This window comes from Marinicrinis sediminis (assembly GCF_042685085.1).
In the GTDB taxonomy this organism is placed as follows: domain Bacteria; phylum Bacillota; class Bacilli; order Paenibacillales; family KCTC-33676; genus Marinicrinis; species Marinicrinis sediminis.
The window spans coordinates 287,834-340,080 of record NZ_JBHUMM010000001.1 but is presented as its reverse complement, the minus strand read 5'-3'; the positions used below and the strand labels follow the sequence as shown (position 1 = coordinate 340,080).

The 52,247-nt window shown below is 49.7% G+C and carries 59 protein-coding genes and 1 riboswitch (1 of these 60 cut by a window edge); of the genes, 42 read left to right on the top strand and 17 right to left on the bottom strand.

Annotated elements, in window-relative coordinates:
- Window positions 1-389: 389 nt before the first annotated feature.
- Window positions 390-794, bottom strand: a complete 405-nt coding sequence (locus tag ACFSUC_RS01620) for a hypothetical protein (RefSeq protein ID WP_379927638.1) — start codon at window positions 792-794, stop codon at window positions 390-392.
- A 402-nt stretch (window positions 795-1,196) separates the two neighbouring features.
- Window positions 1,197-1,392, top strand: a riboswitch (cobalamin riboswitch).
- Window positions 1,393-1,672: 280 nt separating this feature from the next.
- Here ACFSUC_RS01620 and ACFSUC_RS01615 point away from each other — a divergent pair.
- The 11 genes from ACFSUC_RS01615 to ACFSUC_RS01565 all read left to right on the top strand — a co-directional run bounded on the left by ACFSUC_RS01615 (window position 1,673) and on the right by ACFSUC_RS01565 (window position 12,660).
- Window positions 1,673-2,686 (top strand): ABC transporter substrate-binding protein, encoded by a 1,014-nt coding sequence (locus ACFSUC_RS01615; protein WP_379927637.1) that lies wholly within the window; start codon window positions 1,673-1,675, stop codon window positions 2,684-2,686.
- A complete protein-coding gene (locus tag ACFSUC_RS01610; protein WP_379927636.1) occupies window positions 2,683-3,720 on the top strand; it encodes a FecCD family ABC transporter permease in 1,038 nt (345 codons plus the stop codon). Before ACFSUC_RS01615 ends, ACFSUC_RS01610 begins: the two co-directional genes overlap by 4 nt.
- A gap of 6 nt (window positions 3,721-3,726) precedes the next feature.
- Entirely contained in the window at window positions 3,727-4,506 is a 780-nt protein-coding gene (locus ACFSUC_RS01605) for an ABC transporter ATP-binding protein (protein ID WP_379927635.1), read from the top strand.
- Between the two features lie 87 nt (window positions 4,507-4,593).
- On the top strand, window positions 4,594-4,785 hold the full coding sequence (locus tag ACFSUC_RS01600; protein ID WP_379927634.1) for a hypothetical protein: 192 nt from the start codon (window positions 4,594-4,596) through the stop codon (window positions 4,783-4,785).
- A gap of 74 nt (window positions 4,786-4,859) precedes the next feature.
- Entirely contained in the window at window positions 4,860-5,924 is a 1,065-nt protein-coding gene (gene cobT / locus ACFSUC_RS01595; RefSeq protein WP_379927657.1) for a nicotinate-nucleotide--dimethylbenzimidazole phosphoribosyltransferase, read from the top strand.
- Entirely contained in the window at window positions 5,921-6,505 is a 585-nt protein-coding gene (cobU, locus tag ACFSUC_RS01590; RefSeq protein WP_379927633.1) for a bifunctional adenosylcobinamide kinase/adenosylcobinamide-phosphate guanylyltransferase, read from the top strand. The genes cobT and cobU overlap by 4 nt, the downstream gene beginning before the upstream one ends.
- Entirely contained in the window at window positions 6,505-7,473 is a 969-nt protein-coding gene (cbiB, locus tag ACFSUC_RS01585; protein WP_379927656.1) for an adenosylcobinamide-phosphate synthase CbiB, read from the top strand. Before cobU ends, cbiB begins: the two co-directional genes overlap by 1 nt.
- Complete coding sequence (gene cobS / locus ACFSUC_RS01580; RefSeq protein WP_379927632.1) at window positions 7,443-8,255, top strand: adenosylcobinamide-GDP ribazoletransferase; 813 nt, start codon at window positions 7,443-7,445, stop codon at window positions 8,253-8,255. Before cbiB ends, cobS begins: the two co-directional genes overlap by 31 nt.
- 15 nt (window positions 8,256-8,270) lie before the next feature.
- Window positions 8,271-11,234 carry a cobyric acid synthase gene (locus tag ACFSUC_RS01575; protein WP_379927631.1) on the top strand — a complete coding sequence of 988 codons (2,964 nt, stop codon included), beginning with the start codon at window positions 8,271-8,273 and terminating at the stop codon, window positions 11,232-11,234.
- A gap of 15 nt (window positions 11,235-11,249) precedes the next feature.
- Window positions 11,250-11,804 carry a cob(I)yrinic acid a,c-diamide adenosyltransferase gene (cobO, locus tag ACFSUC_RS01570; RefSeq protein ID WP_379927630.1) on the top strand — a complete coding sequence of 185 codons (555 nt, stop codon included), beginning with the start codon at window positions 11,250-11,252 and terminating at the stop codon, window positions 11,802-11,804.
- A 178-nt stretch (window positions 11,805-11,982) separates the two neighbouring features.
- The gene (locus ACFSUC_RS01565) at window positions 11,983-12,660 is read left to right on the top strand and encodes an HAD family hydrolase (RefSeq protein ID WP_379927629.1); all 678 of its coding nucleotides are present in this window, start codon (window positions 11,983-11,985) and stop codon (window positions 12,658-12,660) included.
- Window positions 12,661-12,805: 145 nt separating this feature from the next.
- Here ACFSUC_RS01565 and ACFSUC_RS01560 read toward each other — a convergent pair whose 3' ends face one another.
- Together ACFSUC_RS01560 and ACFSUC_RS01555 are read right to left on the bottom strand one after the other, a co-directional pair.
- Entirely contained in the window at window positions 12,806-14,728 is a 1,923-nt protein-coding gene (locus tag ACFSUC_RS01560; protein WP_379927628.1) for an S-layer homology domain-containing protein, read from the bottom strand.
- A gap of 46 nt (window positions 14,729-14,774) precedes the next feature.
- The gene (locus tag ACFSUC_RS01555; protein ID WP_379927627.1) at window positions 14,775-15,143 is read right to left on the bottom strand and encodes a DUF4183 domain-containing protein; all 369 of its coding nucleotides are present in this window, start codon (window positions 15,141-15,143) and stop codon (window positions 14,775-14,777) included.
- 270 nt (window positions 15,144-15,413) lie between these two features.
- On the opposite strand from ACFSUC_RS01555, the gene ACFSUC_RS01550 reads away from it, so the two are divergent.
- The gene (locus ACFSUC_RS01550; RefSeq protein ID WP_379927626.1) at window positions 15,414-15,842 is read left to right on the top strand and encodes a DUF4183 domain-containing protein; all 429 of its coding nucleotides are present in this window, start codon (window positions 15,414-15,416) and stop codon (window positions 15,840-15,842) included.
- A 94-nt stretch (window positions 15,843-15,936) separates the two neighbouring features.
- Here ACFSUC_RS01550 and ACFSUC_RS01545 read toward each other — a convergent pair whose 3' ends face one another.
- Window positions 15,937-16,809, bottom strand: coding sequence for an SDR family oxidoreductase (locus tag ACFSUC_RS01545; protein ID WP_379927625.1), 873 nt, complete (start codon window positions 16,807-16,809; stop codon window positions 15,937-15,939).
- Window positions 16,810-17,028: 219 nt separating this feature from the next.
- Here ACFSUC_RS01545 and ACFSUC_RS01540 point away from each other — a divergent pair, with 219 nt between their 5' ends.
- The 8 genes from ACFSUC_RS01540 (at window position 17,029) to ACFSUC_RS01505 (ending at window position 25,638) form a co-directional block, all read left to right on the top strand.
- Window positions 17,029-19,893: a 2-oxoglutarate dehydrogenase E1 component gene (locus tag ACFSUC_RS01540; RefSeq protein WP_379927624.1), complete on the top strand. Its 2,865-nt coding sequence runs from the start codon at window positions 17,029-17,031 to the stop codon at window positions 19,891-19,893.
- 76 nt (window positions 19,894-19,969) lie between these two features.
- A complete protein-coding gene (gene odhB, locus ACFSUC_RS01535; protein WP_379927623.1) occupies window positions 19,970-21,361 on the top strand; it encodes a 2-oxoglutarate dehydrogenase complex dihydrolipoyllysine-residue succinyltransferase in 1,392 nt (463 codons plus the stop codon).
- A 150-nt stretch (window positions 21,362-21,511) separates the two neighbouring features.
- Window positions 21,512-21,706, top strand: a complete 195-nt coding sequence (locus tag ACFSUC_RS01530) for a hypothetical protein (protein WP_379927621.1) — start codon at window positions 21,512-21,514, stop codon at window positions 21,704-21,706.
- A gap of 205 nt (window positions 21,707-21,911) precedes the next feature.
- On the top strand, window positions 21,912-22,787 hold the full coding sequence (locus tag ACFSUC_RS01525) for a tetratricopeptide repeat protein (protein WP_379927619.1): 876 nt from the start codon (window positions 21,912-21,914) through the stop codon (window positions 22,785-22,787).
- Window positions 22,788-22,914: 127 nt separating this feature from the next.
- The gene (locus ACFSUC_RS01520; RefSeq protein ID WP_379927618.1) at window positions 22,915-23,628 is read left to right on the top strand and encodes an N-acetylmuramoyl-L-alanine amidase family protein; all 714 of its coding nucleotides are present in this window, start codon (window positions 22,915-22,917) and stop codon (window positions 23,626-23,628) included.
- 125 nt (window positions 23,629-23,753) lie between these two features.
- The gene (locus ACFSUC_RS01515) at window positions 23,754-24,500 is read left to right on the top strand and encodes an HAD family hydrolase (RefSeq protein ID WP_379927617.1); all 747 of its coding nucleotides are present in this window, start codon (window positions 23,754-23,756) and stop codon (window positions 24,498-24,500) included.
- A gap of 49 nt (window positions 24,501-24,549) precedes the next feature.
- Window positions 24,550-25,164, top strand: a complete 615-nt coding sequence (locus ACFSUC_RS01510) for a hypothetical protein (protein ID WP_379927616.1) — start codon at window positions 24,550-24,552, stop codon at window positions 25,162-25,164.
- A gap of 87 nt (window positions 25,165-25,251) precedes the next feature.
- The gene (locus tag ACFSUC_RS01505) at window positions 25,252-25,638 is read left to right on the top strand and encodes a hypothetical protein (RefSeq protein WP_379927615.1); all 387 of its coding nucleotides are present in this window, start codon (window positions 25,252-25,254) and stop codon (window positions 25,636-25,638) included.
- Between the two features lie 92 nt (window positions 25,639-25,730).
- Here ACFSUC_RS01505 and ytxJ read toward each other — a convergent pair whose 3' ends face one another.
- Together ytxJ and ACFSUC_RS01495 are read right to left on the bottom strand one after the other, a co-directional pair.
- Window positions 25,731-26,069, bottom strand: coding sequence for a bacillithiol system redox-active protein YtxJ (gene ytxJ / locus ACFSUC_RS01500; RefSeq protein WP_379927614.1), 339 nt, complete (start codon window positions 26,067-26,069; stop codon window positions 25,731-25,733).
- A 157-nt stretch (window positions 26,070-26,226) separates the two neighbouring features.
- Window positions 26,227-26,400: a hypothetical protein gene (locus tag ACFSUC_RS01495; protein ID WP_379927613.1), complete on the bottom strand. Its 174-nt coding sequence runs from the start codon at window positions 26,398-26,400 to the stop codon at window positions 26,227-26,229.
- A gap of 104 nt (window positions 26,401-26,504) precedes the next feature.
- On the opposite strand from ACFSUC_RS01495, the gene ACFSUC_RS01490 reads away from it, so the two are divergent.
- From ACFSUC_RS01490 to ACFSUC_RS01475, 4 genes are all read left to right on the top strand, one after another.
- Complete coding sequence (locus tag ACFSUC_RS01490; protein WP_379927612.1) at window positions 26,505-27,632, top strand: conserved virulence factor C family protein; 1,128 nt, start codon at window positions 26,505-26,507, stop codon at window positions 27,630-27,632.
- A gap of 43 nt (window positions 27,633-27,675) precedes the next feature.
- Window positions 27,676-28,152: a divergent PAP2 family protein gene (locus ACFSUC_RS01485; protein WP_379927611.1), complete on the top strand. Its 477-nt coding sequence runs from the start codon at window positions 27,676-27,678 to the stop codon at window positions 28,150-28,152.
- Between the two features lie 32 nt (window positions 28,153-28,184).
- Window positions 28,185-28,631 (top strand): GNAT family N-acetyltransferase, encoded by a 447-nt coding sequence (locus tag ACFSUC_RS01480; protein WP_379927610.1) that lies wholly within the window; start codon window positions 28,185-28,187, stop codon window positions 28,629-28,631.
- An 85-nt stretch (window positions 28,632-28,716) separates the two neighbouring features.
- Window positions 28,717-28,953 carry a DUF3892 domain-containing protein gene (locus tag ACFSUC_RS01475; RefSeq protein ID WP_379927609.1) on the top strand — a complete coding sequence of 79 codons (237 nt, stop codon included), beginning with the start codon at window positions 28,717-28,719 and terminating at the stop codon, window positions 28,951-28,953.
- A gap of 44 nt (window positions 28,954-28,997) precedes the next feature.
- Here the strand turns inward: ACFSUC_RS01475 and ACFSUC_RS01470 are convergent, their stop codons facing one another.
- Window positions 28,998-29,807, bottom strand: coding sequence for a MerR family transcriptional regulator (locus ACFSUC_RS01470; RefSeq protein WP_379927608.1), 810 nt, complete (start codon window positions 29,805-29,807; stop codon window positions 28,998-29,000).
- A 121-nt stretch (window positions 29,808-29,928) separates the two neighbouring features.
- Here ACFSUC_RS01470 and ACFSUC_RS01465 point away from each other — a divergent pair, with 121 nt between their 5' ends.
- The gene (locus ACFSUC_RS01465) at window positions 29,929-30,549 is read left to right on the top strand and encodes a class I SAM-dependent methyltransferase (RefSeq protein WP_379927607.1); all 621 of its coding nucleotides are present in this window, start codon (window positions 29,929-29,931) and stop codon (window positions 30,547-30,549) included.
- An 81-nt stretch (window positions 30,550-30,630) separates the two neighbouring features.
- Here the strand turns inward: ACFSUC_RS01465 and ACFSUC_RS01460 are convergent, their stop codons facing one another.
- Complete coding sequence (locus ACFSUC_RS01460) at window positions 30,631-31,371, bottom strand: MBL fold metallo-hydrolase (protein ID WP_379927606.1); 741 nt, start codon at window positions 31,369-31,371, stop codon at window positions 30,631-30,633.
- 188 nt (window positions 31,372-31,559) lie between these two features.
- Window positions 31,560-31,754, bottom strand: a complete 195-nt coding sequence (locus ACFSUC_RS01455; RefSeq protein ID WP_379927604.1) for an aspartyl-phosphate phosphatase Spo0E family protein — start codon at window positions 31,752-31,754, stop codon at window positions 31,560-31,562.
- A 237-nt stretch (window positions 31,755-31,991) separates the two neighbouring features.
- Here ACFSUC_RS01455 and ACFSUC_RS01450 point away from each other — a divergent pair, with 237 nt between their 5' ends.
- The 4 genes from ACFSUC_RS01450 (at window position 31,992) to ACFSUC_RS01435 (ending at window position 34,515) form a co-directional block, all read left to right on the top strand.
- On the top strand, window positions 31,992-32,399 hold the full coding sequence (locus ACFSUC_RS01450; protein ID WP_379927603.1) for a hypothetical protein: 408 nt from the start codon (window positions 31,992-31,994) through the stop codon (window positions 32,397-32,399).
- A gap of 161 nt (window positions 32,400-32,560) precedes the next feature.
- Window positions 32,561-33,337 carry an N-acetylmuramoyl-L-alanine amidase gene (locus tag ACFSUC_RS01445; protein WP_379927602.1) on the top strand — a complete coding sequence of 259 codons (777 nt, stop codon included), beginning with the start codon at window positions 32,561-32,563 and terminating at the stop codon, window positions 33,335-33,337.
- 202 nt (window positions 33,338-33,539) lie between these two features.
- Window positions 33,540-34,139: a stalk domain-containing protein gene (locus ACFSUC_RS01440; RefSeq protein ID WP_379927601.1), complete on the top strand. Its 600-nt coding sequence runs from the start codon at window positions 33,540-33,542 to the stop codon at window positions 34,137-34,139.
- Between the two features lie 100 nt (window positions 34,140-34,239).
- Window positions 34,240-34,515 carry a DUF1292 domain-containing protein gene (locus tag ACFSUC_RS01435; RefSeq protein WP_379927600.1) on the top strand — a complete coding sequence of 92 codons (276 nt, stop codon included), beginning with the start codon at window positions 34,240-34,242 and terminating at the stop codon, window positions 34,513-34,515.
- Between the two features lie 85 nt (window positions 34,516-34,600).
- Here ACFSUC_RS01435 and ACFSUC_RS01430 read toward each other — a convergent pair whose 3' ends face one another.
- Entirely contained in the window at window positions 34,601-35,020 is a 420-nt protein-coding gene (locus ACFSUC_RS01430; RefSeq protein ID WP_379927599.1) for a DUF1885 family protein, read from the bottom strand.
- A gap of 196 nt (window positions 35,021-35,216) precedes the next feature.
- Here ACFSUC_RS01430 and ACFSUC_RS01425 point away from each other — a divergent pair, with 196 nt between their 5' ends.
- Window positions 35,217-35,504, top strand: coding sequence for an SAV0927 family protein (locus tag ACFSUC_RS01425; protein WP_379927598.1), 288 nt, complete (start codon window positions 35,217-35,219; stop codon window positions 35,502-35,504).
- 130 nt (window positions 35,505-35,634) lie between these two features.
- On the opposite strand, the gene ACFSUC_RS01420 is transcribed toward ACFSUC_RS01425, so the two are convergent.
- On the bottom strand, window positions 35,635-37,104 hold the full coding sequence (locus tag ACFSUC_RS01420; RefSeq protein ID WP_379927655.1) for an aminotransferase class I/II-fold pyridoxal phosphate-dependent enzyme: 1,470 nt from the start codon (window positions 37,102-37,104) through the stop codon (window positions 35,635-35,637).
- A 285-nt stretch (window positions 37,105-37,389) separates the two neighbouring features.
- Here ACFSUC_RS01420 and ACFSUC_RS01415 point away from each other — a divergent pair, with 285 nt between their 5' ends.
- Window positions 37,390-38,550, top strand: coding sequence for an MFS transporter (locus ACFSUC_RS01415; RefSeq protein WP_379927597.1), 1,161 nt, complete (start codon window positions 37,390-37,392; stop codon window positions 38,548-38,550).
- An 81-nt stretch (window positions 38,551-38,631) separates the two neighbouring features.
- Here the strand turns inward: ACFSUC_RS01415 and ACFSUC_RS01410 are convergent, their stop codons facing one another.
- The 4 genes from ACFSUC_RS01410 to ACFSUC_RS01395 are packed head-to-tail and all read right to left on the bottom strand — an operon-like array spanning window position 38,632 to window position 42,029.
- Window positions 38,632-39,468 carry an arylamine N-acetyltransferase family protein gene (locus ACFSUC_RS01410; RefSeq protein WP_379927596.1) on the bottom strand — a complete coding sequence of 279 codons (837 nt, stop codon included), beginning with the start codon at window positions 39,466-39,468 and terminating at the stop codon, window positions 38,632-38,634.
- Complete coding sequence (locus tag ACFSUC_RS01405; protein WP_379927595.1) at window positions 39,465-40,217, bottom strand: TetR/AcrR family transcriptional regulator; 753 nt, start codon at window positions 40,215-40,217, stop codon at window positions 39,465-39,467. The genes ACFSUC_RS01410 and ACFSUC_RS01405 overlap by 4 nt, the downstream gene beginning before the upstream one ends.
- A 52-nt stretch (window positions 40,218-40,269) precedes the next feature.
- Window positions 40,270-41,295: an ABC transporter permease gene (locus ACFSUC_RS01400; protein WP_379927593.1), complete on the bottom strand. Its 1,026-nt coding sequence runs from the start codon at window positions 41,293-41,295 to the stop codon at window positions 40,270-40,272.
- The gene (locus tag ACFSUC_RS01395; RefSeq protein ID WP_379927654.1) at window positions 41,292-42,029 is read right to left on the bottom strand and encodes an ABC transporter ATP-binding protein; all 738 of its coding nucleotides are present in this window, start codon (window positions 42,027-42,029) and stop codon (window positions 41,292-41,294) included. Before ACFSUC_RS01395 ends, ACFSUC_RS01400 begins: the two co-directional genes overlap by 4 nt.
- Before the next feature lie 230 nt (window positions 42,030-42,259).
- Between ACFSUC_RS01395 and ACFSUC_RS01390 the strand changes: the two genes are divergently transcribed.
- Both ACFSUC_RS01390 and ACFSUC_RS01385 read left to right on the top strand, forming a co-directional pair.
- Complete coding sequence (locus ACFSUC_RS01390) at window positions 42,260-43,213, top strand: SDR family oxidoreductase (protein ID WP_379927592.1); 954 nt, start codon at window positions 42,260-42,262, stop codon at window positions 43,211-43,213.
- Window positions 43,176-43,733: a TetR/AcrR family transcriptional regulator gene (locus ACFSUC_RS01385; protein ID WP_379927591.1), complete on the top strand. Its 558-nt coding sequence runs from the start codon at window positions 43,176-43,178 to the stop codon at window positions 43,731-43,733. The genes ACFSUC_RS01390 and ACFSUC_RS01385 overlap by 38 nt, the downstream gene beginning before the upstream one ends.
- A gap of 43 nt (window positions 43,734-43,776) precedes the next feature.
- On the opposite strand, the gene ACFSUC_RS01380 is transcribed toward ACFSUC_RS01385, so the two are convergent.
- Window positions 43,777-44,409: a YktB family protein gene (locus ACFSUC_RS01380; protein ID WP_379927590.1), complete on the bottom strand. Its 633-nt coding sequence runs from the start codon at window positions 44,407-44,409 to the stop codon at window positions 43,777-43,779.
- Window positions 44,410-44,877: 468 nt separating this feature from the next.
- Between ACFSUC_RS01380 and ACFSUC_RS01375 the strand changes: the two genes are divergently transcribed.
- From ACFSUC_RS01375 to ACFSUC_RS01360, 4 genes are all read left to right on the top strand, one after another.
- On the top strand, window positions 44,878-45,477 hold the full coding sequence (locus ACFSUC_RS01375; protein WP_379927589.1) for a hypothetical protein: 600 nt from the start codon (window positions 44,878-44,880) through the stop codon (window positions 45,475-45,477).
- A 214-nt stretch (window positions 45,478-45,691) separates the two neighbouring features.
- Window positions 45,692-46,213 carry an HPP family protein gene (locus tag ACFSUC_RS01370; protein ID WP_379927588.1) on the top strand — a complete coding sequence of 174 codons (522 nt, stop codon included), beginning with the start codon at window positions 45,692-45,694 and terminating at the stop codon, window positions 46,211-46,213.
- 154 nt (window positions 46,214-46,367) lie between these two features.
- Complete coding sequence (gene gndA / locus ACFSUC_RS01365; RefSeq protein WP_379927587.1) at window positions 46,368-47,786, top strand: NADP-dependent phosphogluconate dehydrogenase; 1,419 nt, start codon at window positions 46,368-46,370, stop codon at window positions 47,784-47,786.
- Window positions 47,787-47,935: 149 nt separating this feature from the next.
- Window positions 47,936-48,454, top strand: a complete 519-nt coding sequence (locus ACFSUC_RS01360; protein WP_379927586.1) for a shikimate kinase — start codon at window positions 47,936-47,938, stop codon at window positions 48,452-48,454.
- 10 nt (window positions 48,455-48,464) lie between these two features.
- Here the strand turns inward: ACFSUC_RS01360 and ACFSUC_RS01355 are convergent, their stop codons facing one another.
- Window positions 48,465-48,773 carry a rhodanese-like domain-containing protein gene (locus ACFSUC_RS01355; protein WP_379927585.1) on the bottom strand — a complete coding sequence of 103 codons (309 nt, stop codon included), beginning with the start codon at window positions 48,771-48,773 and terminating at the stop codon, window positions 48,465-48,467.
- Window positions 48,774-48,852: 79 nt separating this feature from the next.
- Between ACFSUC_RS01355 and ACFSUC_RS01350 the strand changes: the two genes are divergently transcribed.
- The 5 genes from ACFSUC_RS01350 to ACFSUC_RS01330 all read left to right on the top strand — a co-directional run.
- Window positions 48,853-49,272, top strand: a complete 420-nt coding sequence (locus tag ACFSUC_RS01350) for a fluoride efflux transporter FluC (protein ID WP_379927584.1) — start codon at window positions 48,853-48,855, stop codon at window positions 49,270-49,272.
- 144 nt (window positions 49,273-49,416) lie between these two features.
- The gene (crcB, locus tag ACFSUC_RS01345) at window positions 49,417-49,770 is read left to right on the top strand and encodes a fluoride efflux transporter CrcB (RefSeq protein ID WP_379927583.1); all 354 of its coding nucleotides are present in this window, start codon (window positions 49,417-49,419) and stop codon (window positions 49,768-49,770) included.
- 105 nt (window positions 49,771-49,875) lie between these two features.
- Complete coding sequence (gene aroA, locus ACFSUC_RS01340; RefSeq protein ID WP_379927582.1) at window positions 49,876-51,171, top strand: 3-phosphoshikimate 1-carboxyvinyltransferase; 1,296 nt, start codon at window positions 49,876-49,878, stop codon at window positions 51,169-51,171.
- Between the two features lie 71 nt (window positions 51,172-51,242).
- A complete protein-coding gene (locus tag ACFSUC_RS01335) occupies window positions 51,243-52,076 on the top strand; it encodes a C39 family peptidase (RefSeq protein WP_379927581.1) in 834 nt (277 codons plus the stop codon).
- A 6-nt stretch (window positions 52,077-52,082) separates the two neighbouring features.
- On the top strand, window positions 52,083-52,247 hold the start of the coding sequence (locus tag ACFSUC_RS01330) for a CoA-binding protein (RefSeq protein WP_379927580.1). It continues 270 nt past the right edge of the window; 165 of the gene's 435 nt are visible here — the first part of the coding sequence; it begins with the start codon at window positions 52,083-52,085; its stop codon lies beyond the right edge, outside the window.

Genomic DNA, 52,247 nt, shown 5'->3' with positions numbered 1-52,247 from the left:
CCTTCTCCAGCTATCCGTTTTCTATCCAGAGCGTATTGGTCAGCATTTACCCTGAATCATCAGGTCAATCTCCCTTATGGGAGATTCCTTATAAATGAGTTTACACAAAATTATTGACAGACCCCAGGAGGGACATAAAAATTTTGCCCCGCGCTTAAAGTCAATGAACAAATGCCAAGCTTGATCCTGATCATCAAACTCTATATGTACGAATTGCCACGGATCTTTAATTTGAAGAGCAATTTTAAACATATCCAAAATTAAATTATCCTTACTGCTTGCTGATGCCCACATTTTTCATCCCGCCTCATTCTGATATACAAGGCAGTATTGACATATTTTCTAGTAAACAGACATTAGCCATGCAGTATGGCGAAGAAGCATTTATTTTAATTATCAATTAGAGTCATGCGATTTTCTATAAATTGTTCTATTTGTTTTAACATATTATTTTGTTTAACCAAACCTACACAAGTAGATACGAGAACTGGAAATGCAATCAATGCCAATGGACTGAATATTGCAACTAATCCCCCAGTAACTTTAGATGCCCACTTAATATTACCGGTTGATATTTTAACCATATCATCATTAATATTTTGAATAATCACAGTTACTGCCCGAGATGAAATACCAAGTGTAATCTTACTACTTTTTTTCAATTGAAATACCCATCCCTTTTCTGGATGATCTAATTCTTGAGTTTCTAAATTATTTTGATTACAATAATATCTTAAATCATATTTTAATTTTTCGATCGTTTCACTATTCTTTTTGTAATATTTTCCTTCCACATTTTCACATCCCACTATTAATAATTATGAATAATAAATCACTAGCTTAAAAATATGAATTATGCTATTCCACAACAGTTCCTCAAAATCTTCTAATCATGCTTCCAGTAATAATGTATAATTTACAAATAACACCTAAAACCCCCGTATTTATCATGGTTTAGAACGGAGAAATTCCACAAATTCATCATATATTTTCCTTCTCACCATATTGGCTCTTCTAGACCTAGCATTTCTCAAACTTTTCAATCCTTCCATTATGTATTCCTGTCCATATTCGACACTTTTCACCATGATCCTTTATTTTTATCAATCTTTGGATGAATGACTGTCAAATTATCTCTTCATTTCTGCCAGATGTTAAGCTATAATGCTAACAGAGAGATTGGACTGATCGAATTGAATACATACAGCCAGTAGGTGCCTTGTCAGTCAATGACAAGGTTAAAAGGGAAGTCGGTGCAATTCCGGCGCGGTCCCGCCACTGTAAATCGGGGACAACCTCGCAAGCCCACTGTTTCATTCATGTTGAAGCGGGAAGGGGAGGAAGTTCGTACAACCCGTAAGCCAGGAGACCTGCCTATTCGGCTATAGCCAACGAAATCCTTCGCGGAAAAGGATCGGCTGTGACGGGATAAACGTGTCTTTTGTTGCCAGACTGGCAATACCATCTATATGCCCGCCTTATGCTGCCCTCTGTTTCTGCGGAAACGGGGGGCTTTTTCGTTGTTTTATAAGGTCTATGTGGTTGTTCATGAGGTTTGTTTCGTAATTTACGAGATCTTTTTGGTTGATCCTAGCAGACATTTCGATGCTGTATGGCATTCAACGTCCTCAGCATCTCTCAAATCTGAAATGGAGAAAGGAAAGAAACCAGAATGAAAAAAGGATGGACAAGTTTAATTGCACTTTTGTTGGCTTTGAGTTTGGTGGCCTGCGGGAATCAGGTGAATCAGGAGACGGGCAGTAACAACGTGGAAGCTTCGGAGAATGAGCAGCCAGCTCAGGAGGCGGAAGGTACAACTGCAGAAGAGGAAGCGAGCAGTCAGACGATCTATCCGCTTACATTGCAGGATGCGACAGGGGAAAGCTTCACGTTCGATCAGGCGCCGCAGCGTATCGTTTCCACTTCGCCGTCTGAGACCGAAATTTTATTTGCCCTTGGTCTGGAAGATCAGGTGGTAGGCGTATCGGATTATGACAATTACCCGTCAGAAGCGCTGGACAAGCCAAAGGTCGGCGGGGTTGTGAAGCCAAACGAGGAAGCGATCATCGCCGCGGAGCCTGATTTGGTTATTACGGGCATTTCCATGAAACAGCAGGTCGTGGATCAGCTGCGCAGTCGTGATCTCAAACTGTTCAAGTTCGAGCCCAATCATATCGGGGATATCCTCACACATATCGAGACGATTGGCAAGATCACCAACAGACAGGCGGAGGCTGCTGCGTTAGTGGAGGAAATGAAGGCAGACATACAGCTTGTTCAGGACGCAGTCAGTACAGTGAAACCGGAAGACAGGAAGAAGGTATATATCGAATTTTCTAAAGGCTGGACAGTCGGACAGGGCGAGTTCATGCATGAGTTGATCACGCTGGCTGGCGGCATCAACATCGCCGCAGACATGGAAGGCTGGAACCAGATCAACGAAGAGAAGATCATTCAGGATAATCCTGAAGTCATCTTATATAACCTGGGCGTAACCGATGAAGAGTCTGGCGAGACGCTGGCGCAAATGATTCGAAAACGCAGTGGATGGGACGCGATTCAAGCGATTCAGGACGATGCGCTCATCGGCATTGAAGGAGATTTGATCTCTCGTCCGGGACCCCGTGTCACACAAGGTTTGCTGGCGATAGCCAAAGGGATCTATCCAGATCTGGTGTTTGAATGAAACGAAAGGTAGCGGTATGGGGAGGAGCAGGGTTGCTGCTTCTCCTTCTTTCCGCTGTGGTCAGTCTGTCCATGGGTACGGCTCAATTGCCCCTATGGCAGGTGTGGAAAATTCTAATACATAGCTTACCCGTCATCGGAGACGGAGTGGAACCCGACTGGCCCGCCTCGTCTGAGCAGATTATTTTGAAAGTGCGCCTGCCAAGGGTAATACTGGCGATCCTGACCGGAGCTTGCCTGTCACTGGCGGGAGCAGGCTTTCAGGGTGTACTGCGCAATCCACTTGCAGACCCGTATACGCTGGGGGTTGCTTCAGGTTCTGCAGTGGGCGCTTCCTTTCTCATCCTGTTCGGTCTGCATCATGTGTGGCTAGGTATGTGGACGATACCAGTTGCTGCTTTTGCCTCCGGTCTCATCAGCCTGTGGATCGTATGGAGACTGGCGAACGTCCAGGGCAAGTTGCAGCTGGAAACGCTCATTCTGTCGGGGGTGGTGGTACAGGCTTTCCTGGGATCGCTCGTATCGTTCATGGTGTCGTTATCCGATCAGGTGATCAATGAGATTGTATTTTGGCTGCTGGGCAGTTTGGCGATGCGCGGGTGGTCGTTTACCTTTGTCCTGGTTCCTTATGTAGGTGTGGGACTGATTGTGCTGTTGATGTATGCCCGGGCCTTGAATATCTTTGCCCTTGGTGAACGACAGGCTGCTCATTTAGGCATTCATGTCCAGCGAACACGGCTCGTTGTCTTGATCGTCTCGACCTTGATGACCGCTGCTGCTGTCTCAATCATAGGGACCATTGGATTTGTCGGACTGGTTGTTCCCCATCTGGTGCGCTTGCTTGCGGGACCGGATTATCGGCTGCTGCTGCCTCTGACCGCGATTCTGGGCGGTGTGTACGTATTGTGGGCAGATACACTGGCTCGCATGCTGTTAAGCCCGACAGAAATTCCGCTCGGGGTCATTACAGCCTTTTTGGGCGCCCCGTTTTTTGCGTATCTGTTAAGAAAAAACAAAAAGCTGATGAAGGGTTAAGGAGCTATGTGGATAGAGGCAGAGAAGCTGTGCAAGGCATTTGAACATAAACAAGCCATTGACCAGGTATCTTTTTCGGTTCGGCAGGGAGAGTGCTTCGGTATTATCGGACCGAACGGGAGTGGAAAATCCACGCTGTTGAAATTATTGTCTGGCATTATTCCGGCTGATCAGGGCGAAATCCGACTTGGCGGGAAGCGAATTCAACGCTATTCCCGTAAAAGTCTGGCGCAATGGATGGCGGTGCTCCAGCAGGAGGCGCTTCCTCCTGTGCGATTTACCGTAAGAGAAGTGATCGAGATGGGCCGATATCCGTTTCAGAACTGGCTCGGTGAAGATCGGAACGAAACAGTCTGGTCCATGGATCACATCCTTTCTCGATTGGCACTGACGGAATTGTCAGAACGCACCCTGGAGCATTTGAGCGGCGGAGAACGACAGCGCGCCGCGCTCGGAAAAGTGATGGCACAAAGTCCGTCGCTACTATTGCTAGATGAACCGACTACCTATCTGGATATCGGTCACCAGTTGCTGATGATGGATTTGATACGTGAATGGCAGCAGGAATGCGGCATGACCGTCCTTGCGGTACTTCACGATTTGAATTTGGCTGCGCTTTATTGTGATCGATTGCTGTTAATAGATGAAGGAAAATCGGTGGCCATCGGTACACCGGACGAGATACTGCAAGGGGAACGGATTCTTCAAGTTTATGGAACCGAACCGATCGTCATTCGCCATCCCACCGCACACCTGCCGCAGATTTTGCTCCAATCCAGAAGATAAACAAAGCAGCAAACCACGCTGGTGAAGGAAAAGTGAGGTCTTGCAATCAAAAGAAGAAATGAGTGCAAGCCGGTAAAGGAAAAGTCAGTGCCTGCAAGTATAGAAAGAGAGAAGCCATGGCATGGAAGAAAAGAAAGAGAAAAGCCATGGCGTGGAAGAAAAGAAAGAGAAAACCAGGAAGAAAAGAAAGAGAGAAGTCAGAGCTCTGAAGAAAAGAAAGAGAACATAGAAACCAAGAAAACAAACAACAAAAAAACCAAACAACGCAGAGAAAGCTAAGTAATCAAAAATGGGAAATAAACAAGCATGATTTTACATGATCACACTTGAAAACAACAGAGCAGAAAGAGGGGATAAGCGTGGATGTGAAGCAATGGATCACAGCGATTGCACCATTGGACGAAAAGGCGATGGAGATAGCGGCCTTGCATGTGGATCAACTGACCAAGCCGCAAGGAAGCTTGGGTAAGCTGGAACAGCTGGCCATTCAGCTTGCCGGTATGACGGGAGAGCTTCACCCGGATCTGTCCACCAGAGCGGTGATGATCTTTGCGGCAGACCATGGGGTCTGTGAAGAAGGAGTCAGTGCCTATCCGCAGGATGTGACCGCACAGATGGTCATGAATTTTCTAAATGGCGGCGCCGCCATTAACGTACTATCCAGGCAAAATCAGGCGGAAATCATCTGTGTAGATATCGGGATCAAATCCGAACTTCAGCATACACAGCTATATACACGAAAAATTAGAAAAGGGACGCGCAATCTGGCGAAAGAACCGGCAATGACGAGGGAGGAAGCCGAGAAGGCCGTCCTGACGGGTATCGAAATCGCGAACGAGCACGCCAAACGGGGCATTCGAATGTTCGCTACCGGCGAAATGGGAATCGGCAACACGACGGCTAGTGCCGCATTGTTCTCTGCGTTTAGCGGACTTGACCCGGTGCGTACCACCGGGCGGGGAACTGGCGTGGATAACGGTGGCGTACGACGCAAGCAAGAAGTCATTCGCAGTGCGATTCACCTGCATGAACCGAATCCAGCAGATGTGTGGGATGTCCTGCACAAGCTGGGCGGGCTGGAGATCGCCGGATTGACCGGACTGATGCTGGGTGCAGCCGCCAACCGCTGTCCGGTAGTGATCGATGGTTTTATTTCTTCTGTGGCGGCCTACGTTGCCATACAGCTCACTCCTGCTGTAAAGCCTTATTTGATCGCTTCCCATCTATCTGCTGAGACAGGTCATCGGCTGTTGTTGGAGGAGATGGGGCTTTCGCCTATGTTGCATCTGGACATGCGTCTTGGCGAAGGGACAGGAGCCGTGCTTTGCTTTCCGCTTGTGGATGCCGCCTGCCGCCTCATGAAGGAAATGGCGACCTTCGAACGAGCAGGCGTTTCTCGGGAGGAGGCACCGCGATGATCGTCATGGTAACGGGGGGTGCACGCAGCGGCAAAAGCACGTTCGCCGAAAAGCTGGCTCCGCATCTGGCAGACAGGGGTGTGTATATTGCAACTTCGCAAACGTGGGATGAGGAAATGAAAGAGCGCGTATCCCTTCATCAGCAGAGGAGGGAACGAGGAAGCTTTGCCTGGCAAACGATCGAGGAACCCATTGAGCTTTCGACGGTCCTTATGCAATTAGAGCAGCGATATCGCGGACAACCTGAACCTCCGGTTATACTGGTGGACTGCATGACTTTATGGTTGTCCAATTGGCTGCTGCAAGACACCACTGATACTGACACAACTGTACAGGACGCGTTACAAGACATGATGAAGCAGCTGTCCGTCATGTCCCTGTCTGTAATCTTGGTAACGAATGAAGTCGGGGATGGCATTGTCCCGGCCTATCCGCTTGGTCGACAATTTCGAGACTGGGCGGGATGGATGAACCAGGAGATCGCCTTGAACAGTGAGAAGGTATTCCGGGTCACGGCGGGTCTGGCTGTTGAACTGAAACGGCTCGCGGTCGATCTTGACCAGGAAAATGGGTGGACATGATGATCTTCTACAGTTTGTCGGAGATTCTGCTGATTACACTGGCGGCTATGCTGCTGGACGGGCTGATTGGTGATCCCCGCCGGTTGCCGCACCCGGTGACAGGGATGGGCAGGATGATCCACTGTTTGGAAAAGCACTTGTTGCCTGGCAAACGGAAACGACGAAATGGTGTCTTGCTCACGGTGATCGTGACGAGCGTGTGTTTTGGGATCACCCTCGCACTAACAAGTCTTGCCGCCTGGCTGCATCCCTTGCTCGGCTATGCCGCAAGCGCCTGGCTGATCTCTACCACGATCGCGGTGAGAGGGCTTAGAGAGGCTGCCTGTGAAGTGTATGAACCGCTGCGGCAAGGCAAACTGGCAGATGCCCGTCAGGCTGTAAGCCGTATCGTCGGCCGGGATACCGCACACTTGAACGAGGCTGGTGTTTCGCGCGCGGCAGTCGAGACAGTAGCGGAAAATACGGTGGATGCCTTCGTTTCTCCACTCGTTTACGCCCTTCTCGGCGGCGCACCTCTCGCGATGCTGTACCGAGCAGCCAATACGCTGGATTCAATGGTCGGTTACCGCAATGAACGCTATCTCGAATTCGGCTGGGCTTCAGCTCGCTGGGATGATGTCATGAACTGGATTCCGGCTCGAATAACCGGACTCATGCTCATAATATTGGCAGCTGGGAAGAAAACCACCTCCTGTAGACAGGCTTGGAAGGCCATCTGGCAATTTGCCCATCTTCACCCAAGTCCAAACAGCGGCATTCCGGAAGCAGCTGTCGCTGGTGCGCTGGGTATTGAACTGGGAGGCAGACATACATACGGCGGGGTGATGAGTGCCCGGGCCCGCTTGGGCTGGCCGAACAGGCCCGTACGTGCGGATGATATTGTAGAAACGGTAAGTCTGCTTACGAGGCTAAGCTGGCTGATAGCGGGGGGATTGGGATGTATGTGGTTTTTGTTCGTTGGCTGGTAAGCTGGCTGCAGGCAGGCGTTGCTGCAATCCAGTTTTTGACGGTATTGCCCATTCCAATGGCGATTCCCTATACATCTCACGTGCTGCGTCGAAGTGTCGTCTGGTATCCGGCAGCAGGGGCGGTCATCGGCATGGTTACGGCTGTAACCGCCGTTTTGCTCGATGGCTTGTTGCCAAGCTCAGTAGGAGCTGTTCTCGTCCTGATCGTGTGGGTGGTGATGACCGGAGGCTTGCATCTCGATGGATTGATGGATAGTGCCGATGGACTGCTGAGCCACCGTTCGCGAGAACGAAAACTGACCATTATGAAGGATAGCCGTGTCGGGGCCATGGGTGTGATCGTCTGTGTGTTCTATGTCCTGCTAAAGGGAACGCTGATGACCACTTTACTGGAAGGAGAGCAGGGACAGATCATCATGGGGCTGTTGCTCATTCCCGTTTGGAGTCGTGCTTTTCTACCTGTGGCGATGAGCGTTTGGCCATATGCGGGGCAGCAAGGAAGCCTGGGAGCTTCCTATGCCAGTATGCATATCAAATACGCCTTTACAGCGATTTGCATTGCTCTGCTGCTGACGGTGTTTGTTCGATGGGGGACAGGTGCAGAACCTAGCATTACTTTTGCAGCACTGCCATTGCTTGCTTTCGCGGCAGGTGTGCTGCTTTCGATCTGGGTGACGTACGAGCTTGGCGGGTTGACTGGGGACATATACGGGGCACTCAATGAACTGATTGAATTGATCCTGCTGTTGGCCTGGACAGGGTATGTGTTTCACAATATGTAAGGGAGGACGATGAAGATGAAGCTAGAGAAATATGGGCATGGCGGGGACTGGCATTCTGCGGAAGAGGCCTTCGGACAACCAGAGCATGGTTGGCTTGATTTCAGTGCCAACATGAATCCGTTCGGGCCACCTGATTCGGTACAGCACACGATCCGCGAAGAATGGGAAGCACTGACGAGGTATCCCGATCCTGCTGTGCGGAGACTGCGCACAAAGCTTGCCCAACAGCACCGGATTCCTGCAGAGAGCATCCTGATTGGAAATGGCGCGGCGGAGCTGATTGACCTGATCGTTCGCGTCCTGTCACCGCAGGAGACGGTAATTGCCAGTCCTTCCTTCTCGGAATATGAAGAGGCCATACATAAAATAAAGGGGAATATCCGACGCATTCCACTGCGAGAGGATCAATCCTTTGAACTTGACAACTCGGAGTGGCTGGAAGCGGCGAGTGAAAGCAATTGGCTGTTTCTCGGTCATCCCAACAATCCGACCGGCCGCCTCATCCCTCAACAGGTTCTTCATGCTTTGATGCAGCGGGGCAGCGGACTGATACTGGACGAGGCGTTTATCGATTTTGTACCGCGCGCGGATCAGGTGTCGATGCTGGAACAGGCCGCTTATTCCGAGAAACTGGTGGTTATTCGCTCCATGACGAAGTTTTATGCCATTCCAGGTATCCGTCTGGGCTTCCTCGTTGCCCATCCCCATCTGATTCGTCAGCTTCGCAAGCTGCAGACGTCCTGGAGTGTCAATCATTTGGCGCAGTGCATCGGGGCGACTGTACTGGATGAATTCGAATATGCGACACGTACATGGGATTGGCTGCAGCATGAGCGTCCGTGGTTGCAGACGCAATTGAGCCAGCTTGGACTGAAGGTGTTTCCGAGTGATGTCAATTTTCTACTGATCAAGCTGCCTGCGGGGTATGCGGTCAAGGATGTGCAGGAAGAACTGGGCAAACAGGGAATCCTGATCCGCGATGCTTCCTTGTTTGTGGGGCTGGATGGTTCTTTTTTTCGGATCGCGATTCGCCACCGAGCGGACAATGCGAAACTGCTTGCAGCGCTGGATGCATATCTAAACACTTCTTCATCTGGCAAACGAGCGCAAGCAACCGCTGCGCAGGAGCAAATCTGTCAGCCGCATAAGAAAGTTAGTCAGTCGCATAAGAAAACGAGTCAGTCGTATAAGCCAAATTATCAGGCGTATAAAGAGGCAGTCCATACAAATGAAGCAATTTCCCAGGGGCTCCTGAAGGGCAACGAAGCACTGCGCGCTGGGAGCTGCGCGAAGCCGCAACAGTCAGGGATCTCAGATGAGCAAGGCGAGCAAAGTAGAGAAGAACTCGTGCCCCTAACTGTTTCCGCTGATTCGGCAGCTCAATCCTTACCTACTGAACAAGCTGCTGCCGGTCAGTCTGCTTCAAACCAAGGAGCGACGATTATGCTGCAGGGAACGGCTTCGGATGTAGGCAAAAGCCTGCTCACTGCTGCATTTTGCCGCATTTTCAAACAGGACGGATTGCGCCCTGCCCCGTTCAAATCACAAAATATGTCGCTCAACTCAGCGATCACGATCGATGGCAAGGAAATCGGGCGTGCGCAGGCCATGCAGGCCGATGCTTGCGGCATCCCGGCGACAACGGATATGAATCCGATCCTGCTGAAACCGAAAAAGGACATGACCGCTCAGGTGGTCATTCATGGCAAGCCGTATGCGGACATGACGGCGAGCGATTACCGGACGCACTATCTGCCTTATGCAGAGAAGACCGTCAAGACGTCCCTTCAGCGACTGCGAGAAGCGCATGACGTGGTGGTGATCGAAGGGGCTGGCAGTCCGGCCGAGGTCAATTTGAAAGCAAGGGATATTGTCAATATGAGATTAGCGGCATGGGCGGATGCTCCCGTATGGCTGGTCGCAGACATTGATCGGGGCGGGGTGTTTGCATCGGTCGTAGGCACGCTGGATATTCTGGAACCGGCGGAAAGAGACCGGGTTTGTGGCGTGATCATTAACAAATTTCGTGGAGATGTGGCCTTGCTAGAGCCAGGTATAACGTGGCTGGAAGACCGAATTGGCAAGCCGGTTCTCGGTGTTATTCCGTTTATCGAGGGCTTGGCACTCGAGGATGAAGATGGTGCTTCTCTTGATCGGAAGCTCCGCAATAAGGAGACGGTTTCGATTTCGCATGAAGCGGCACAGACAGAGCCTAAGCAGCTTGAGATTGCTGTGATTCGCTTGCCGCGTCTGTCCAACTTTACGGACATAGACCCGCTGGAAATGGAGGAAGATGTACAAATTCGCTATGTTTCTTCAGTTCATGAATGGGGGCAGCCGGATGCGGTCATCCTGCCTGGCAGCAAAAACACAATGGATGATCTTCAGTTTCTGACGGATTCCGGTCTGACATCCCGTCTGATCGAGCATGTGCAGCAGGGTGGGAGACTGGTGGGCATCTGTGCGGGCTATCAGATGATGGGGCAAACGCTGCTGGACCCGCTTGGAACGGAATCTGACCGTACGGAGATGCAAGGACTTGGCCTGTTTGCGATGGAGACGACGTTCACGCCAGACAAACGAACGGAGCAGATTATCGGGAAAGCTGAATTCGCTGAAGGCCGATTCCCTGTTGAGGGCTATGAGATTCATATGGGAAGAAGCCGTTTTCTGGAACCGGTTCGTCAGCCATTTTGCATCAGAAGGCAGGCCGAGCCTGACCAGAAGGAGGCCTATCATGCAGATGGTGCGATGACCGAGAACGGACGGGTATGGGGGACGTATATTCACGGTATTTTCCACAATGACGATCTGCGCAGGCAATGGCTCAATATGCTCCGCCAGGAGAAAGGATTGAACGTTCATCAGCATAGTTCTTCTTACAGGCAAAGGCGCGAAGCGTCGTTTGACAGACTGGCTGAACAGGTCCGCAAGCACGTGGATCTGAAAAGGTTATATGAAAGTATGCACCTTCAATAAAGGGGAGGAATCATTATGAATCAACCAAGGCCGAGTAAAGAAAGAGGACTTACCCTGGTCTATACCGGGGATGGCAAAGGCAAGACGACCGCTGCATTAGGCTTGGGCCTGCGCGCAGTCGGACGCGAGTTTCGTGTCCTGGTGCTGCAATTCATTAAATCACCGGAGCGTTCTTATGGGGAGAAGCGAATGCTGGAAGCGCTGGGCATCGAAAATCATCAACTTGGCATCGGCTTCACCTGGCTGAAGACGCCGGAGGAACATCGCGAATCGTTACGCAGTGCCTGGGCGTATGCGAAAGCGCGTATTCAGAAAGGTGAGCATGACCTGATTATACTGGATGAAATCAACAACGCACTGGCGATTGACCGTTTCCCTATCCACGATGTCCTTCCTCTTCAAGAAGTGCTGGAAACCATTCAGCAACGTCCGCATGGCATGCATATGGTACTCACTGGACGCAGCGCTCAACCGGCACTTATCGAAATGGCGGATCTTGTCACCGAGATGACCCCTGTCAAACATTATTATGAGCAGGGTGTAACCGCCGTTCAGGGGATTGAGCTGTGAAAGAACGATAGAACAAAATTTCATTATTTTGTATAATAAAGAAATAGATTGTATAGAGAATCCATTTGGCAATTTGGCAGGTTCTGATACCGCTCATATACAGAAGCAGATAACTTGATGAAGTGATGCGGTCATTGTTATATACAGGGAGAGGTGTTCCATGAAATACAAAGCCATTATGTTTGATCTGGACAATACGCTGTTGAACTATTCAAAGACCGAGTTCTCTTCCATGGAGCGCACGGTTCATCAAGCCGGGCTTTCCGCAGCGTCAACCTTTGAATGGGATCTATTCTGGTACACTTACAGTCAGAAAAACAAGCATATCTGGGAGGATCGACATCAATCAGGCTACGCGATTGAGCAAATTCTTGAACAATCCTTTTTTCAGACATTAGGGGAGCTAGATCTGGATGCTTCTCTTTCTCATTCACTCGCTAAAATATATTGGGATATTTTTTGTCATACTTGTGAGTTGGAAGAGGACGTCAATGAACTGCTGTCATCCCTGTATGGCACTTATAAGCTCGCCATTATCACAAATGGAATCAGTGAGGGTCAAAGAAAACGACTCGCAGCGGGTCAAATTGATCATTTTTTCAATGCGATCATCGTGTCAGATGAGGTGGGATGCTGCAAACCAGACAAATTGATCTTTGGTATAGCTATGGATAAGCTGCAGGTCACTCCGAGTGATGTTTTGTTTGTGGGCGACTCCATCCGAGATGATTATGCTGGAGCGATGAATGCAGAGCTTGATTTTTGTCTAATCAACAGGAAACAGATCCGCTTGCCGCAACAAATTCAGCCTACCTATTTCATACATAGCCTAAAAGAACTTCTTCATGTGTTATAACGATCTCATGAATATACATCAAGTACCCCCTAGTGAGGCAGCTAGGGGGTTGTTTGTTTTCATTGGTTCGGATTACTTTGTACAATGATCCACACAATCCCTTTAAAGGATCAAGTGTATCCTTTCGCAGGTCGTAGGCTCATGTCTATCCCTTCGCAGGATCAAACAGTTCGAACAGTCGCTGCAAGATGAGATAGGTTTGTTCGAAAGTGAGTTTTCCTTTCGGATCAAACCGGTTGTTGGCAACGCCAGACATGAAACCGTATTGCTGAACTTGATAGACGTTGGATGTGGCCCAGCTGGCGATGCTGGCCTCGTCGGCATAAGGCGTCACATCCAGTTGCAACGGAAGCTGGAGCTGTGGCGAATGTCCTGTCAGGTTCAATAGCGTCCGATACGTATTCATGATCAGTGAAGCGGCCTGTTCACGGGTAATGTGGCTATAGGGCTCGAAGTGAACGTTGGATACGCCGGAAATAATCTGATTTTCATACGCCCAGTTTACACGCCAGTCATCGACATCGATGAAGGGGGTATCCATGACATCATGCAGATAGATGGTCTCGCCAAGAATCGTTTCTGTCAGGTTGAAGACGAGATCCACAAAGGCAAACCGATCGATCGCGGACTGATAGCGATGGTCATAGGCATACATGACAATGCCGTTGCTCTTGGCCGCCATGTACCCATCATAGGCCCAGGCACTCACCTGATCCCCTGGATTTTGAGGCTCGACATATATATACAGACTGTTGTTCTGATCAGGCAGATAATGTTCGATGGTCAGCTTGGCTTCTCCTTCTCCCACCGCGGTCACGGTGCCATCTCCGTTCACCCGTACGATATGCTCGCTGTCACTCCTGATGTGCGCGGCATCCATCTCGGAATCCCCTCTGGTTTTGATCTTTATGGTCTCACCAACATGTAACTGCACCATCCAGCGAGGCAGAAATTCAGGGAGCAGATTGAAGAATGTCGTCGTGTAGGAGAGCGGGGAAGGTCTTCCAGCTGCATCATACAGACCGGTCACGTCCACCCGGAACGCCTCATCCTCCTGAAAGGCTATCAGATCATCTGGCCTGAATATGATGGCGAATCCATCGCCGTAGTTCGCCGTATTTACATTGAAATATTTGCCTGCCTTGTCCGTATCGCTGGCATCAAAATGCCATTGGTGCCCATCTCTGACTCGGGTCAGCTTGACCGCAATCTCGTCTGTCCGATCATTGTCATAGTGAAGCGTATTCAGAGAGATGGACCACGCATCGTCCGTAGAGAAAAATTCGTTTGGGAACAGGTGAGCGGAAGGCCAGCTTATGTAGGAATAACGGATCTCATCTTGCGGGCGGTTGAAATCAAAGGCATACATAGAAGCATAGACGCCCCAGTCTTCTTCACGATGGACCATGCCGAACATGGTTTTCTGCATGATCGGATGCAAGATCCATCTGCGATGTCCCACCCGGTCAATGTTGCTCGGATCGCTGTCTGACATATATCCCCGCACATTTTCATAAAACGTATAACTTCCCGCATACAGGTTGCTGGAGCTTGTCCCTTGCTTTCCCAGTTCGAACATCTCCTGGCTCATGCCTGCTGGTTGATCCGGGTAGTGGGTGAGCTCGTCATTGACCGCATTGACAAGGGCAGCCGTCTGCTGCTGTGAGGCAAGGGTCCAGTCCGGTTCGATATCATCGGGCAATCCAGCAAGGTAACGCACGAAGTTCGTAGCGTTGATGCCATCCAGGATATACGGCTTTTTGATTTCTCCTGCCGAATAAGAGGGAATCAGGCTTGGCTTTTCTTTATAGATGACATCCGGGTCCATATAAGCCATGCCTTCTTGCATCGGTTTGTATTGCTGCCATTTCGCTGCAATATCTGCTTTGCTTCTCTCGGCAACCGTCTCCTGCACATCATGTATGTCAGAGGCAGCCTGTCCGGGAACGCCGAGGGTCGTCAGGACGAGGGAGAGCATCACCAGCAGGGTTAGGCTGTTGCGTTTTGAACGAAAAAGGGGGAGAACCATAGCCTTCATCCTTTCCATGGGCGTATAGGGGTGAAACACAGGTTAGTTCCTCCCCATTTCGACATGATTCTTCCATATCCTTCTTTCATTCCTCTTCGGTCTCATATGGAATGCGTGGTTTCTTTCGCGAGGGACGTCGTTTGCTGCGCTTGGATGGACGGATTCTCACGACAGAGCAGGCTACAAACTGCAAAATGATCGAGCTGCCTGCGAGGGGAGGCTCGTCACTAAGCAACAGCAATTGACCGCGTTGGATGTGATAGAGGGAACTCGGCTGCAGGACGGCATTGACGAAGAGGTTGATGAGGGTCATTTGTTTGGGGCTGTAGATCGTACGATGTCCGGGGAGGCCATCTTCAGAGGTATATCGCATCTTCTCGCCGTCCGAGATGGCAATGTAGGTGAAGGTCTTGGCTTCAACGGCATACCGACTGCTGATTTTCTTCGTGGACATGTTCACCTCTCCTTATAGTGGGATATGACTTCAGGAAGCGACCAATCTATCTTGCTACTGGTTAGTGTTAGTAGATGAACGCATGTTGCAATCCATCACGGCAGATGCCTGCATGGGCAGGCTGTTTTTTATGCATTTGCCAAATGGGATGTACCCACGCAAATGAGAAGAGGTCGTCATTTACTGTAACAAGCACAGTGATTCCATACAGCGATGAGCGGAACAGGATGAGACGGGGTGCACGTTCCTCTGGAGAGGAGGTGAATCTATATGGCTTCTTTAATCAAGCTGAATGTGACGGCGACAGCCTCAGCACAAACGCTGTCAGGCGGAACGGTTACGACGGAAGTCAGTCCTTCGACCTCAAGATACACGAGTACCGTTACGTTACCGATGATCGCTGGCAGTGTGACGACAATTCCGGATACGGCTTTCTTTGATGATAACGGTGATCCGATCACAGCAGGCAATCTGCCTGGACTTCCGACCAGAGGCTATGTCAATGTATATGTCAATGGTGTGCTGCAGCAGGGTGGACTCCTGACCTCCTTCACGACGACAGAAGTGGTGCTGGATACCGATCAAATCAGTGTGAATAATCCGGTGGTGATTGAGGTAGTGGACACGACAAATGCGGGGAACTCGACCATTACAGAAGAACCGACTGTTTCCCAGGCCGCAATTACGATTAACACGTAAGGTCATGATTAGAAAGACAACAAGAAAAGGACGGTAGCAGCATTCCGCTTGCTTCCGTCCTTTTGCATCATCCCCTGTAAGGGGAAGAACCTGATTAGCCGTTAATAATTTCGCCACCGTTAATATGAATCACTTGTCCTGTCATATAGGATGCGTCCTGGGATGCCAGGAACACATAGCTTGGCGCCAGTTCCGCCGGTTGCCCAGCTCGCTGCATCGGGGTGCTGGCACCGAATTGGGCGACTTCATCCGCTTCAAAGGTAGAAGGGATAAGCGGAGTCCAGATCGGGCCGGGTGCGACAGCGTTGACGCGAATGCCGCGTTCCGCGAGCTGAAGGGACAACGATCGGGTGAAAGCCACAATGGCACCTTTTGTAGACGAGTAATCCAGCAGTTTTTTGTGGCCCCTGTAGGCCACAACTGAAGCGGTGTTAATAATGCTGCTGCCTTGCTTCAGTTGAGGCAGGGCAGCCTTGGTCAAGTAAAAGGGGGCGAAGATATTGGTTTTGAAAGTTCGCTCAAATTGTTCGGCGGAAATGTCCTCAATGCTCGTTTGCGGGTGCTGTTCTGCCGCGTTATTGACCAGAATATCGAGGCCGCCAAGTTCTTTCACACAGCGCTCGACAACCTGTTTGCAAAACACTTCCTCACCCAGATCACCTGGCAAGAGCAGGCAGTTTCTGCCCAGTGCCTCGATCTCTTCCTGGGTTTGTACCGCGTCCTCATGTTCATTCAAATAGACAATGCAGACGTCGGCCCCTTCCTTTGCAAAGGCGATCGAGACGGCTCGCCCAATGCCGCTGTCTCCCCCGGTTACGAGGGCTACTTTGCGTTGCAGCTTGCCTGCCGGCATGTAATTGCTCACTTGATAGACCGGCAATGGATTCATCTCGGACTCAATGCCGGGCCGTTGATGCTGGTGCTGGGCTGGAAACGTTTGATCGGCAGATTGTTGTGAATCGGACATGCAAATTCCTCCTTGTTGATCTTGTATATCAGTTTGGTAAGGTATGTGGTTATCTACTCTCCATATATATCCGCAAGATGGATCATTTAAACATTCTCTTGACGGTTCTTTTAGGAAAGAGGCCCTGTCAATTATTTGCTGATTGAATGATTCGCACAACGGGTATATATACCTGTATAAATCTCATTCTATAAATAGAGAAGAAAGAGGAGGAGGAGCATGGCTGGAGACATACATAGGTCACATGCATGGACATCTTACAGCGGCTATAATCTGGCTTATTTGCTGGAGCAATACGAGGCTTACAGCGAAGATCCGCTGCAAGTTGAGGAAGAATATCGACGCTGGTTCGAAGAGGCTGGCCCCCCGCCTGCTGAGATGCAGTCTGAACGGGCAAGGGAGCTTCAAGGGAATCCGTTATCTACATCCTATCCCGAATTGGTGAAGAAAATTGCCGATCAGGCTGAGCGTACGCGATCCCTCGGGCATTTGTTCGCCCGGCTTGATCCGCTTGGCCTCAACCGTCAGCGCAATTCACTGGAGGATGAGGAGCTGGAGCTGGAGCCTTCCGATCTGGAAATGGCGAAGCAGCTTCCCGCGCATTATGTGCTGGAGCAGCCGCCTGGTTCAATTCAGCATGCGCAGGATGCGCTTGCGTATTTGCGGAAGGTCTATACAGGCACGATTGCCTATGAGTTTGCGCATATTTTTGCCAACCGGGAGCGGGCCTGGTTTCGGGAACAGATTGAATCGGAACAATGGCCGCCAGTTTTGTCCACCGAGGAGAAGAAATCGCTGCTGGAACGTCTTGTCCAGGTACATGAGCTGGAAGACTATTTGCAGCACACCTTCGTCGGTCAGAAACGGTTTTCGATTGAGGGCAACGATGTGCTGGTCCCGATGCTGGATGAACTCATCCGCTGCAGTCAGGCGGAAGGAACTCGGAAAATGCTGCTCGGTATGGCGCATCGCGGGAGGCTAAACGTCCTCGCGCATGTATTGAAAAAGCCGTATTCCACCATATTCTCAGAATTTTATTATGCCTCCGGCTCCAGTCAGTTGCAGGCGAGTCCAGATGAGGAAGAGAAAAAGCATCTCGGCTGGACGGGGGATGTGAAATATCACCTGGGGGCTTCGTGCACGTACGGGGATGATTTCGAAATCGTGCTGGCCAACAATCCGAGTCATTTGGAATATGTCAACCCGATCGTGGAGGGGATGACAAGGGCTGCACAAGAGCGCAGAGATGAAGCTGGCATGCCCAAGCAGAAATTAAATGAAGCCGTGACGGTCATCCTGCATGGCGACGCCGCCTTTATCGGTGAGGGCATTGTGCCGGAGACGCTGAATTTTAATCGGCTGGAAGGATATCGAAATGGGGGGACGATCCATTTTATCGTCAATAATGGGCTAGGCTTCACCACACAGCCCATCGAAGCGAGATCGACCCATTATGCCAGCGATGTCGCCAAAGGCTTCGATATTCCGGTTCTTCATGTGAATGCAGATGACCCTGAGGCCTGTATGGCTGCGGTTCGTCTCGCTTGTCAATATCGAAACAGTTTTCATAAGGACATTGTGATTGATCTGATCGGCTATCGCAGGCACGGTCACAATGAGATGGATGATCCATCCGCTACCCAGCCGCGTCTGTATGAGAAGGTGAATCAGCATCCGCCGGTTTCCAAAAGATATGCCGAGTGGCTGAGTAAGCAGGGCGTGCTGGATACGTCCGAGGTGAGCGGGATGAGAGAGCAGGCACAATCGAGCCTGAAAAAAGCGTACGAGGAAATGAAAGAGCTCGATCCCTCATCCTGGCGTGAGGTGCTCATAGAAGAAGGGATGTCCAAGCTGGAATCTGCATCGGCCTTTCAAGAACTGAAACAACCGAAGAAGATGTCCCTCGAACAGCTTGCCCAGTGGAATGAAGAGTTGCTGGATATCCCTGATCATATCGAAGTGTATCCCAAGTTAAGAAAAATCTTGGAACGAAGAAGAAAAATGCTGGAATCCGATGGCAAGGTGGATTGGGGACTCGCAGAAGCGTTGGCGTTTGCCAGTATTTTGAGCGAAGGGATTCCAATTCGAATGAGCGGGCAGGACAGTCAGCGCGGTACTTTTGCTCATCGCCACGCCGTTCTGCATGATATCCAGTCCAGAGAGCAGTATGTACCGCTTCAGCATCTGTCCACAGCAAAAGCCTCCTTTATTCTCTATAACAGTCCGCTATCTGAGGCGGCGGTACTCGGTTATGAATACGGGTATCAGCAGATCGCGTCGGAGGCACTCGTATTATGGGAAGCGCAGTTTGGTGATTTTGGCAATGCCGCACAGGTGATCATCGATCAGTTTATTTCTTCCGGTCTTGCGAAGTGGAAGCAGTACTCCAATATCGTGCTGCTGCTGCCGCACGGATACGAAGGGCAAGGGCCGGAGCATTCCAGCGCCAGACTGGAGCGCTTTTTGCATATGTCTGCCGAAGGAAACTGGATTGTTGCGAACGTTTCAACGAGTGCACAATATTTTCATTTATTGCGCCGACAGGCTGAGCAATCCGGCACACGGCGAGCACGCCCTCTTATCGTGATGTCGCCGAAAAGCTTGCTGCGAAGTCGAAGAGCTGCTGCGGACCCGAACGAACTGATCAACAGCTCATTTAAAAAACTCTATGAAGATCCACTGCTTGGAAGCGATCGGGAGCAAGTGACTCGCTTGATCTTGTGCAGCGGCAAGGTCGCTGTGGATCTGCAGGAGGCGATTGAGGAACACGAATCCGACTGGAGCTGGCTTCATATCGTGCGGGTCGAGCAATTATATCCGTTCCCGATGGCAGAGCTGGAAGAATTCCTGCAAGAGCTCCCCGCTCTCAAAGAAATGGTGTGGGTACAGGAGGAGCCGCAAAATATGGGGGCCTGGCGATTTGTACAGCCTCATTTGAACATACTGGCTCCTGAGGACGTGAAGGTGCAGTCCATCAGTCGTCCGCCCCGTTCCAGTACAGCCAGTGGCTACGCGGCTGTGCATGAAAATGAGCAAAAACAGATGATTGCCGATGCATTGCAGTTGAATCGAGACGGCAAGTAAAGGTCGCGATCAGGTGCGAAGAGAAACGGAAGACGGATATCACTTTTATACCGGATAGACAAGGGAGTGGGAGAAGATGGCTGAAGTAAAGGTACCGGATATGGGCGAGTCCATTTCTGAAGGAACCTTGATTAAATGGTATGTGAAAAAAGGAGATCGTGTGACGCAGGGTGACCTGCTCGCAGAACTGGAGACAGACAAGGTCAATGTGGAGATTAATGCGGAGATGGATGGGCACATCGAGGACATTCACCATTCCGAAGGCGATACGGTTGAGGTGGGACAGGTCATCGCAACGATGAGCGAAGGCTCTCCGTCCAATGCGGAATCCACAGATTCAAAGGATTCAGATGCGTCTGCTTCCGATTCACCGATTTCCGAAGAGGGATCAAGGGAGTCCGAGCAAGATAAATCCGAGGCAAATGGGTCATCAAGACCAGATCAGAACCGACAGCAGGCAGATGATATGGAAGCCTATTATGCCACCCCGTCTGCTCGCAAATATGCCAGAGAGCATGGCATCAGACTTGGCGATGTGGAGGCACGTGATCCATACGGCCGATTGAAGAAAGAGGATGTGCGGGAACAGCATCGCAAGCAGCAGTCTTCATCCGGGGCCTCTTCCTCTGAGGAGAATCAAACTGCGGAAGACCATGCTCCAAAACAAACGAGTCAAAAGCGTGATCAAGCCTCTGAATCAACATCCGCACAGGCATCTGGGCAGAAGACACAGCCTTCAAACAAGGATGGAGCCTCGCAGGATGAAGACGGCATCAAGCGCGAGCGAATGTCACGCCGGAGACAGACGATTGCCAAGCGCCTTGTTGATGCGCAGCATCAATCGGCTATGCTGACCACATTCAATGAAGTGGACATGACGGCGATCTTGGATTTGCGCAAGCGTCGCAAGGATCGTTTCCAGGAAAAGCATGATGTCAAGCTGGGCTTCATGTCCTTTTTCACCAAAGCCGTCATTGGGGCATTGAAGGCGTACCCGAGACTGAATGCCGAGATTGACGGGGAGGATATGCTGATCAAATCCTTCTATGATATTGGTATCGCTGTCTCCGCCAAAGAGGGTCTGGTCGTTCCGGTTCTGCGCGATGCGGATCGCAAAAGCTTTGCCGAGCTGGAGCAGGAGATTGCCGAATTGGCACGAAAGGCACAAGAAAACAAGCTGACGCTCAGAGAATTGCAGGGAGGCAGCTTTACGATTACGAATGGCGGAGTGTTCGGTTCCCTGCTGTCTACCCCGATACTGAATCCGCCGCAAGTAGGCATTTTGGGCATGCACAAGATTCAGCTTCGACCGATTGCCATCGATGAGGAAAGAATGGAGAATCGTCCGATGATGTATATCGCGCTGTCGTACGATCATCGCATTGTGGACGGAGCCGAAGCGGTACAATTTCTCGTTCGTCTGAAGGAACTGCTGGAAGACCCCGAAGCACTCATGCTGGAAGGATGAAAGCCTTCTCATCTCATCTAGCGAATGGTTTCATCCGATATTGATATTAGATTGCGATCAATGCCCGTGATAGACTATGAATAAGAGATGAATCATAGCTCTGATCCATAGACAACAGATCGGATAACGGGAGCTTCGGAGGGAAACCAGATGATCAAAACGAATGAACGACTCCAGACAGACGCAGATTTTGAAAATGCTGTATTGTTTAAATCACGGGTAGCGGTCTTGCAATATGGCATGACCGTAGACTATGGCGGTGTGATCCAGTCGTTGGACGCGGAATATGTGAAAATCAATGAACGTTATTACCAGAAGGCTTCGTATGAGTTCCGGGTTCGCTAAGGTCCAGGCTTGAGTACGGAACGGGTTCGATATGTAGATATGAAGTTATGCAGGATATGAGATATTTAGATACGTGGAAAGTCAGATGTGTAAATATGTAGGACAGAAGAAAGCTTGCTGCGGCAAGCTTTCTTTCTTTTGTGCCAAAACCCCTTTATAATGAAAAAACAGAAGCACAGGGTGAACTTGTAGGAGGTACAAAGTGATGAAGCAATTTTTCTCGATCTTTTTAAAAATCGTCATTCCCGCCATTCTGATTATTGCCATTTTCCAGTTTCATGTGCTCGCAGGGATCGGTGCGCTGGCCGTTTATGTCGGCATCGCGATCATCCGGCTGCGTGTACGCTGGTATGCGCTTCGCGGAAATGTCGCTTATGCCAACGGCAATGTCAAGGCAGCGCAGGAACTGCTGGACAAAGCCGCTCGTACGGGAAAGGCAGATGCCAAAATTTTGAATGGCTATGGCTACTTGCTGCTGACACAGGGACAAGTGGAAGCCGCAGAAGAATGGGTGCTGCAGGCACTGGAGAAATCTGAGAGCCGCCAGGATCAGATGAACAGCAAGATCAATCTCTCGCTTGTGCTGTGGCTGAAAGGTGAGCAGGGAAGAGCGATTCTACAGCTGAGAGAATTGAACAAGGAAATGAAAAATACGATTATTTACGGCAATCTGGGCTATTTCCTCGTTTTGCGCGGTTACCTGGAGGAAGCGCTGGAGTATAATCTGGAAGCCTACACGTTTAACGGGGAGAGTAAGACGATTCTTGACAACCTGGGTCAGACGTATTATTTGATGGGAGATATGGAGAAAGCCCAAGAGATATATCGGAAGCTGATACCGATGAAACCGACGATTGCAGAGCCGTATTACTATTACGCTTGTACGCTGGAACAGCTGGACGAGACGGAAGAAGCCATCCTGCAATTGGAACGTGCGCTGGAATATGAGGTATCGCTGATCAGTTCGATTCAGAAGAGCATGATTGAGCAGAAGCTCGAAGCGCTGCGTGCGCGTGCAACGGTACAGCTGGATAAGCAGGCAAGTGAAGAAGAGGATGGATTCGTGCAGACAGAGTCATGAGTCTTGCCTCGTCTGATTGAGTTAGGACGTTCCGTCGCGCGTGATTGAGGTTGTGTATGGTTTCAGGTGTGATCGTACAATCTAGTGGTAAGCATGGCTGACTAGAGGTGCGAAAGGGGGACATACATTGCACTCACCGATTCATCGGCTCTGGCAGGCCATCATCGTGGGGCTTGTTGCGCTGGTGTGCACGCAAGGGGTAGCTGCGGCCTGGAGCGAGCCGTATGCAGAGATCACAGGAGCGGATCGGTGTCCTGTCCAGGTGGATGTGATGATCGATGCAGGTCATGGTGGTGTCGATGGCGGAGCGAGCTATGGTCGAGTGCTGGAGAAGGATCTTAATCTGGCGATTGCCCGCAGGCTGTATCGTACCCTGCAAGAGCGAGGATACCGGACGATCCTTAATCGAGATCGGGATGTGGCGCTGAGTGAGGAGAACGAATGGCACCGGGTGTCTTCGCGCCATTTGCGTGACCTTTCCCAGCGCAAGCATTTGGCGATGACGGTGCGTCCCAAGCTTCTGTTGAGTCTTCATATGAATGTTTCCCGAGATCCGCGCGACCGGGGTCCCTGGGTGATCTATCAACACAATCGGATTAGCTATGAGGCCGCGACGATTGTCCAGCATCATCTGAATCGTCTGTATGACATGCAACAGGTGGCCCGGATGGGCAAGCCGTATTACTTGCTCAGGCAAGATCTGGTGCCGGCGATGATTGTCGAGATGGGGTTCATCTCCAATCCGCAGGATCGAAGCTGGCTGATGACGCCGCACGGACAGGAGCAGATGGCCGCCGCGCTCGGTGACGCCATGGACGAGATCTTTTATTTGATGTATTAACAAGGCATTGCCCCATTCTTGCACAATCGGATGGGGTTTTGTTATTCAATCCGGTATAATGGGGTATATAGATAGAGATGACAGCAAGAAAGACAACATGAGACAGATACGAAAGGACGTCGTACATGAAGCCGCAGCATCTTTTTTTTGATCTGGATGATACCTTGATTCATTGCAATCGATATTTTATAGATGTTCTACAATTATTTGGCGCAAAGATGGTGCACTGGTTTCAGGCTTATCAGATTCCGGCTGAGGACATTCTGAAAAAACAGGAGGAGCTGGACCTGATCGGGGTGAAGAAGCACGGATTTCTGAAGGAGCGTTTTCCTGAATCGCTGGTGGAGACCTATCATTACTTTGCAGGCGTAACAGGTCGAGCAGTCCAAACAGAAGAAGAGCATGCCCTGATGGAGCTTGGCTTCCGTGTGTATGACCAGCAGTTCGAGGCGTATCCTCATATGGAGGATGTACTGACCGAACTGGAGGAGGCAGGTCATCGTCTGTATTTATATACAGGCGGAGTGCCTGAAGTGCAGTATGTCAAAATTAAGCAGCAGGAGCTGGAACGATTTTTTGAGGATCGTATTTTCATCGTTCAGCATAAAAATATCGAAGCCCTCCAATCGATACTCGATCGCCACGACCTGGAGCCGTCGGATTGCTGGATGATCGGCAACTCGCTTCGAACGGACATCGCGCCGGCACTGGAAGCAGGCATGCATGCTGTTCATCTTGCCCGCTCCTCTGAATGGCAGTTCAATGTCATCGAAATTGAGCATGAGCCAAACGGGGCCTATTTTTCTATAGAGGCCATTCGGGAAATTCCGGATCGCCTGCACGATTGGCTAAACAACTCTCAGTCCGAATAATGGCTTCAATAGCTTGCAAGTCTGACCAAGCCGGGAGGAGGAGCATTTCATGATTATCGATGAAAAGTATATTCAACGACCCTATGGATTGAATTATGGTAATCCCGTTAATACCAATCGGGTCCAGCGCATTGCTCGTGTCCAGCGGGTGGAGAAGCAGTTTGCCGAAGAGCAGAGGGAAGAGAAGGAAGCAGCCGAACAGGAGCAGCAACGCCAGTCCTTTCAACGGGCGATGGCGAACCAGAAGGACACCATGTTGAAACGCGATGTCCATCTTCAGGCTAAGCACGATGCGGAACTGCAGGTTATGGATTCCCGTTCGGCAGAGGCCGATACGGAGGAGGAGTGGGTTCGCGTTCCCAGGGTTTACTACGATCGACTCATCCAGGAAAATGAGCAGATGAAACGTCGCCTGGAACGGATACGAGGCGCCTGGTCTTATCGATTGAACAGCCTCACCAACGGAGAATTGAGCTATCTGGTGGAGCTGAATGAAGAGGAGATCAGAAGTCTGTCTGCCTCTATGCTGTACGAAGAGCTCCAGCGTACGAAGGAGCAGGCTGCCCGTTCTTTGCCTCTGGAATCGCCAGAGGCCATCCACATCGACCGGATTGTCATCAGGAAATCGGGCGATCCTGATCCTGCCGATCCTGCCACGAACTAGACATTCGTCCATACCAAACTCCAGCCATTCGCATAACGTATAGGGTAAACGTCCAAAGGCGAATATGCGAGGAAGGAAGGGTTGGATATGGAACCGATTTATCCGATTTGTGAAGAGAAAATTCGTCCACACATTGGCAAGCCAGTGTGTGCCGTTCTTCATGATGGTACACATATTTATGGCAATGTAGCGGGCTTTGAAGGCGATCAATTGATGCTCCGCTTTGATGATCGTGTGGGGACGTACGGGGAAGCGGCTGGCGGGAAGGTCAGCTCGAAGAAAAAAAAGGCAGGCTCAGCCGGCAAATCAGCGGCAGTGAAAAATAAGGGCAAGAAGAAACAGGGACAGGCAGAGATCGCAGGGTATTATCCGTATGGTCCTTACCCGTATTACCCGGGGTATGGCGCTGGCCTGTTTGCTTTGTCGGTCGGTCTGATTGCCGCGCTGTTTGTTGCTCCTTTCTTCTTCATTTGAGTCCATTCAAAAAGCTGTGCATCGGTTGCATGCTGTCTACTCAGCAACCGGGCACAGCTTTTTTGGGTCACGTATATCATAGGTGTTATCGATTAATCCAACACGGCAGAAATATGCTCATTCGTAATCGACCAGTGCGAGGCATTCCATTCCGGGAATTTGTTCTTGATGAGCATGACTTGCGGAGATTCATGCTTCACCTTCATATCCTCGGCAATCTGATTGGAAACAGGGCGAGATTCAATGACTTTGACAAGTACATAATCGACCCCTTCATTGTCTTTGGACAGATAGTCCTCATATTCACGAAGACCGTTGGCACTAACCGGACAGGTCGTGCTGTGCTTGAACAGCAGGACAGGCTTTTGTGCGGAGCTATCCAGCACATCTTTCCATTGATCAACCGTTGTAATTTCTCTCCAATTTGCCATATAGCAATCCCTCCCACGCGATAAAGCGCACACCCTTGTTTCGCTGTGTGTGCCTGTTTATGTCATCCTGTTCAGTGTATCATATTGAAATGGGAAAACCAAAAAGACGATCAGCCATCAGACCGGAGAACGGGGATGATGACCTTTTGATCCTGATCTAGCTGGGAGAAGGGATCTCATAATCCGGCTCATCCGTTTTCTTGGTAAAAGCAATCAAGGTAATTTCCTCTCCCAGTTCCTGATGAAGCTGCTGTTCGAGCTGCTTGATCTGTTCTACGATTTCCGGGCGCTGATTCAGCCTGGCGAATGGATAGGCATCCTGGTTCATCATCTTCCCCTCCTTCTTCCTTCTGCTTAGATTCTTCGATTTGCTTGCGGGTTATGCATCTGTGTTATACTTTCAGATGAAACCTTAGTTAGCGGGGAGGAATCACGTTGAAAATCGTCTCAATTGAACCGACACCAAGTCCAAATACAATGAAATTAAATATGGATACAACCGTGGATCGGGCACGTACGTATACGCCGGAATATGCGGACAAGGCTCCGGCATACATGCAGCGTATTTTAGCCATTCCCGATGTGAAGAGCGTGTTTCAAACCGCTGATTTTATTGCGGTGGATCGCAAGCCAAACCGGGACTGGAAAGCGATCCTGAATCAGATTCGTGCTGTATTTGGTGAGCACGATACGGATAGCCACTCGGCCTCGGCAGATGATCACTTCGGTGAAGTAAAGGTCTATGTGCAGGTTTTTCGTAAAATTCCGATGCAAATTCGAGTCAAGACAGAACTGTCAGAAGTAAGAGAAACGCTCTCACCGCGTTTCGTAGAAGCTTCCATGCGTGCGGGCATGTCTTCACCAAACCTGATCAAGGAACGCAAGCTGGAAGACTGGGGTGTGCGCTACGGCGAGCCGGCAGAGATTGCAGCGGACGTTCAGGCAGAGATTGAAGCATCGTATGATGAGGCCCGACTGCATGCGCTGGAAGAACAGGCGAAGAAGGTTCAGCCAGGGGAAGAGATCGAGATTGTCCTGCAGGACTGGAGTGTGGAAGAGCTCCTACCGATTATGGACGATCCGGATTGGAGACGGCGTTATGCGGCCTTCGAACAGATGGAGCCTGTGCCTGAGATGATGCCGGTCATCAAGAAGGCGCTGCACGATGACAATGTGTCCATACGGAGACTGGCGGTCGTGTATCTGGGAGAAATCAAGGAGTACGAAGGCCTGCTGGAGCTGCTGATTGACGCTCTTCGCGATGCCTCCGCATCCGTTCGCCGGACAGCAGGCGATACCCTCTCTGATCTGGGTGATCCTGCCGCAACTGCCGCCATGTGCGAAGCGTTGAAGGACAAGAACAAGCTGGTGCGCTGGCGTGCGGCCCGCTTCCTGTATGAAGTAGGGGAAGACCATGCGCTCCCTGCATTGCGCGAGGCTGAGGATGATCCCGAATTCGAGGTCAGCTTGCAGGTTCGGATGGCGATCGAGCGAATGGAAGGCGGAGAGAAAGCGGCTGGGACGGTTTGGCAGCAGATGACACGTCTGCGGAATGAGGAATAAGGAACGGGATTTCATTAGAAGCTACTACTGAGGTGATGCAACGATGCTGAGTGGAGCTTTGCGTGCAGCCATGACGGCGATTGGCAGTGCACAATTATTGAAAATACCGTTTGAGAAGTGGCAGACCGGGCATTGGAATCCTGCTGCGGCGATATCATCAGGGGGCATGCCGAGCTCTCATTCCGCAGGGGTTACGGCTCTGGCTACGTATGTGGGATTGAAAAAAGGAATTCAGAGTGTAGATTTCGCGCTGGCCACTGTCTTCGGCCTGATTGTCATGTATGATGCCATGGGCATTCGCAGACATGCGGGCGAGATCGCCATGGAAGTCAATCAATTGGAGAAAATGGTGGAAAAGCTGGCTATCGATCATTATCGGGAGTATCATGATCAGCGTGAGCAGCAATTGAAGGAGATGCTGGGGCATATGCCACAGGAGGTAGCCGTTGGTGCCCTATACGGCACGCTCGTAGGCGGACTGTGTTATGCTTCACATCGGTTGGTGGCAAGATGCAAATAGGCGACAACGAGTGAGAGTGAGTGAATTCATCCATGGAACAAGTCATCAGGGTACAAACACAGGAAGAACTGGATGCCTGCTTGCGCATCCGCCAAAAGGTATTTGTCGAAGAACAGCAGGTACCAGCCGAGCTGGAAATTGACGATTGGGATGCCTCTGTGACCGTCTGCCAGCATGTGCTGATGAAGCTGGACAGCCAGGCTGTGGGGGCAGCCCGATACCGGCCCTATCCCGATGAGCCGAAGCTGGCCAAGTTGCAGCGATTTGCTGTGCTTAAGGAATACCGGGGCACAGGCCTGGGTCGCAAGATGCTGGAGAAAATGGAGCAATATGCACAACAGGATGGATACGATGGCATGATTCTGGATGGACAGGTCAGAGCCCGTCCCTTTTATGAGAAGGCTGGTTATGCACCCGTATCGGAAGATATATTTATGGATGCGGGCATTCCACATATTCAAATGGTCAAACGGTTCTGAGGGTTCTGAGCGGTGTCTGCTGAATAAGCTGCCTGCTTCACGGGCAATCTATGCGGTATCCCGTGAAGAATGGAGGCAAATCGATATGCACGATCAAAGAGAGCAATTTATAGCCGTGCAAAAAAACAGCGATGGCGACCTGACCGCCTTCAAGACCTCGACAGGACGCATGTTGAATTATGAAGAGGCTCTGCAGGAAGTCCAGTCCGGTATGATCGCAGGGGTGAATGTCTTCAAAGGCAAGGACGGAGAGAGATATATCCGCGGTGATGCTGACGGCGACCCTAGCAATAACCTCGATCAGCTTCCTGGATTTGAATAACGAAATTTGAATAACGAGTTTTCAGGCCATGTCTCGCTTTTTCCTCACGTTGAGGGAGAAGCGGGACATGGCTTATTTTCGTGTACCGCCACAAACAGTTCGACATCAGTGTGGTCATCAAATAAAAGCTGTTTCAGATCATGGACCTCAATCATCTCTCCTGTGAGGGTAAGACGGTGCTGACTGGCAAACGTCTGAACCGTATATGGCCATTTGGCATCGTCCAGTACCTCACTGTCCCTTTCTTCGATGTTCGTGAAAGTGAAGGCAGCTTTTGGACAATGGAAGTGAATGAACGTTCGAACAGGGTAGATGAAATCTTCATCCTGCTCGACTTCGAAATAGGTGGTTTCCTTTTCATTTTCCGCTGATTCGTCTGATTCACCATCAAAAGAGGACAGGTACACAAGCTGTTCCTGTTCCGTGTCCAGAATCGTGTATTGGGATCTCGGTTTCGCTTCGAGAGCTTTCAGTTTGAACGTCTTTTGTACCATTTTATATTGAAAAGGGGTGATTTTCTCCATTTCACATGCCTTTAAGAGCTTGTTTCTTTGATGTGTTTTCGTTTGAATCTCCGCTTCGAGGAGTTGAATGCGGGACTGGAACGAGGCTTTTCTGCTCTTTGCATCGTGCGTATGAAGCCATTCCCTGATTTCGTCCAGACTGAATCCGAGGCTTCGCATCAGGTTAATGCGATAGAGCTCGTAATAATCTTCGTCTGAGAAGACATGGTATTGATTGGCACTCCGTTCCGCTTTTAGCAAGCCTTTCTTCTCCCAGTGTCTGATCGTGTCCTTGCTAATGCCGATCCATTCACTCAATTGTCCCATTCGGTACGTTTTCTTTTTGGTCATGGTGTGACTCCATTCATTTTTTGTCATCCAATTTGCCAGTTGACTGTGGACTTGGTCTACCCTTTATCATTCATCTTAGCACAACCATCCCATTACTTACTGACAAAAGGAGCTGGTTACATTGAATCACCATGAATACTGGGAGCACTATTACCGACAGCACGCGAATCCATGGACAGAACCGGATGAAGCGGTGGTGCAGTGGGCACAACAAAGGCCCCATAGCGAGAAAACAGGGAAGGCCATTGATCTTGGAGCAGGAGAAGGAGGGAATAGCATATGGCTGGCGGAGAACGGCTGGCAGGTCACCAGTGTAGAGATGGCTTCGTCTGCGATCGAAGTCATTGAACGGGAGTCTGAACGAAGAAAGCTTAGCATACAGACTTTTGCAGGAGATATGAGAAAGCTTGACCTGCGTGCTTCATTTGACTTCATCCTCCTGTCGTATATTCATTTCTCGCCAGCGGATCGAAAGGCGCTCTTTCATACCTGGATGCCCCGCTTAGCGGCTGGCGGCGTATGGATGTACCTGGGGTTCTGGAAGGACCGGGATACGTTGCCGGAGTGGGCAGACCCAGAGGAATTCCCCCATGCTTCACAGATTGCGTCTGAAATGCAAATGCATGAGAATATGGTCGTGCTGGAAGCGTCGGATACTAGAAAGTGCATTCCTGTTGATCATGATCAACGTTATTTTGAAGGAAGCATCACAAAAGTGATTGTAAAAAAAGAAGGTTTCTGAACCTTCTTTTTTTGTACGATCCCTGATCAACGATCCCTGATCATCTATTCCTTATATGATTTTCTCATATTCTTCTCTTATCTAAATTTCATACCGGTAGGTCTGGCCGCGTTCCAGGAAGGTCATGCTGCCGGTTTTGCCTATGAAGTCAGGCTGTTCATCTCCGTAATGCATAAGCTGGATGCAGCTCTGGATAGAGGCGGGCAAGGACAACAGTTCATCCAGCGTCGTGTGGACAGCTCCTTGACCAGTCAGCTGACACTCATGAAGAATATATTCGGTACCCTCCTGATGCAGTTGCTGAAGCAAATCGGGGGCAAACGTCATATCGGCACTGTAAAACAGTTTCTGATTCCATAAGAGCGAATAACTGTCCTTGCCGGGAATGTGGTCGGTGTGCACCAGGGTGAGATCGAGTCCATCAGTTAGTGAAAACGGGGTGCCAGGCACTAGCGGCTGGACTTCAAAGAAATCTGCCAGGCTGCGGTGCTGCTGATCCTCGAGGCCGGCACGCAGACAATGCTCCCAAAGTGGGGTGACCAAGGTGTCGGCGATATACAAGGTGGGTTTAGCCGACGAACTGAACTTGCGCCGGAAGGCCAGTTCCTCCAGACCGCCTACATGATCTGCATGCAGATGGGTGACAATGACGCCCTCTAATTGTTCAAGTGGCTGTTGCAACTGGTGCAGTGCCATCATGGCCGTATGTCCACAGTCGATGAGCAGTTTTTGCTGGTCAGGCAGTTCCAGGAGTGCGTTGTTATTGCCAAATGACTTGGAAAAAGCACTGCCGGTTCCCAGCATCGTAAGTTGAAGCAACACGATGACATCCTCCTTCTGATTCGAAAAGGGGTATAGGCTTGGTTCTTCTTTATCTCATTCTATATAAAAGGCTGGTTTCCTTCTGTTTGTTAGACTTTTCCATCTCACAGGGTGTGTGAAAACAGACAGGATTATGCACGAAGAGGAAATAAACCGGTTTATAATCCGATCAAGAAATCGCAAGGGGATTAAACATAGGAATTGGAGGAGGTAGAGGACTCAACATTTTTCTCGCGCATCGCTTGAATAATGAGGCCATCAAGCTCCTGACTGATGGAGAGTACCTCGGGATGCATGAAATCATAGGCATGTTTTTGTGCGGTGTCCTCGAGTTGCAGTTTCAAGCACTTGATTCGCTTTTGCAGGCCAATCTGTTTGGTCATAGCGCTCTTCCTTTGTAAATGATTCATGAATAAACGGGGACATTATATTTATCATACAATACTTGTGGTGACAGAAGGAGAAAATCGAAGCACTTGAATTGTTGTTGAAATCTGTAAAAAGCTATAATATAATCTAAAACTTTAGGGTGTCTTGTATACTACTAGACAAACGAACAAATGTTCGTATATAATAATGGCTAAGATACATCGTTCAATGAGATGGGAGCATGACACAATATGAATGCATATCCCGACTGGAATATCCATGATTACATGGTAACTCGTTATTTGATGAAAGCCATGGAGCGTGATCGCACAGACGTACAGACCTTTAAGCTGGGCAAAGTATGGAACTTCTGGATGGATGGCCTGATCCATAAGGTGGAGCAGCAGCACATTCAGGTGAAGAAAAACCTGAGGGCGGCTGGCTGCAAAATCGTGCTGGAGGAAGTGATGGACAACCGCATGATCCATGTCATGTATGTGCATCGCGGGTATGAGCATCATTGCTATATGATGCCAACGGTTCTGAAGGGAAAATGCGAGGAACGGCTCCGGTCACTGCTATCCACCCAGACAGCCGGATTTCCCGGGGAATCGCAGCATTCTACAACATCCAACAATACTGCCCGCTCTACTTCCTGAATCCTGTAACATCTCAATGATTTTTAATTCTTCTGCATGCTTCTCAATTCTTCGTAATGTTTCACATTGCTCTTCATGTTCCGTGCTTCTGAAGGGTGCCCTTTCACCGAATGAACAGCCCTCGCATATACTGGTCATCGTGAAGGCAGGAGGTGACGGCAATGGACATTCAATGGAAGGGAAACAAATATACGAATTTCAGCAGCAGACAAGGGTACGTGCCCTTTGTTATCGTCAATCACATTTCTGTCGGTTCCATGTCCAGCATGGATGCCTGGTTTACGAGTCCCGAGAATCGGGTGTCATCGGCGCATTTTGGCGTTTCCAGACAGGGAGCGATTCATCAGTACGTAGACATTGAACGAATGGCCTGGACACAGGGAATCCCGGACAAACAGATTCCGCGAGCCACGGCGCAAGTTGTGCAGAAGATGGGGGTTAATCCCAATCTGTACGCGGTCTCGATCGAGCATGAGGGAAAGGTGGGCAACCTGACAGAGGCTCAATTCGAGGCTTCGGTCTGGCTGCACCGGTATATCCAGGATCGTATATTCGATCAATGGCAGCGATCGTTTCCGCTCGATACGTATCACGTCATTGGACATGACCAGGTGAATCCGTCCGGCAAGCCCTATTGCCCGGGACCTCAGTTTCCGTGGGAGCGACTGTATGCGGCGTTGGGTCAGGTAGACCGTGTGAAGGAGGAGCAGCTAATGGAGGACATCAGAGAGCGAATGGCGGAGCTTGAGAAATGGCATGAAGAGCTGTCTGGACAGGTGCGCGCGCTGGAGCGTCTGCATGCCTTGCCCCAGGTGCCGGAATGGGCGAGTGAAGCCGTCGATGCAGCGGTGAAGCAAGGGCTGGTATTAAATCCGGAGCAGAGCTCCTATGATTTTTACCGTGTATTGACGATCCTGCATCGCAAGGGATTGATCTAGCGCATCCCGCATCGTGAGGGATGCATCTGGTCCATATAGCAGGCACAGAAGAGGCAGTCTGAGGTCAGCAGGATAAGCAGAGGAGAAGGGACTCGCGGGTCGATAATCCGGGATAGCCATCTCGGATTTTTTTGTGGGAGACCGCAACTTCAGAAGCGGGAGGGAGTATACATGTACAGGTAAAGATTTGGAGGGTGCGAGAATGAAGTTACGCAAAATGATAACGGTGGTCTGCCTGCTGGCCGTGACGACCACGACTTCTGTATACGCCAGCGATGTGTATGAATGGTTCAAGGCAAAAGAAGTAAAGGTGTCCGTCAATGGCAGTGGACTGGATTCCAAAGGATATTTGACAGAAGATGGGAAAACCTATTTGCCTCTGAGAGAAATTACGAATACGCTTCAGGGAATTGTCGTTTGGGATGCACAGAATCAGACCGTCAAAATCAACAAACCGAATGTACATATCTCTCTTTTATATGTGAAGGACAACAAAAATCTGGTGCCGTTCGGGGATGTCGAGAAGGGCAAGCATGAATTTGTCATCTTTACACAGGTGGACAGCCTGTACACCCGCGTCAATGCGATCAAAACGGTCGTGGAGGATATTTACGGCAAAAACATTTACACCTATGAGCATGATATTCAAAATCCCAAGGAAAACTTTTATGTCACCACGCCGTCCATTCAGGTAGACTTCAAGCATATCGGCAAATATACCGTGAAGCTGTACATGAAGCAGGATGGAAACAGTTCGTACTCCCTGGTGTCAGAGCGAGTGATCCGGTCCTTGGCTCCTTGATCCCTTGAAGGGAATGGGGCAAGCGTTTGATTCTCTGCGCTGCATTTGCTACCATGAGGTGGACTGAACCATTCCAATACAGAAATGAGGATTTAAATCAATGAGCGAAAATCATGAGAATGAAGAACAGTTCTCTGTCATGATTCCCGACGAAGAGGGAAATGAAGTCGAAATGCTAATCGTAGATTCATTTGAGGTAGATGGTTTGCCTTACGCTGTCCTGCTGGAAAAGCACGACATGGATGCGGATGCGGTCATTTTGAAGCTGACGGAAAAAGACGGAGATACGTATCTGGAAGATATCTCGGACGATGCTGAATGGGCAAAAGTCGAAGCAGCTTACAACCAACTGGTCGATGATCAGGACGAAGTGTAAGTGATAAAAAAACAAGTCGTCGTTACCTCCATAGCGGATGGGCACGGCGACTTGTCTATTTTGGAGAAAAAGTAGCACTATCGCGCTATTTGCGTGGATTAAAATACATCGTACGTCCGTTGAAAAGCTGCAGCTCGGCCTGCAGTTTTTTGGCTATGTATTTGCACAGTTCATTGGCCTTCGCCTTATCCCCATGCGTGGCTCCTTCTGGCAGGACGACCTGAACGTAATGAAGGGGTTCTTCATCCCGTTCTTCTGTATCCGTACCAAGAACCATATACCGGTACTTCTCATTCTTCCCTTTTAAATAGAACCAGCGGTTCTCCCCTTCCGTCTTTGTTTCAATCGTGTACGGAAAAGCAGCTTCCTCATACGTCCATCCAAGTTGCTTGCCGGTTCGCGTCGTCTGCTCCTGATATTGATAGAGCTGTTCCTTCAATTCATCAAGTGATAGAGAAGAAACCCCAGACCCTTTTACAAAGCGAATAAATGCACTCTGACTCAAGACGTTCACCACCTTCGTTTCATACGTTCATGATAGCATGCTTCTATGCCGATGACAACGAATCCGCACGCTCTCGTTCGATATTTCGCCATAAAAAACTGTGAGGCTCCGAATAGCTATAACATCATAGCATATGCTATATTATAGCTAGATTTGTATAAATTTTCTGAAAATTTGGGATAAAGGAGGAACTGAGATGTTTGAAACCTTGTATCACGTTTCAGAGAGAACGCAGGTCGATTTTATTGGCGCTGCATCAGAGAATGCACGATATGATCTGGCTATTGTCTACACACGCAATTTCTTCGACAAACCGATTGTGATCTGCCTGCAAACAGGAAAATCACTGCCGCTTAGTCAGGAGGATTTGCAAGAAGACCTGATTGCCCGTACGTTTCGTCTCAAGCCGGCAGAGGCAGCCGAAATTTGCATGCTGCTCCATGAAAAGCTGCCATTGATGTCAAGCAGAGAGCAATATGCCTGAGTAAATGATTGCGAATATAGCATATGCGATGATGATGATGTTGCATGGGCACATAGACACATCAAAGCCCCTTGGCTGAACGACCACAACCGCTGTGGCCGAATAGCAAGGGGCTTTGTCATGCCCGGGATTAAAAAATCGCGGACGTCTCTACAATGACCTTGACCATTTCAATGTTTTTGTCTTCAGGACCTTGGACAGGAAGACCAACTTCCAGATGCTCGATGATATAATCGATATTTTCCTGCGAGATGACTTCACCCGGCAACAGAATCGGAATGCCTGGCGGATAAACCATAATAAATTCGGCAATAATCCGTCCCGCTGCTGCCTTGAGCGGGATGATCTCTGTATCGGCATAGAAAGCGTCCCGTGGTGACAGCGACAGATGTGGAATCTCCGGGGTTTTGACCCGAACCTGATTAGCTTCCTTCAGAATGAAATGCTTGCTGGCGATTTCCTGCATCGCCTGAATCAGGGTATCAATCGTCTCCTGCGTATCGCCAGGCGTGACGATACAAAGGATATTGTACAGATCGCTCATTTCCACTTCGATGTTGTAAGTTTCACGAAGCTGATTCTCGACTTCATAACCCGTTATACCGAGCTGCCTTACATGAACCGTCAGCTTGGTCGGGTCAAAGTCATAGGTGGCTTCTTCCCCCAAGATTTCCTCACCGAAGCAGTACAGTCCATCGATTTCGTTCATTTGCTGGCGTGCATAGGCAGAGAGCTCCAGAGAGCGCTGGGCCAGTTCACGCCCCTGAAGGGCCAACTGCTTGCGAGCCGTGTCCAGAGAGCCGAGCAGCAGATAAGAGGTAGAGGTCGTCGTCAGCATGCTGATGATCGCCTGTACCCGTTTCGGATTGACACGCCCTTCCTTCATATTGAGTACCGAGCTTTGTGTTAACGAGCCGCCCAGTTTATGTACACTGGTTGCAGCCATGTCTGCGCCTGCCTGCATGGCGGACAGCGGAAGTTCCTCATGAAAGTGAATGTGTACGCCATGAGCCTCGTCCACGAGCACGGGCATGTCGTAGCTGTGCACCAGATCGACAATGGCTTTCAAGTGCGTGCAGATACCAAAATAAGTCGGATTGATCACGAGCACGGCTTTGGCGTCCGGGTGCAGCTCCAGAGCCTTGCGTACGGCCCGAAGCGTAATACCGTGTGCAATCCCCAGCTTTTCATCCATTTGTGGGGAGATGAACACGGGTTTTGCTCCAGCAAAAATAATGGCGGACAAGACCGATTTGTGTACATTGCGCGGAATGATGATTTTGTCACCTTCCTTGCATACAGACATGATCATCGTCATGATCGCGCCGCTGGTGCCCTGGACGGAGAAGAAGGTATGGTCTGCGCCAAAAGCGGCAGCAGCCAGTTCCTGGGCTTCCTGAATAATGCCGTGCGGCTGGTGAAGATCATCCAGAGGTGCTATATTGATAAGGTCGATGGAGAGCGCAGGATCACCGATAAATTCCCGGAACTCATTCTCCATGCCGACCCCTTTCTTATGTCCTGGAATATGAAACTGAAGCGGATTGCGCCCTGCATGTGCCTTGAGGGCTGTAAATAAAGGTGTGCGGCTCTGATCCATGGTGTGCACATCGTTCCCTTCGCTAAAAATTAAACAAGCAGAGTATAACAAAAATAAGCATCGATTGCCATTAAATTTTAGCTTGTCTATGATCCTGTTGACACATACGTGAAAGTTTTGTTGAAAAGTTGTATTCCGCCAGAAAAAAAAGGTAAGATAGAGCGTGAGTTTAACTTTACGGCATCATAGATCCAGCGAATCACCCTCGCCTGACAGGTTGCTGCAAGGCATGCAACTGAGATAGAGAGAATAGCTTGAGGCATCAAATAGGAGGCAACCGTTCGTATGAAAAAGCAGCTTGGAACCATTATGGTTCTACTCATCACCGTGTTTTTGGGATTTGCCATCATTATACCGGTCGTACCTGAAGTCCTGGAAGGGCAGGAGTTTCATCTCGGACTGCTGCTGGCCTTATACTCGGCCGCTTCGTTCCTGATGTCCCCGATATGGGGTCGCATCTCTGATCGGGTAGGCCGAAAGCCGATTATCATGATCGGAACGATTGGCTTCAGCATTAGTTTCCTGATCTTCGGGATCGGGATTGAATCATTGACCTGGATGTATGTGTCGAGAATTTTGGGTGGCCTGTTCTCGGGCGCAGTGACTAGCTCTGCGGTAGCTTATGTGGCAGATATTACGACCGATGAAAATCGGACGAAGGGGATGGGACTGGTCGGCATGTCTATCGGCCTTGGCTTTATTTTCGGGCCCTTTATCGGGGGCGCCTTGAGCCAGTTCGGCTATGCCGTTCCGTTTTATGTATCCTCTGTGCTCTCGCTGGTCATCTTCGGTTTCGTGGCCAAGTATGTGACCGAGTCGCTCACCTCCGAGGAACGAGCAGCGCGGCACAAGAAGAAAGGCTCCTTTAAACAGGCCTTTGCCGGTCGGATGAAGTATTTGTACATCATGGGTTTTCTGGTGGCTTTCACGCTGGCAGGATTGGAGAGTACGTTCCAGTTTTTCCAAATGAGCAAGATCGGGATCACGCCTTTTGGCGCCGGCGGGATGCTGGCGATCAGCGGCGTTGTGGGCGCCTTTATTCAGGGCGGTGTTATTCGCAGATATGCGAAGAAGGGACAGGAAACCTCGTTTATCTTGGCCGGGATTTTGCTCTCAGCTGTTGGATTCTTCTTGATTCTCTTCTCCACCAACTATGTAACCGCCACAATCTTCCTCTGTGTATTCAGTGCAGGGAACGCGTTGCTCAGACCGTGCATTACCTCGCTCATTACGCAAAAAACACCGGTCAACCAGGGCGTGGCCACAGGCTTCAGCTCCTCAATGGATAGCTTGGGCCGGATTACGGGGCCTTTGTTGGCAACCGGATTGTTTGAAATCAATATCGAGCTGCCTTTCATCTGGGGCGGCATTATCTGCCTGTTTGCTCTCAGCTTCCTGTACGGATATTTGAAGCAGGACCGCAAAGAGTTGACCGAACCGGTATAGAGCAGAATAAAAACACGGAGGAAGCAGTTAGGCTGCGACCTCCGTGTTTTTGTTTGCGTCATGTGATTGACAGCCTTCCAGCTATCGCGATGATGTTCCGAAATACGTATCCAGGTAAGATTGCCATTCCTCTAAGGAAGAGAGAGGTATTTTCGTCTTGTGGCCCTGATCCGTTCGGGTGAAAGTATGAAGAGAAAGCGAGATTTTTCCTGTTTCCGTCACTTTGCTAATGAGCTTGTTTTGCTTGAAGCGGGTATTCGGCTCTTGTTCATAGTAGCGACACATCGGTAAAAAGACGTCGAAGCTGACAGGTTCCAGATGAACCTTCATCTCGGGTTGCCATTGCTGCTCGTCTTCCGGATTTCCGCTGAGCGGCTGTTTCTGCAGGCACCATGTAGCGGGATCGGCAGACTCGTTGGACAGGGGAAGGAACCGAAAATGTCCATGCGGATCTAAAATCGGCTTCGATAATCGCAAGGGCAGCGGATAGGTAAAGACGCCGCCCGTTCCGACATCACAGAGCCACGATTGCCCTTCTACGTCCACCTTCAGGGCAGCGTGGGAATGTTCGGGATTCCAGGTCTGCGCGCTCTCATTCCAGAATGAGGTAGACAGGTAGGATACTTGAAAGGAGAGGGCTTCTAGCGCGCTTTTGAACAGCGGATTGACCTCGAAGCACAGACCGCCTTCCCCGTTCAGGGCTTGCTGCAGAAAAGCAACCGGATTCAGCTGAAACGGCTGGCCTTCATACAGGCGAAAGTTTTCGAACGGAATGGATTTCATATGTGCTCGGTGCAACTGACGAAGCAAAGCGACAGAAGGCTGTCGCTTTGCTTCATGCTGGAATGCCACGCCGATTCGCTTCAAATACGCCTCCAAGCGGGCAGGTTCCAGTGGCGAAGATGTCAGGCTATTCATTCAGGCTTTAGTCCTTTCGTAATAAATTGAACCGTCCATTCAATTTCCTGTTCGTCATGCCAGTCCAGTTCCGGAAGCAGGATGAAACGGGAAATTAAAAAGCCGAATATGGAGCCTACTGTAAATCTTAATACCGCAGAGGAAGGGAGATCGATAATTTCCCCTTTCTGCTGGTAATAGACCACGGCGTTTGTTAATTTGCTTACCACCTGCTTCGATACGATATCCTTGTATTCCTCTCTCAGATCCGGATGAAAAGGAATTTCCTGCAGCATGATTTTCAGCATGGGCAAGTTTTTTTTGGCAAATGCGAGACGGTTGATCAAGATGGCCCGCAAGAAATCCCCATACGTTTCATAACGCGATTCCAGCACTTTGTGAAAATCTCTCAGGACGAAGGGCGCAATGAATTTGGCCATGACCGGTGTGACGATGGAGAGCAGCAATTCCTTTTTGGTTTTGTAGTGGCGGAAGATGGTTCCTTCCGCTACGCCTGCGCGCTGGGCAATTTCACTGGTCGAGGAAGCTGCATAGCCTTTCTCGGCAAATACTTCGATCGCGGACTGCAATATTTTCAGCTGCTTCTGCGTTTTTTTGTCGTTCTGATCGATTTGGGAAGAGAGTTCCTGCAACCATTCGGCCAGATCATCCGGCTCACGCTCGTCTGAGCGTGAAACGATGCTGTTGCGGGTTGAGGACGCTGCTTCCTTGTTGTCGTTCTCTCGAGACGCATCCGGCGTCATATTCATTCACACCCTTTCCATGACTCGGTCTCATAGCCTCATAGCGAGGCACCAGAATTTATAGCTTGCGATGCTTGCGCAGGGCAAAGATATTTGCCGTCATGAAGACAAGTGAGAAACCGAGCAAAAACAACAGGTCTGTCGCAATTTCGGCAAAGCCGTTTCCTCGAATCATGACTTCGCGCAGCGCATCGGCTGCATAACTGAGCGGGATGACATAACTGATGGCTCGCAGCCAGGCATCCATACTGTCCAGATTGAACAATCCGGAGAAAAACACCTGTGGCACCACCACTAGCGGTATAAATTGTATCATTTGAAATTCGTTTTGGGCAAATGCGGACAGGAGCGTGCCGAGTGTCAGCGCTGTTAATGCTAGCAGCAAGGTGATCAGCAGGACATACCAGAACGAACCCACCATCATCATATCGAGGATGCTGACGGAGAACCAGGCAATCAGGGCGGCTTGCAGCAGCGTGAATAGCCCAAATCCGCCAATATATCCAAACACAATCTCACTGCGACGGATCGGGGAAGCGAGCAATCGTTCCAGTGTACCGCCCGTTCGCTCTCTTAGAAATGAAATACCGGATATTAGGAAAACAAAGAAAAAGGCGAAGAATCCGACGAGCACCGGACCAAAATAGTCAAAGGAAGCCATGTCGCTTGAACCGTGCAGATAGGAAATAGCCGAGTCCAGATCAACGCCATTGGAGCCGGATTGCTGAAGGACCGCTTGCACGGACATCATGACCGACTGATTCACGGACGGATCGCTGCCTTCGAGCAGGATGGCAGGCACCCCATTCTGGAAGCTGAGAATCGCGTCCAGCTCCTGTTCAGCCAAGAGCGCTTCCGCTTCTTGGAGGCTGTCGTGTGCATACACGTCTGCGCCTGTTTCTTCCAGTTGAGCCGTGAAAGGGGCAGGGAGGTCCATGACCGCGATTTGCGGACGGTAATCCCCCTGGAATACGAGAGACATGAGAAACAGGATACCGAGGGGAGCCAGCAGCATCAAGGCCAGGGTCCGTTTATCCCCGATGAATTGCTTCAGGATACGGATGACAAGTGTACGGATTCTCATGATGCATTCCCTCCATTTCCGAATATAAGAAAGGCTTCTTCAATCGAATCGCTGTCAGCCTTCTGCATCAGTTCTTGTGGACTGCCAAAAGCAGTCAGGTGTCCGGCTCTCAAAAAACCGAGCAAATCACAATGCGTCGCTTCATCCATCACATGAGTCGTTACCAGGATCGTGACCCCTTCTTCTGTGCACAGTCGGTTCAGCTCCTTCCAGATCGACTTGCGCAAGATGGGATCGATGCCTACGGTCGGTTCGTCCAGAATGAGCAAGGATGGGGAATGCAGCAAAGAAATGGCAAGCGACAGTCTACGCTTCATCCCGCCTGAATACTGATGAATTTTCTTGTGAAGATGCTCACTCAGGTTAACCAGGCTCATCACTTCTTCGATTCTGGCCCGAAGTGGCTTTCCGCGCAGGCCATACAACTCACCGAAAAAAATCAGATTGTCGAGGGCACTCAGTTCATTGTACAGCGCATCTGATTGTGCCATATACCCCAGCTTGGAAAGCATCTGGAACTGCGGCATTTTCTCTCCCATGACATGGACGGTCCCTTGGGAGGCCGTGTCGATGCCGGCAATCAGTTTGACGAGGGTGGTCTTGCCAGATCCGGAAGGACCCAGCAGTCCGCAGATTTGCTGGCGGGGAATTTGCATGGAGATGTCATGCAGCACTTGCTGCGTACCGAAGCTTCGATTCACATGAGACAGTTTAATCCACACTTGCGATTCCATATTACGCATGTTTAGCACCTCTTTTTGTTCATCATGTAATTAAAGTGAGTAATCACTCATTTATGTATAGCATAAAGGATGATATCAAAAATGTAAAGTGAGTAATCACTCATTAATTTAAATAAAACTCGACTTTTTAGACTATTTGGTCTAAAATGATAAATAGAAACCATCAAATGTGTTGCATTCGTTCAGTGTAGGGAGTCATGGACTGAAGGAGGAGAGTCGAAATGCAAAAGCTGTTGGTAGCGGGAGCAAGCGGATATTTGGGAAGATATATGGTGATGGAGTTGAAGAAGGCGGGCTACTGGGTGAGAGTGCTCGTCCGGGATGCAGAGGCACTGAAACGGGGAGGGCATGATGATGCGCCCGCCGTGTATGGACAGGCCGATGAAGTGTGGAAAGCCGACTTATTGCGTCCAGAGACGATGAAACAGGCTTTTGAAGGGATGGATGGGGTGTTTTCTGCTGTGGGCATGACGAGGCAGAAAGGAACGGCGTCATTTATGGATATTGACTATCAGGCCAACTTGAATTTGCTGAAGCTGGCCGAACAATATGGAGCAGGTTATATGATGTATGTCCATGCTCATGGAGCGGAAGGCTGCAAGTCTCAGTTGATTCGAGCCAAGCAGCGGTTTGTAGAACAATTGAAGAACAGCCCCATTCCTCACCTTGTCATTCAGCCGACCGGCTATTATTCGGATATGTCGGAGATGCTGAAAATGGCTCGAAAGGGGACGGTCTATTTGATTGGAAAGGGAGAGCACCGGATGAACCCGATCCATGGTCGTGATCTGGCGGCCTTTTGTGTGCAGTGTCTGACACCGTTCTCAAGCAGCAGTGCGTCCAAGGGCAAGCCTGCAGATGGCGGAGTGTACAGTGTTGGAGGGCCTGAAGTGTATACGTATCGACAAATGGCAGAGTTGGCAAGGGAGTCCTCCGGTCGCAATGGGAAAATAGTGTCTGTGCCCGTTTGGCTATTAAAGAGCCTGTATCCGATTTTGTGGCTGTTTAGTCGGAAGCGATATCATTTGCTGCGGTTTTTCTTGTTTGCGATGACGCATGATGTGGTGGCGCCGACTCACGGCAGCCAGACACTAGAAGACTATTACCAATCCTGGACAGAGAAAGGAACAGCGAGTGATGAAGAAGTCTCAGCGAACGAAACAAAGACTGGTTGAAGCCGCCATCCGGGTCATTATGCGGGAAGGGATCGAGCATGTTTCAGTGAATCAAGTGATTGAAGAAGCGGGGAGCAGCAAGGGGAGTTTTTATTATTATTTTAAGGATCTGGATGCTTTGCTCCAGGCAGCTTTCTTGTACAACCTGGAACGAAGCCTGCAGGATTTCTCCATCGAAGCAGATAAATCCATGCAGGAAAATCTTCGTCTTTTCGGGCAATATCTGATTGACAGTGCAACAGACAAGAGGTCGGAGCTGGCCATGATGTTTCTGTGGATTAGCAAATGCTATCAGGATGATGGCTTGCGGGCCTCATTTGCGAAGATGCAATCTTCAATTGTGGACCACAATTCGGTGACGGAGCAGTTTGTCCGTCAATACGAACTGTCTGCAGAGAAACTGCTCATGCTCGACATGGCTGTGCTCGGGCTGCTCGTCCATGCGATGATGCTCGAAGACAGAGAGCAATTGCTGTCTGTCTGGGTTCGTCTTAGTGAGGCGATATGCCAACTCCCGTAGTCTTCCTAGCGAGATTGATCGCGGTTGATGCGGTACGGAAAGGTCAGACGGGCAATCCAACGGTAAGCTTGTAGATGGGAAGCAATTGTGTATAGGTCGCTTTGATGGCAGCCAGCAGCTTGTCCCCATCTTGTACCGTTTCATCTTGCGGAGAATAATGACGTCCGATAAGCAATTCCGCCTTTTTCACACGTTCGAAACGGAGGAGATGATTTTTCAAATCCTTGGATGTCAAATCTTTGGCTCGAACCGATTCCTTTTTCATATGATCAAAAGAGAGCACATCTTCATCTCCCAGTACCTCTTCAAGCAAAGCCTGTTGCTGTCGAATCTGCTTGGCCATCCGCTTTTTCTCAGGAAGCTCATAAATATATGCCAGCCAGACAAACAGATGATCATCAAACAGTCCCACCTGGAAATGGGGATGCTGCTTATACCCACGTTTGTTATGACAAAAGGCCATCCAGGTATCCTTGGGTGGATTGACGGTTCTTCTGGCGTGCTTGGCGATATGCACATGCATCTCCTGCCCGGTCAGAACGGACAAATCATCGACCAGCGCCTCTCCAATGGCCTGAAACTTCGGTTGTATGCGAGATTGTATCGCTTCCATTCTCTGCTCAAGACCTTCAATATGAAACGTATCAAAATCAATGGGTGCAAAACCTTGAAACATGATGACGTACCCCTCTCTGAAATCCGATATATCCATACTCTGTTATTCTTTAAAACGATCCATTCCTGTTTTCAGATTATAGCATAAGACACGCTGCAACATCACACATGACAATAGAGCATCGGATGGTAGCGGCATCCGCATCCTTTTCATAATGTCAATCCATTGGGATTTTCTTGCCGTCTTTTTCGAACAGATAGCAGAATGACCATTTTTATGTGCTCAAATTATAGCATCATTCATGCGAAATGTAAGCAATTCAGACATTTTAAAATCGATGATTCAAATCGACGGAGATGCGTGTACATAATAGACAGGATAGGCGATCGACCAATTTGCGTAAATTGTGAAATGAACGTAAAAAAATACATGAATTGCAGTTGCGTAAACATATACATCATTATAAGATAAGAGGAGGAACAACTTTTCAGACAATTCTGTAAAATCCTATACCAAGGAGGGATTGCCGTGAACCAAGGTTATAATATTGAATACAGTCAATTGGAGCTTCGTTTTGACCGCCGGCGAATCCAGGATTTTATTGGACAGTTAATAAAAGAAGATTATTCGTTGTATTGGAATGAGGATGCGCAGCAATTCAGCATTGTGATTCGCTCTGGAAAACAACTGGTGAAACTGAAGTTTGAACGAGCAGGTGCGCGGTACAAGATGATCGGGAATTATTCACTGGAGGATGAGAAGCTGGCAGGCATATTGGAGAAATTGATTGGAGAGTCAAGAGGGCATGCAGTCGTCAAACGATATCGCAATAAGCAAGTTCAGATTGACAATATTTTGTTTGGAGAAGTGATCAGATCGATCGAGGTGCCTCAGCAAGAGACCCGCGTGATGACGCAAACTTATGCCCCCATCATCACGGCAGATTCCGTGATACGGGCGTGGAAAAACAAACGTGCAGAAAAACGAATCCCTGTGCTGAAGCTGGAACTGGACTATGAACTTTCCAAGCTTTCCGAAGCACTGAGGGCGGAGGACTGGACGGAAGCCAATGCGAGCAAATCCAGATTGGAAGCGCTTAGATTGGAAATGCTTACACTTGAAGTATAATTTGTCCACTATAATAAATCGCATAGATCTGACAGGATAAGAGTGCAATCACATGGCTAACCCCGGTGAGCACTCTATTTTTTGTGCGCGAAAATAGGTATGAACAGGCGTTGACATGGAATCTTTCTCCATCTTATAATAAACACACGCATTACATAATCCTAATATTATAGGAATATATGAATTTATAACACATACGAAAGGAGAAAGCACCATGAGCAAAAGAATGCCTGCGTATACGCGTAAAATGTTCACTTCCGCGCGAACGCCACTAAAGGTCGTACCTATTCAGGCATGCATGGGTTTTATCGGTGGGTTTGCGGCCATCGGGTTATTGGGATGGTTGACGAACAGCAGTCCAGGGGTATGGCTGATGGCTCCGTTCGGAGCGAGTTGCGTGCTCGTATTTATTGCCTGGGAAGCCCCCTTGTCCCAGCCTCGGAATGTAGTCGGGGGTCATCTGATTTCGTCCGCGATAGGATTGCTGTTTGTCCAGTTTCAGGCTGTTCATGAGGGATGGATGGCCTTAGCCGTCGGGCTGGCCATTGCTGCCATGCATCTGACCAAAACGACGCATCCGCCTGCCGGAGCTGACCCGCTTGTTGTCATGGCCATCGGCAGCAGCTGGTCTTACTTGCTGTTTCCTGTCCTGGCAGGCTCACTGCTGATTGTCCTCCTGGCTGTGATCATGAACAACCTGCATCCTGATCGAAAATATCCATCCTTCTGGCTCTGAGGTTGAACGCATGGTTTAAATGGCATGTCTCTTCCATTCCTTGCGAGATCTTGTCGGTTTTTCAGAAAATGATTTGTACTTGTACATGAAAATAGGTAGAATAAGGGTTAGTGAATGAACAGCCAAACAAAATCAGTAAAAGGATGGAAGAGACATGTCTAAACAACAAATTGGTGTGATTGGTTTAGCCGTCATGGGAAAAAACCTGGCGCTGAACATCGAGAGCAGAGGATTCTCTGTTGCGGTCTACAACAGATCCGAAGGAAAAACGAAGGAAATGCTAGAAGAAAACCCGGACAAAAATTTATTTCCTGCCTATACAATCGAAGAATTCGTGCAATCGCTGGAAACACCGCGCAAAATTCTGATCATGGTCAAAGCTGGTGCAGCGACGGATGCGACGATCGAACAGCTCGTTCCACTGCTGGATGAAGGGGACATCATCATCGACGGAGGAAATGCACTGTTTACGGATACCCAGCGACGCAGCAAAGAGCTGGAAGCGAAAGGTCTTCGCTTTATTGGGGCTGGTGTTTCCGGTGGAGAAGAAGGCGCGCTCAAAGGCCCGGCTATTATGCCTGGCGGACAGGAAAGTGCCTATAAACTGGTTGAGCCAATCTTGACAGGTATTTCTGCAAAGGTACAGGGCGATCCTTGTTGTACATATATCGGTCCTGACGGTGCAGGTCATTATGTGAAAATGGTACACAACGGCATTGAGTATGGTGATATGCAGCTCATCTGTGAAGCCTACCATTTGCTGAGCAGTGTGCTGGGACTTGGCACGGAAGAGCTGGCGGACATTTTTGCAGAGTGGAATAAAGGTGAGCTGGACAGCTACCTGATCGAAATCACCGCAGATATCTTTACGAAGAAAGATGAAGAGACAGGCAAACCGATGGTCGATGTCATCCTCGATACAGCCGGTCAAAAGGGAACAGGCAAATGGACAAGTCAGAGCGCCCTGGACCTGGGTGTGCCATTGTCCATCATTACTGAATCGGTCTTCTCCCGCTGCATCTCCGCATTGAAGGAAGAGCGCGTGGCAGCAAGCAAAGTGCTGACCGGACCGAAGCCACAAACCTTTACAGGTGACAAGGAAGCCTTTATCGAACAAGTGCGTCAAGCGTTGTTCGCAAGCAAAATCTGTTCCTATGCGCAAGGCTTTGCTCAAATGCGTGCTGCTTCCGAAGAGTACGGCTGGGATCTGAAATACGGAAACATCTCCATGATCTTCCGTGGTGGCTGTATCATCCGCGCTCAGTTCCTACAAAAAATCAAGGACGCATACGATCGGGATGCTGAACTGAAAAATCTGTTGCTGGATCCGTACTTCCAGGAAGTTGTAGAAAACTATCAGGATGCGTGGAGAAATGTGACGTCTGTCGCGATTGCACAAGGGATTCCGGTTCCGGCCTTCGCCAGTGCCCTCACGTACTATGACAGCTACCGGACGGAGCGTCTGCCAGCCAACTTGCTTCAGGCACAGCGTGACTACTTCGGAGCGCATACCTTCCAGCGTCTTGACAAGGAAGGCAGCTTCCATTATCAATGGATGAATGAAGAAGCCTAATTGACAGTAGCTTAAATAACGGCAAGATCAAGCAGAAGTGGCTGAAGAAGAGCTAAGCGATTAGTGTCTTCGTCAGCCACTTTTTTTACCGTATAGTGCTCAGACGCTGAAACGGGGAATATCGAGCCATTACAGGGAGGGAAACCCGCATGGAGATAAAAAATCAGATCGACAACATTATATTGATCGGATTTATGGGGACTGGTAAATCAACCGTCGGAAAGGAACTGGTCGAGCAGTTGGGTTGGGATTTTGTAGATACGGATGTATGCATAGTGGAAGAAGCAGGGATGACCATACCGGAGATTTTTGAGCGTTTTGGTGAGGCGCATTTTCGGGATTTGGAGCACCGCGTGCTTGCCAAGGTTCTGGAGCAGCGACAGCAGATTGTATCAACAGGCGGCGGCGCTGTATTACGAGAAGAAAATCGCACCTTGATGGGCAGCAAAGGCATGGTGGTTGCGCTGACCGCGACGAAGGAAACGATCTTTGACAGAGTGAAGCAGGATGAGAATCGCCCGTTGCTTCAGGGCGGAGCCTGGCAGAAGATCGAGGCCTTGCTGAAGGAGAGAGAGCATGCCTACTCGTTTGCTAACTTGACGATTGCCACCGATGATCTGGACAAGCATCAGATTGCCAAGCGGATCATGCAGGCATGCTCCATATAAGAATGTATACTTATTCTTCGGCATCGTAGGCGAGCATGCCGCCTTCCATATTCAGCACGTTATCGTACCCGTTCATCAGGAGATATTCACATACACGACCGCTTCGGGCACCACTTCTGCAAATGAAGACGACGGTTTTGTCCTTGGGAATTTCGGACAGACGATCCGGTATTTCACCCATTGGAATATGAGCGGCTTCCGCAATTTTGCCCTCCGCGACTTCCTCGTGTTCACGCACATCGATATAATGTACGTTAGCCTGTTCAGCAAGCTGTTCCTTGACGGCTTGCGTCGAAATTGTTTTCACTTCTTGCGTCATGAAGAATCCCTCCCATTCTTTGTTCTCATTATGCATGGCGGGCATGGTAAAAGCAAGTGAACGTCAGGAGGATCATAACATGACGCATTCATCTCATTCCGTTTCTCCCTTTCACTGGACCCTGATGCTGGCGGTTGGAGCAGGAGGTGCGATCGGGGCGCTATTGCGCTATCTGGTGATACAGATCATTCCCATGAGCGAAGGAGGCTTCCCATGGGGAACACTGGCCTGCAACATCACGGGCAGCTTTGTTCTGGCTTATTTGGCAGTCAAACAAATGAACAAAAAACGTTTTCCTCTTTCACCTGTTTGGACGGTTGCAATCATGACAGGGGTAATTGGCTCCTTTACGACCTTTTCAACGGTGGCATTTGAAATGCAGTATCTGGTTCGCATGAAATCAATCATGGCTCTGACCTACCTCGCAGCCAGCGCAGGGCTCGGACTGATTGCAGCCCTCAGCGGACATTTCGTAGCGGCCAGGCGTAGTGCGGAGTGAAGCGAATGGAACGTCCTTCGTCATACAGCTCAGCAATGCCTGCCGCGAGCTGCGTGCGGTAAGGACGGGTGCTAGGGGCCCTTCATGGGGCGTGACAAACGCTAGCATCATCGATACGAATAGAGAAGGAGAGAGTGAAACACCATGCATGTACTATGGGTGGCTGTCGGCGGTTTCTGGGGCGCGATGGCCAGATATTTCGTAAGTCAATCGATGGCGAAACGATTCCCAAAGGGGATACCATATGGTACACTGTCTGTAAACCTGATCGGCTCTTTTTGCCTGGGATGGCTGTTGGGAAGCGTTGGACACGAGGGATGGATCGCCGGAGCCGGAACTGGATTTTTGGGCGCCTTTACCACCTTTTCCACCCTGTATGCAGAGCTGGTCCAAATGATCATGAAGCAGCAATGGGTGCGCTTCTTGCTGTACACGGTCATCACTTACAGCCTGGGCATCGGACTTGCCTATCTAGGTTATTTAATCGGAACTACATAATCCAAATGAAATCAGAATCGTGTACACAGACACCATCAGGATGGAAGCAGTATGCCGTCATGATGGATGCCATGTAGGTAACATAAAGAGGGAGAAGAGAGAAATATGAAAGCAATTGTAAAACCAACTCCGAAGCTAAGCGGAGAGCTTCAGGCATTATCCTCCAAAAACTACACAACCCGATATTTGCTGGTTGCCGCTTTGGCGGAAGGGACCAGCACGGTTTACTATCCGGCTCATAGCGAAGACAGTGATGCCATCCGCAGATGTATTCAGGATTTGGGAGCAGTTCTGGAGGAGGACGACGAGAAGATCGTCATTCAGGGATTCGGACGTCATCCAAAGCCTGTGAAAGAGCTGAATGTCGGCAATGCAGGAGCAGTGCTTCGCTTCCTCATGTCGATCGCGGCGTTCTGTCCGGAAGTCACCTTCGTCAATCAGTATCCCGATTCCCTTGGCAAACGACCGCATGATGATCTCATTACAGCCCTGGAGCAAATGAACGTGAAAGTGGGTCATCAAGAGGGGCGCTTGCCGATCACGATTCATGGCGGACAGCCAAAAGGCGGTAAAATCACCGTATCTGGCTCTATCAGCTCCCAATATTTAAGTTCGCTGCTGTTCATGACTCCGCTCCTCGAAGAAGATTCCGAAATTACCGTAACCGGAGATCTGAAATCCAAGGTCGTCGTTGGCCAGACGCTGGAAGTGCTCGCACAAGCCGGTATCCGCATTGAAGCTTCTGACGATCTGATGCATTTTGTCGTACCAGGCAGACAACAGTATGCCGCGAGAGAATATATCGTGCAAGGGGATTATCCGGGGTCAGCGGCCATATTAGCTGCGGCTGCGGTGACGGAATCTGACATTCGAGTTCATCGATTGCTGGAGGAGAGCAAGCAGGGAGAGCGTGCGGTAGTGGACGTTCTGAAGGCCATGGACGTGCCGCTGACCCATGCGGACAGCATCGTGCACGTACAGGGGAACGGAAAGCTCAAGGCAGGTGAATTTGACGGGGATGAATTTACAGACGGCGTACTGGCTATGGTAGCGGCGGCCGTATTTGCCGAAGGAACTTCCCGTTTCTATAATGTAGAGAATTTGAGATACAAGGAATGCGACCGTATTACAGACTATCTGAACGAACTTCGCAAGGCCGGTGCGCAAGTAGAAGAACGACAAAGTGAAATTATCGTGCATGGTCGACCGGAAGGGGTCGAGGGCGGCGTAGAGATCAATGCCCATTTCGATCATCGGGTTATTATGGCGCTGACTGTCGTCGGCCTTCGAAGCAAGCAGGGCTTGACGATTCAAGATGCCCATCATGTGGCCAAGTCTTACCCGCAATATTTTGATCATTTACAGGCGCTGGGCGCACAGGTAGAGTTGATCGAGGAATAAATACGAGTCCGCTGGAGCTGGGAGATGGCCGAACATCTTGTACAGTCGCGGCTCGATGACAGGTGATGTACATGAAATGGTTCAAAATCGCCAAAGGCTTTTCCATATCTTTGTTGATTGCATCCTTAATGTTCACCAGCAGTGTGTTCACGGCGATTTTGTATGCCAAAATCAAATATCGACCTGCTGACTCCCATGCCGTCAGTGGCTACGATCCAGCTTCCGGAACGGATCAGGCAGCGGACAAGCCTGAGCAGAACCAGACTGAGGGAGAAGAGACGAAGGTCAATCCGGCTGCGATGCTCGAAGCCCCACTGATTCAGCAATATCCCGAATTGCCGAGGGGATGCGAGATTACAACGCTTACCATGCTGCTTCAATTTTCGGGCGTGGAGAAGGGCAAAATGGAACTGGTGGAGGAATTGCCATGGGATCACACCCCGATACAATGGGGGGATCAAGGGCAGATTACATACTGGGGCCATCCGAATGAAGGGTTTGTCGGGGACATTACCCTCGGGTCTCCCGGTTTTGGCGTTTATCACAAGCCGATCGCGACCTTGCTCTCCACGTATCAGAGTGAAACCGTCGATTTGACAGGAAAAGCTTTCTCCGAGATCGAAGCCTCCATTTCAAACGGTATTCCGGTCATGGTTTGGACAACCGTCAATTACAAGGTTCCGGTCAATTGGATGGAGTGGGACAGTCCGCAAGGAAAAGTCAAGACGACGACCAAGGAGCATACCGTGCTTGTGGTGGGTTATGATGAGGAGCACGTCTACGTCAATGATCCGTTGAAGAAACAAAAACAGCTTAAAATCAACAAGCAGCAATTTGTTTCAAGCTGGGAAGCAATGGGTAAGCAAGCCGTAACGTATCGCGAAGCGAATCGAAAGGGGAGCTGACGTACCATGCATGTTGAAAATCCGGATCGAAATGAGATCAAACAATTGCTCGAAACTTACAATCAGGTAGCGGTGGTGGGATTGTCGGACAACCCGGACCGTACCTCTCATATGATCGCCAAAGCCTTGCAGCAAAGAGGCTATCAGATTACACCTGTGAATCCGAATACC

What these genes read in the sequence shown, in the direction of transcription:
- aroA (WP_379927582.1), top strand. Translation starts at nt 49,876, where the DNA reads ATGAAAGCAATTGTAAAACCAACTCCGAAGCTAAGCGGAGAGCTTCAG.
- ACFSUC_RS01525 (WP_379927619.1), top strand. Translation starts at nt 21,912, where the DNA reads ATGAAGCAATTTTTCTCGATCTTTTTAAAAATCGTCATTCCCGCCATT.
- gndA (WP_379927587.1), top strand. Translation starts at nt 46,368, where the DNA reads ATGTCTAAACAACAAATTGGTGTGATTGGTTTAGCCGTCATGGGAAAA.
- ACFSUC_RS01435 (WP_379927600.1), top strand. Translation starts at nt 34,240, where the DNA reads ATGAGCGAAAATCATGAGAATGAAGAACAGTTCTCTGTCATGATTCCC.
- crcB (WP_379927583.1), top strand. Translation starts at nt 49,417, where the DNA reads ATGCATGTACTATGGGTGGCTGTCGGCGGTTTCTGGGGCGCGATGGCC.
- ACFSUC_RS01400 (WP_379927593.1), bottom strand. Translation starts at nt 41,295, where the DNA reads ATGAGAATCCGTACACTTGTCATCCGTATCCTGAAGCAATTCATCGGG.
- ACFSUC_RS01380 (WP_379927590.1), bottom strand. Translation starts at nt 44,409, where the DNA reads ATGTTTCAAGGTTTTGCACCCATTGATTTTGATACGTTTCATATTGAA.
- ACFSUC_RS01360 (WP_379927586.1), top strand. Translation starts at nt 47,936, where the DNA reads ATGGAGATAAAAAATCAGATCGACAACATTATATTGATCGGATTTATG.
- ACFSUC_RS01475 (WP_379927609.1), top strand. Translation starts at nt 28,717, where the DNA reads ATGCACGATCAAAGAGAGCAATTTATAGCCGTGCAAAAAAACAGCGAT.
- cobO (WP_379927630.1), top strand. Translation starts at nt 11,250, where the DNA reads ATGAATCAACCAAGGCCGAGTAAAGAAAGAGGACTTACCCTGGTCTAT.
- ACFSUC_RS01545 (WP_379927625.1), bottom strand. Translation starts at nt 16,809, where the DNA reads ATGTCCGATTCACAACAATCTGCCGATCAAACGTTTCCAGCCCAGCAC.
- ACFSUC_RS01350 (WP_379927584.1), top strand. Translation starts at nt 48,853, where the DNA reads ATGACGCATTCATCTCATTCCGTTTCTCCCTTTCACTGGACCCTGATG.
- odhB (WP_379927623.1), top strand. Translation starts at nt 19,970, where the DNA reads ATGGCTGAAGTAAAGGTACCGGATATGGGCGAGTCCATTTCTGAAGGA.
- ACFSUC_RS01425 (WP_379927598.1), top strand. Translation starts at nt 35,217, where the DNA reads ATGTTTGAAACCTTGTATCACGTTTCAGAGAGAACGCAGGTCGATTTT.
- ACFSUC_RS01395 (WP_379927654.1), bottom strand. Translation starts at nt 42,029, where the DNA reads ATGGAATCGCAAGTGTGGATTAAACTGTCTCATGTGAATCGAAGCTTC.
- ACFSUC_RS01390 (WP_379927592.1), top strand. Translation starts at nt 42,260, where the DNA reads ATGCAAAAGCTGTTGGTAGCGGGAGCAAGCGGATATTTGGGAAGATAT.
- ACFSUC_RS01415 (WP_379927597.1), top strand. Translation starts at nt 37,390, where the DNA reads ATGAAAAAGCAGCTTGGAACCATTATGGTTCTACTCATCACCGTGTTT.
- cobS (WP_379927632.1), top strand. Translation starts at nt 7,443, where the DNA reads ATGTATGTGGTTTTTGTTCGTTGGCTGGTAAGCTGGCTGCAGGCAGGC.
- ACFSUC_RS01470 (WP_379927608.1), bottom strand. Translation starts at nt 29,807, where the DNA reads ATGACCAAAAAGAAAACGTACCGAATGGGACAATTGAGTGAATGGATC.
- ACFSUC_RS01530 (WP_379927621.1), top strand. Translation starts at nt 21,512, where the DNA reads ATGATCAAAACGAATGAACGACTCCAGACAGACGCAGATTTTGAAAAT.
- ACFSUC_RS01510 (WP_379927616.1), top strand. Translation starts at nt 24,550, where the DNA reads ATGATTATCGATGAAAAGTATATTCAACGACCCTATGGATTGAATTAT.
- ACFSUC_RS01540 (WP_379927624.1), top strand. Translation starts at nt 17,029, where the DNA reads ATGGCTGGAGACATACATAGGTCACATGCATGGACATCTTACAGCGGC.
- ACFSUC_RS01615 (WP_379927637.1), top strand. Translation starts at nt 1,673, where the DNA reads ATGAAAAAAGGATGGACAAGTTTAATTGCACTTTTGTTGGCTTTGAGT.
- ACFSUC_RS01485 (WP_379927611.1), top strand. Translation starts at nt 27,676, where the DNA reads ATGCTGAGTGGAGCTTTGCGTGCAGCCATGACGGCGATTGGCAGTGCA.
- ACFSUC_RS01550 (WP_379927626.1), top strand. Translation starts at nt 15,414, where the DNA reads ATGGCTTCTTTAATCAAGCTGAATGTGACGGCGACAGCCTCAGCACAA.
- ACFSUC_RS01410 (WP_379927596.1), bottom strand. Translation starts at nt 39,468, where the DNA reads ATGAATAGCCTGACATCTTCGCCACTGGAACCTGCCCGCTTGGAGGCG.
- cobU (WP_379927633.1), top strand. Translation starts at nt 5,921, where the DNA reads ATGATCGTCATGGTAACGGGGGGTGCACGCAGCGGCAAAAGCACGTTC.
- ACFSUC_RS01440 (WP_379927601.1), top strand. Translation starts at nt 33,540, where the DNA reads ATGAAGTTACGCAAAATGATAACGGTGGTCTGCCTGCTGGCCGTGACG.
- ACFSUC_RS01515 (WP_379927617.1), top strand. Translation starts at nt 23,754, where the DNA reads ATGAAGCCGCAGCATCTTTTTTTTGATCTGGATGATACCTTGATTCAT.
- ACFSUC_RS01455 (WP_379927604.1), bottom strand. Translation starts at nt 31,754, where the DNA reads ATGACCAAACAGATTGGCCTGCAAAAGCGAATCAAGTGCTTGAAACTG.
- ytxJ (WP_379927614.1), bottom strand. Translation starts at nt 26,069, where the DNA reads ATGGCAAATTGGAGAGAAATTACAACGGTTGATCAATGGAAAGATGTG.
- ACFSUC_RS01385 (WP_379927591.1), top strand. Translation starts at nt 43,176, where the DNA reads ATGAAGAAGTCTCAGCGAACGAAACAAAGACTGGTTGAAGCCGCCATC.
- ACFSUC_RS01480 (WP_379927610.1), top strand. Translation starts at nt 28,185, where the DNA reads ATGGAACAAGTCATCAGGGTACAAACACAGGAAGAACTGGATGCCTGC.
- ACFSUC_RS01370 (WP_379927588.1), top strand. Translation starts at nt 45,692, where the DNA reads ATGAGCAAAAGAATGCCTGCGTATACGCGTAAAATGTTCACTTCCGCG.
- ACFSUC_RS01610 (WP_379927636.1), top strand. Translation starts at nt 2,683, where the DNA reads ATGAAACGAAAGGTAGCGGTATGGGGAGGAGCAGGGTTGCTGCTTCTC.
- ACFSUC_RS01495 (WP_379927613.1), bottom strand. Translation starts at nt 26,400, where the DNA reads ATGATGAACCAGGATGCCTATCCATTCGCCAGGCTGAATCAGCGCCCG.
- ACFSUC_RS01445 (WP_379927602.1), top strand. Translation starts at nt 32,561, where the DNA reads ATGGACATTCAATGGAAGGGAAACAAATATACGAATTTCAGCAGCAGA.
- ACFSUC_RS01605 (WP_379927635.1), top strand. Translation starts at nt 3,727, where the DNA reads ATGTGGATAGAGGCAGAGAAGCTGTGCAAGGCATTTGAACATAAACAA.
- ACFSUC_RS01405 (WP_379927595.1), bottom strand. Translation starts at nt 40,217, where the DNA reads ATGAATATGACGCCGGATGCGTCTCGAGAGAACGACAACAAGGAAGCA.
- ACFSUC_RS01420 (WP_379927655.1), bottom strand. Translation starts at nt 37,104, where the DNA reads ATGGATCAGAGCCGCACACCTTTATTTACAGCCCTCAAGGCACATGCA.
- ACFSUC_RS01355 (WP_379927585.1), bottom strand. Translation starts at nt 48,773, where the DNA reads ATGACGCAAGAAGTGAAAACAATTTCGACGCAAGCCGTCAAGGAACAG.
- cbiB (WP_379927656.1), top strand. Translation starts at nt 6,505, where the DNA reads ATGATCTTCTACAGTTTGTCGGAGATTCTGCTGATTACACTGGCGGCT.
- ACFSUC_RS01555 (WP_379927627.1), bottom strand. Translation starts at nt 15,143, where the DNA reads ATGTCCACGAAGAAAATCAGCAGTCGGTATGCCGTTGAAGCCAAGACC.
- ACFSUC_RS01335 (WP_379927581.1), top strand. Translation starts at nt 51,243, where the DNA reads ATGAAATGGTTCAAAATCGCCAAAGGCTTTTCCATATCTTTGTTGATT.
- ACFSUC_RS01450 (WP_379927603.1), top strand. Translation starts at nt 31,992, where the DNA reads ATGAATGCATATCCCGACTGGAATATCCATGATTACATGGTAACTCGT.
- ACFSUC_RS01575 (WP_379927631.1), top strand. Translation starts at nt 8,271, where the DNA reads ATGAAGCTAGAGAAATATGGGCATGGCGGGGACTGGCATTCTGCGGAA.
- ACFSUC_RS01565 (WP_379927629.1), top strand. Translation starts at nt 11,983, where the DNA reads ATGTTTGATCTGGACAATACGCTGTTGAACTATTCAAAGACCGAGTTC.
- ACFSUC_RS01505 (WP_379927615.1), top strand. Translation starts at nt 25,252, where the DNA reads ATGGAACCGATTTATCCGATTTGTGAAGAGAAAATTCGTCCACACATT.